Source organism: Mesorhizobium sp. CO1-1-11 (assembly GCF_020164995.1).
Lineage (GTDB): Bacteria > Pseudomonadota > Alphaproteobacteria > Rhizobiales > Rhizobiaceae > Mesorhizobium > Mesorhizobium australicum.
Map to the genome: position 1 here is coordinate 1 of NZ_JAIUHE010000027.1, position 57671 is coordinate 57671.

Annotated in this window: 50 protein-coding genes and 1 pseudogene (1 of these 51 running past the window's edge); 34 read left to right on the forward strand and 17 right to left on the reverse strand. The window is 59.4% G+C overall.

Annotated elements, in window-relative coordinates:
• The 20 genes and pseudogenes from LB554_RS25865 to rfbD all read left to right on the forward strand — a co-directional run.
• Positions 1 to 378, forward strand: a pseudogene (locus LB554_RS25865) (capsular biosynthesis protein CpsI); the annotation flags it as partial.
• Between the two features lie 83 nt (positions 379 to 461).
• The gene (locus LB554_RS25870; RefSeq protein WP_181173065.1) at positions 462 to 1157 is read left to right on the forward strand and encodes a class I SAM-dependent methyltransferase; all 696 of its coding nucleotides are present in this window, start codon (positions 462 to 464) and stop codon (positions 1155 to 1157) included.
• A gap of 112 nt (positions 1158 to 1269) precedes the next feature.
• The gene (locus LB554_RS25875; protein ID WP_224587630.1) at positions 1270 to 2439 is read left to right on the forward strand and encodes a glycosyltransferase; all 1170 of its coding nucleotides are present in this window, start codon (positions 1270 to 1272) and stop codon (positions 2437 to 2439) included.
• Positions 2357 to 3571, forward strand: coding sequence for a glycosyltransferase (locus LB554_RS25880; RefSeq protein ID WP_224587632.1), 1215 nt, complete (start codon positions 2357 to 2359; stop codon positions 3569 to 3571). The genes LB554_RS25875 and LB554_RS25880 overlap by 83 nt, the downstream gene beginning before the upstream one ends.
• A 73-nt stretch (positions 3572 to 3644) precedes the next feature.
• On the forward strand, positions 3645 to 4457 hold the full coding sequence (locus LB554_RS25885; RefSeq protein WP_224587634.1) for a class I SAM-dependent methyltransferase: 813 nt from the start codon (positions 3645 to 3647) through the stop codon (positions 4455 to 4457).
• A gap of 129 nt (positions 4458 to 4586) precedes the next feature.
• Positions 4587 to 5831 carry a hypothetical protein gene (locus LB554_RS25890; protein WP_224587636.1) on the forward strand — a complete coding sequence of 415 codons (1245 nt, stop codon included), beginning with the start codon at positions 4587 to 4589 and terminating at the stop codon, positions 5829 to 5831.
• Positions 5832 to 5835: 4 nt separating this feature from the next.
• Complete coding sequence (locus LB554_RS25895; protein ID WP_263486018.1) at positions 5836 to 7131, forward strand: lipopolysaccharide biosynthesis protein; 1296 nt, start codon at positions 5836 to 5838, stop codon at positions 7129 to 7131.
• Positions 7132 to 7346: 215 nt separating this feature from the next.
• Positions 7347 to 8297 (forward strand): glycosyltransferase family 4 protein, encoded by a 951-nt coding sequence (locus LB554_RS25900; protein ID WP_224587640.1) that lies wholly within the window; start codon positions 7347 to 7349, stop codon positions 8295 to 8297.
• 34 nt (positions 8298 to 8331) lie between these two features.
• Positions 8332 to 9459: a glycosyltransferase family 4 protein gene (locus tag LB554_RS29565; protein WP_140717757.1), complete on the forward strand. Its 1128-nt coding sequence runs from the start codon at positions 8332 to 8334 to the stop codon at positions 9457 to 9459.
• Between the two features lie 437 nt (positions 9460 to 9896).
• A complete protein-coding gene (locus LB554_RS25910) occupies positions 9897 to 10385 on the forward strand; it encodes a hypothetical protein (protein ID WP_224587641.1) in 489 nt (162 codons plus the stop codon).
• A 310-nt stretch (positions 10386 to 10695) separates the two neighbouring features.
• On the forward strand, positions 10696 to 11016 hold the full coding sequence (locus tag LB554_RS25915) for a hypothetical protein (RefSeq protein ID WP_224587643.1): 321 nt from the start codon (positions 10696 to 10698) through the stop codon (positions 11014 to 11016).
• Positions 11017 to 11141: 125 nt separating this feature from the next.
• Entirely contained in the window at positions 11142 to 11954 is an 813-nt protein-coding gene (locus LB554_RS25920) for a tyrosine-protein phosphatase (protein ID WP_015318730.1), read from the forward strand.
• Positions 11951 to 12724 carry a polysaccharide biosynthesis/export family protein gene (locus tag LB554_RS25925; protein WP_224587645.1) on the forward strand — a complete coding sequence of 258 codons (774 nt, stop codon included), beginning with the start codon at positions 11951 to 11953 and terminating at the stop codon, positions 12722 to 12724. Before LB554_RS25920 ends, LB554_RS25925 begins: the two co-directional genes overlap by 4 nt.
• 45 nt (positions 12725 to 12769) lie before the next feature.
• Positions 12770 to 15148, forward strand: a complete 2379-nt coding sequence (locus LB554_RS25930) for a GumC family protein (protein ID WP_224587647.1) — start codon at positions 12770 to 12772, stop codon at positions 15146 to 15148.
• Positions 15036 to 16295 carry a hypothetical protein gene (locus tag LB554_RS25935; RefSeq protein ID WP_224587649.1) on the forward strand — a complete coding sequence of 420 codons (1260 nt, stop codon included), beginning with the start codon at positions 15036 to 15038 and terminating at the stop codon, positions 16293 to 16295. Before LB554_RS25930 ends, LB554_RS25935 begins: the two co-directional genes overlap by 113 nt.
• A gap of 65 nt (positions 16296 to 16360) precedes the next feature.
• Complete coding sequence (locus LB554_RS25940; RefSeq protein WP_224587651.1) at positions 16361 to 17632, forward strand: O-antigen ligase family protein; 1272 nt, start codon at positions 16361 to 16363, stop codon at positions 17630 to 17632.
• A 152-nt stretch (positions 17633 to 17784) separates the two neighbouring features.
• Positions 17785 to 18666, forward strand: a complete 882-nt coding sequence (rfbA, locus tag LB554_RS25945; RefSeq protein ID WP_015318725.1) for a glucose-1-phosphate thymidylyltransferase RfbA — start codon at positions 17785 to 17787, stop codon at positions 18664 to 18666.
• Positions 18667 to 19221, forward strand: coding sequence for a dTDP-4-dehydrorhamnose 3,5-epimerase (gene rfbC, locus LB554_RS25950; RefSeq protein ID WP_224587653.1), 555 nt, complete (start codon positions 18667 to 18669; stop codon positions 19219 to 19221).
• Between the two features lie 25 nt (positions 19222 to 19246).
• Positions 19247 to 20317, forward strand: a complete 1071-nt coding sequence (gene rfbB, locus LB554_RS25955) for a dTDP-glucose 4,6-dehydratase (protein WP_224587655.1) — start codon at positions 19247 to 19249, stop codon at positions 20315 to 20317.
• Positions 20314 to 21219: a dTDP-4-dehydrorhamnose reductase gene (gene rfbD / locus LB554_RS25960; protein ID WP_224587657.1), complete on the forward strand. Its 906-nt coding sequence runs from the start codon at positions 20314 to 20316 to the stop codon at positions 21217 to 21219. The genes rfbB and rfbD overlap by 4 nt, the downstream gene beginning before the upstream one ends.
• A 51-nt stretch (positions 21220 to 21270) precedes the next feature.
• On the opposite strand, the gene LB554_RS25965 is transcribed toward rfbD, so the two are convergent.
• The 11 genes from LB554_RS25965 to LB554_RS26015 all read right to left on the reverse strand — a co-directional run bounded on the left by LB554_RS25965 (position 21271) and on the right by LB554_RS26015 (position 33855).
• Positions 21271 to 22389, reverse strand: coding sequence for a glycosyltransferase (locus tag LB554_RS25965; protein WP_224587659.1), 1119 nt, complete (start codon positions 22387 to 22389; stop codon positions 21271 to 21273).
• A 60-nt stretch (positions 22390 to 22449) separates the two neighbouring features.
• Complete coding sequence (locus tag LB554_RS25970) at positions 22450 to 23565, reverse strand: glycosyltransferase family 4 protein (RefSeq protein WP_224587661.1); 1116 nt, start codon at positions 23563 to 23565, stop codon at positions 22450 to 22452.
• A gap of 53 nt (positions 23566 to 23618) precedes the next feature.
• Complete coding sequence (locus LB554_RS25975; RefSeq protein ID WP_224587663.1) at positions 23619 to 24230, reverse strand: NeuD/PglB/VioB family sugar acetyltransferase; 612 nt, start codon at positions 24228 to 24230, stop codon at positions 23619 to 23621.
• 105 nt (positions 24231 to 24335) lie between these two features.
• Positions 24336 to 25952 carry a glycosyltransferase gene (locus LB554_RS25980; RefSeq protein ID WP_224587665.1) on the reverse strand — a complete coding sequence of 539 codons (1617 nt, stop codon included), beginning with the start codon at positions 25950 to 25952 and terminating at the stop codon, positions 24336 to 24338.
• Positions 25949 to 27136, reverse strand: a complete 1188-nt coding sequence (locus tag LB554_RS25985) for a glycosyltransferase (protein ID WP_224587667.1) — start codon at positions 27134 to 27136, stop codon at positions 25949 to 25951. Before LB554_RS25985 ends, LB554_RS25980 begins: the two co-directional genes overlap by 4 nt.
• Before the next feature lie 44 nt (positions 27137 to 27180).
• Positions 27181 to 27939: an ABC transporter ATP-binding protein gene (locus tag LB554_RS25990; protein ID WP_224587669.1), complete on the reverse strand. Its 759-nt coding sequence runs from the start codon at positions 27937 to 27939 to the stop codon at positions 27181 to 27183.
• The gene (locus LB554_RS25995; RefSeq protein ID WP_263486019.1) at positions 27936 to 28661 is read right to left on the reverse strand and encodes an ABC transporter permease; all 726 of its coding nucleotides are present in this window, start codon (positions 28659 to 28661) and stop codon (positions 27936 to 27938) included. Before LB554_RS25995 ends, LB554_RS25990 begins: the two co-directional genes overlap by 4 nt.
• 78 nt (positions 28662 to 28739) lie before the next feature.
• Positions 28740 to 29840 (reverse strand): DegT/DnrJ/EryC1/StrS family aminotransferase, encoded by a 1101-nt coding sequence (locus LB554_RS26000; protein WP_224587673.1) that lies wholly within the window; start codon positions 29838 to 29840, stop codon positions 28740 to 28742.
• A gap of 3 nt (positions 29841 to 29843) precedes the next feature.
• Entirely contained in the window at positions 29844 to 30929 is a 1086-nt protein-coding gene (gmd, locus tag LB554_RS26005; RefSeq protein WP_224587675.1) for a GDP-mannose 4,6-dehydratase, read from the reverse strand.
• An 80-nt stretch (positions 30930 to 31009) separates the two neighbouring features.
• Positions 31010 to 32425 (reverse strand): mannose-1-phosphate guanylyltransferase/mannose-6-phosphate isomerase, encoded by a 1416-nt coding sequence (locus LB554_RS26010; protein ID WP_140717793.1) that lies wholly within the window; start codon positions 32423 to 32425, stop codon positions 31010 to 31012.
• Positions 32425 to 33855 carry a phosphomannomutase gene (locus LB554_RS26015; RefSeq protein WP_041163887.1) on the reverse strand — a complete coding sequence of 477 codons (1431 nt, stop codon included), beginning with the start codon at positions 33853 to 33855 and terminating at the stop codon, positions 32425 to 32427. The genes LB554_RS26010 and LB554_RS26015 overlap by 1 nt, the downstream gene beginning before the upstream one ends.
• 462 nt (positions 33856 to 34317) lie before the next feature.
• On the opposite strand from LB554_RS26015, the gene LB554_RS26020 reads away from it, so the two are divergent.
• The 3 genes from LB554_RS26020 to LB554_RS26030 all read left to right on the forward strand — a co-directional run bounded on the left by LB554_RS26020 (position 34318) and on the right by LB554_RS26030 (position 37274).
• Positions 34318 to 36306 (forward strand): UDP-N-acetylglucosamine 4,6-dehydratase, encoded by a 1989-nt coding sequence (locus LB554_RS26020; protein ID WP_041163495.1) that lies wholly within the window; start codon positions 34318 to 34320, stop codon positions 36304 to 36306.
• A 22-nt stretch (positions 36307 to 36328) separates the two neighbouring features.
• A complete protein-coding gene (locus tag LB554_RS26025) occupies positions 36329 to 36616 on the forward strand; it encodes a hypothetical protein (RefSeq protein WP_023771497.1) in 288 nt (95 codons plus the stop codon).
• A 118-nt stretch (positions 36617 to 36734) separates the two neighbouring features.
• The gene (locus LB554_RS26030; RefSeq protein WP_015318705.1) at positions 36735 to 37274 is read left to right on the forward strand and encodes a sugar transferase; all 540 of its coding nucleotides are present in this window, start codon (positions 36735 to 36737) and stop codon (positions 37272 to 37274) included.
• 41 nt (positions 37275 to 37315) lie between these two features.
• Here the strand turns inward: LB554_RS26030 and LB554_RS26035 are convergent, their stop codons facing one another.
• On the reverse strand, positions 37316 to 38263 hold the full coding sequence (locus LB554_RS26035; RefSeq protein WP_015318704.1) for an NAD-dependent epimerase/dehydratase family protein: 948 nt from the start codon (positions 38261 to 38263) through the stop codon (positions 37316 to 37318).
• A 17-nt stretch (positions 38264 to 38280) separates the two neighbouring features.
• A complete protein-coding gene (locus LB554_RS26040; RefSeq protein WP_224587677.1) occupies positions 38281 to 39648 on the reverse strand; it encodes an O-antigen ligase family protein in 1368 nt (455 codons plus the stop codon).
• Positions 39649 to 39678: 30 nt separating this feature from the next.
• Here LB554_RS26040 and LB554_RS26045 point away from each other — a divergent pair, with 30 nt between their 5' ends.
• From LB554_RS26045 to LB554_RS26065, 5 genes are read left to right on the forward strand one after another with little or no spacing between them, the layout of a single operon-like run.
• Positions 39679 to 40068, forward strand: a complete 390-nt coding sequence (locus LB554_RS26045; RefSeq protein WP_157163665.1) for a hypothetical protein — start codon at positions 39679 to 39681, stop codon at positions 40066 to 40068.
• A gap of 44 nt (positions 40069 to 40112) precedes the next feature.
• Positions 40113 to 41018, forward strand: coding sequence for a sulfate adenylyltransferase subunit CysD (cysD, locus tag LB554_RS26050; RefSeq protein WP_015318702.1), 906 nt, complete (start codon positions 40113 to 40115; stop codon positions 41016 to 41018).
• Positions 41019 to 41020: 2 nt separating this feature from the next.
• The gene (gene cysN / locus LB554_RS26055; RefSeq protein WP_224587683.1) at positions 41021 to 42958 is read left to right on the forward strand and encodes a sulfate adenylyltransferase subunit CysN; all 1938 of its coding nucleotides are present in this window, start codon (positions 41021 to 41023) and stop codon (positions 42956 to 42958) included.
• 10 nt (positions 42959 to 42968) lie between these two features.
• The gene (gene cysQ, locus LB554_RS26060; RefSeq protein WP_041163886.1) at positions 42969 to 43772 is read left to right on the forward strand and encodes a 3'(2'),5'-bisphosphate nucleotidase CysQ; all 804 of its coding nucleotides are present in this window, start codon (positions 42969 to 42971) and stop codon (positions 43770 to 43772) included.
• 54 nt (positions 43773 to 43826) lie between these two features.
• Positions 43827 to 45089, forward strand: a complete 1263-nt coding sequence (locus tag LB554_RS26065) for an O-antigen ligase family protein (protein ID WP_015318699.1) — start codon at positions 43827 to 43829, stop codon at positions 45087 to 45089.
• A gap of 74 nt (positions 45090 to 45163) precedes the next feature.
• Here LB554_RS26065 and LB554_RS26070 read toward each other — a convergent pair whose 3' ends face one another.
• The 4 genes from LB554_RS26070 to LB554_RS26085 form a co-directional block, all read right to left on the reverse strand.
• Positions 45164 to 46306, reverse strand: a complete 1143-nt coding sequence (locus LB554_RS26070; RefSeq protein ID WP_140878454.1) for a DegT/DnrJ/EryC1/StrS family aminotransferase — start codon at positions 46304 to 46306, stop codon at positions 45164 to 45166.
• 229 nt (positions 46307 to 46535) lie between these two features.
• Positions 46536 to 47459 (reverse strand): carbohydrate kinase family protein, encoded by a 924-nt coding sequence (locus LB554_RS26075; protein ID WP_015318697.1) that lies wholly within the window; start codon positions 47457 to 47459, stop codon positions 46536 to 46538.
• Positions 47456 to 47902 (reverse strand): RbsD/FucU family protein, encoded by a 447-nt coding sequence (locus LB554_RS26080; RefSeq protein ID WP_015318696.1) that lies wholly within the window; start codon positions 47900 to 47902, stop codon positions 47456 to 47458. The genes LB554_RS26075 and LB554_RS26080 overlap by 4 nt, the downstream gene beginning before the upstream one ends.
• Position 47903: 1 nt before the next feature.
• Positions 47904 to 49130: an ROK family protein gene (locus tag LB554_RS26085; protein WP_224587684.1), complete on the reverse strand. Its 1227-nt coding sequence runs from the start codon at positions 49128 to 49130 to the stop codon at positions 47904 to 47906.
• Between the two features lie 189 nt (positions 49131 to 49319).
• On the opposite strand from LB554_RS26085, the gene LB554_RS26090 reads away from it, so the two are divergent.
• The 6 genes from LB554_RS26090 to glgC all read left to right on the forward strand — a co-directional run.
• A complete protein-coding gene (locus tag LB554_RS26090) occupies positions 49320 to 50375 on the forward strand; it encodes a sugar ABC transporter substrate-binding protein (RefSeq protein ID WP_411908817.1) in 1056 nt (351 codons plus the stop codon).
• Positions 50376 to 50534: 159 nt separating this feature from the next.
• On the forward strand, positions 50535 to 51596 hold the full coding sequence (locus LB554_RS26095; protein WP_015318693.1) for an ABC transporter permease: 1062 nt from the start codon (positions 50535 to 50537) through the stop codon (positions 51594 to 51596).
• Positions 51593 to 52375, forward strand: a complete 783-nt coding sequence (locus tag LB554_RS26100) for an ATP-binding cassette domain-containing protein (RefSeq protein ID WP_015318692.1) — start codon at positions 51593 to 51595, stop codon at positions 52373 to 52375. The genes LB554_RS26095 and LB554_RS26100 overlap by 4 nt, the downstream gene beginning before the upstream one ends.
• A 133-nt stretch (positions 52376 to 52508) precedes the next feature.
• Positions 52509 to 54971 carry a glycogen/starch/alpha-glucan phosphorylase gene (locus LB554_RS26105; RefSeq protein WP_015318691.1) on the forward strand — a complete coding sequence of 821 codons (2463 nt, stop codon included), beginning with the start codon at positions 52509 to 52511 and terminating at the stop codon, positions 54969 to 54971.
• 71 nt (positions 54972 to 55042) lie between these two features.
• Positions 55043 to 57256: a 1,4-alpha-glucan branching protein GlgB gene (glgB, locus tag LB554_RS26110; protein ID WP_140823823.1), complete on the forward strand. Its 2214-nt coding sequence runs from the start codon at positions 55043 to 55045 to the stop codon at positions 57254 to 57256.
• A 51-nt stretch (positions 57257 to 57307) separates the two neighbouring features.
• Positions 57308 to 57671 carry the 5' portion of a glucose-1-phosphate adenylyltransferase gene (gene glgC, locus LB554_RS26115; RefSeq protein WP_015318689.1) on the forward strand. 902 nt of this gene lie beyond the right edge of the window, so the window shows 364 of its 1266 coding nt (coding positions 1-364); it begins with the start codon at positions 57308 to 57310; its stop codon lies beyond the right edge, outside the window.

The following is a 57671-nucleotide window of genomic DNA, read 5'->3' on the forward strand; positions in this document are numbered from 1 at the left end:
GGCAACCACACGCGCGACTTCACCTATGTCGAGGACATCGCCGAGGGCGTGATCCGTGCCAGCGACAGCCCCGCCGCAGCCAACCCGGCCTGGGATTCCGGCCGTCCGGATCCGGCGACCAGCAGCGCGCCCTGGCGCATCTTCAACATCGGCAACAACAACCCGGTGAAGCTGACCGCCTATGTCGAGGCGCTGGAAAACGCGCTCGGCCGCAAGGCGGTGATCGAGCTGCTGCCGCTGCAGGCCGGCGACGTGCCCGACACCTTCGCCGACACTTCGGCGCTGCAGGCGGCGGTCGGCTATCGCCCCCGCACCTCCGTCACCGAGGGGGTGGGGCGGTTCGTCGAGTGGTACCAGGATTATTTTGGGCGGGGATAGCGCGAACCGATAAGGAGGCAGTGTCGTTGCTGAGGGGGTTTGTACGCGCGAACGTGGCGGTCTCTGAATATCTTGACAGGGCTTTGCCGCCACGCCTTCGCGCGGACGGCAATAGCACGTTTGCGACCGAAATCGCGCCGGCGCTGCTGTCTCCGGACACATTGGTCTACGATCTGGGTGGAGGCGCAAGACCGCTCGTCAGCCTGCCGCAGAAGCGGTGCCTCGGGCTCGTCGTGGTCGGGCTTGATCTCGCTGCCGAGGAACTGTCCAAGGCCCCCGATGGACTCTATGACGAGCAGATCGAGGCGGACCTTACCGTGTTCAAGGGAAGGCAGGACGCTGATCTGGTCATATGCCAGGCGACCCTGGAACATGTTCGCGACGGAGAGGGCGCGCTTCGCGGCATCGCCAGTTGCGTCAAGCCGGGCGGTTTGGTTGCCATTTTCTCGCCGTCACGCAATGCCGTTTTCGCTAGGTTGAACCTGATTTTGCCAGAGAGGATCAAGCGGCGGCTGCTGTTTGCCATCTATCCCGACAAAGGCAGGGGTCATGACGGATTTCCGGCTTTCTATGACAAATGCCTGCCAAGCGAAGTGGAAAGGATCGCGGCGCAAAATGGGCTGGAGCTTGTCCAGCGGCGCCTGTTCTGGAGAAGTTCATACTTCTATTCCTTCGTGCCGGCTTTCCTAGCCTGGCGCCTCTGGCTTGGCATCGCCGCTCTCTTGCTCGGCAAGGATGCGGCGGAGACCTATGCCTATGTCTTTCGGCGAAAACAGTGATCCGTCGAAGATATTCTCCGCCGGTCCTGGCCCGTTTCCGGTTGCGCCTGCTTTCCAACGGGAGAGCTAGAGCCGAACGAGGCGGTATGGCGGCGACCGGGCTTCGAACCGGATGAAGCGAACGAGGAAAGATAGAAAGTCGCCGGGCGGTCCGGATGCCCGGATCGCCGTCTTCATCCCCTCGCTGCGGGCAGGTGGCACCGAGCGCGCGATGCTTACCCTGGCCCGGGAATTCGATCGGCGTGGGCTGGTGACGGATCTCGTACTTGGATGTGCGATAGGTGAATATCTTCCCCTGGTTCCCGACACGATAAAGATAGTGGATCTGCAGGCGTCTCGCATGCTGTTTTCCCTGTCCGGCCTTATTCGCTACGTCAAGGCAGAGCAGCCGCGGGTGATGCTGGCGGCGCTGCCTCACGCGAACATCCTGGCAATAGTGTCGTCCTTCCTGTCACGGCAAGGGGTGCGTACGGTCATATCCGAGAGAAGCAACCTGTCCAGGACCCTTGCGGATACGAAACTGATCCGTGAGAGATTTCTGCCGTTCCTCATGCGAATGACATACGGTTATGCTGACAGGATAATAGCCGTCTCACATGGCGTTGCGGACGATCTGATCAGGCGCATCGGGCTCGACCCGAATTCTGTCGAAGTGATCCACAACCCGTTGGATATAGAACACATTCAGGCACAGGCCAGCGCGCCCATCGATCATCCGTTCGCGGACGAGGACGGCAGGTCCCTGCTGGTCGCCGTCGGTCGCCTCGATTTCGCAAAGGACCATGCCACTCTGATTAGCAGCTTTTCACAGGTCGTAAGCAAACGACCCGTCAAACTGGCGATTGTGGGGGAAGGGCCGCTGCGCGCGTCGCTGCAGACGATGATCGATGAACTCGAGTTGCGTTCCTCGGTCGCCCTGGTCGGCTTTTCGAAAAATCCGTATCCGTGGATGCACCGCGCCGCGCTGTTTCTCCATTCGTCGCGAAGGGAGGGCTTTCCCAATACGATTATCGAAGCCATGGCCTGCGGAGCCAGGGTGGTGAGCACAAATTGCGAAAGCGGCCCAGCGGAAATCCTGGAGGACGGCAAGTGGGGGCGGCTTGTCGCGGTGGGCGACGTGCAAGCCTTCGCGGCCGCGATATTGGCCGGCCTCGATGACGTCAGCCCGCCCGACGTCAGACGTCGGGCCCAGGATTTCAGTGTCGAAAAAGTGGCTGACGCGTATCTGCTCGCGATGGGTATGGGCCTGGCGAGCGCCACCCGAAAGGAGATCCCGGATTAAAGTCCTGCATGTCATCACCGGGCTGCACAATGGCGGTGCTGAGGCGGCTTTGTTCCGTCTCTGCATGGCCGAGCACACTCATTCGCACGCAGTGGTCTCGCTTTCAGACGAAGGAAAATATGGCCCGCTGCTTCGGGAGGCGGGGGTGCCCCTGACCTGTCTGTCGATGCGGAAGGGGAGGCTAAGCCTCGGCGGGCTCGCGGCATTTCGGCGTGCCTTGTCAGCCCATCGGCCCGATATCGTCCAGTGCTGGATGTACCACGCAAACCTGGTTGGAGGCGTCCTGTCGCGGCTTGCGGGTATCCGGCTGGTGGTTTGGGGGATGCACAATTCCGGTCTGGATCCGCTTGTCGCCCCCTTGGCCACGCGGATGGCGGACCGGGCCTGCGCGCTGATATCCCGGGTGGTCCCGACCCAGATCGTGAGCTGTTCGCAACAGGCGTCACGGCGCCATATGAGTGCGGGTTACTCGGCTTCGAACTGGACGATAATTCCGAACGGTTATGATCTGGCTGTCTTCGAGCCGGATGAGAGGGCGCGCAGTCGGCTGCGTCGGGCCTGGTCGATAGATGAAGGCCAATTCGTCATCGGAAGCGTCGCCCGCTGGCATCCCGACAAGGATCACAGGAATCTCGCCGCTGCCTTGGCCAAGCTGTCCGCGGGCGCCGAGTTCCCTTTCAAATGTATTCTCGCCGGCCCCGGAATCTCTCCTGAAAATACCGACCTTGCCGGACTGCTGGACCGTTACGGCGTTCGCGACAAGGTGATGCTGCTTGGTCCGAGCGACGGTGTTGCCGCTCTCATGAGTGCGTTCGACATCCATGTCCTTGCCTCGAGGCGCGAGGCATTCCCTAACGTTGTCGCCGAAGCCATGGCGTGCGGTACGCCTTGCGTAGCGACGGATGTCGGCGATATCGGCATGATTGTCGGCAACACCGGATGTGTTGTTCCGAGCCAGGATCCCGACGCGCTTTCTCGCGCCATTACAAACATGGCTCTGGAAAACCGTGACTCGCCATCCTGGGAGACAAGACAGCAGGCATGCCGCAACCGCGTCGCGTCCGATTTTTCAGTTGAGCGGATGGCAAGGGCATACAGCGCGCTATGGGAAAGATTGTCTGCCAAGGGCTAGCGCACGGAAACGACCAGGAACAGACAATTATATGTTAAGCTCGCGAGTCATCAGGCAGACGGTGGGGATTGTCATGTTGGAAACCGACAAGCTGTTCGCGGGCTCAATTCCGGAAAACTACGACCGCTACATGGTGCCTTTGATCTTTGAGCCGTTCGCTGCGGATATCGCGCGGCGAGCAGCGGCCCTATCGCCCGGCGCGGTCCTGGAAATCGCCGCGGGCACCGGGGTCGTCACCCGCGCATTGGCGCCAAGACTGTCGCCCGACGCAAGCTATGTCGTGACCGACCTAAACCAGCCGATGCTCGACTACGCTGCTTCGCGACAAACTCCTGATAGCCGCATCGAGTGGCGCCAAGCGGATGCGATGGCGCTGCCATTTGAAGATGCGGCCTTCGATCTTGTCTGTTGTCAGTTCGGTGCGATGTTCTTTCCGAACCGCACGTCTGCTTATCGCGAAGCCAGGCGGGTCCTGAAGCCCGGCGGACGGTTTTTGTTCAATGTATGGGATCGCATCGAGGAGAATGTGTTCGCCGATGACGTGACCAACGCTCTGGCACGGATCTTTCCCGACGATCCCCCGCGCTTCCTGGCACGCACGCCGCACGGCTATCACGACAAGGTGCTGATCCGTCGCGACCTAGAGGATGCAGGCTTCTCTCGAGTGGTGATCGAGACGAGAGCCGAACAGAGCCGCGCATCCTCGCCACGCCTTCCGGCCGTTGCCTACTGTCAAGGCACTGTTCTTCGCACCGAAATCGAGGCCAGGGAAGCTGGAAAACTGGACGCTGCAACCGATTACGCGGCATCCGCCATCGCAGACCGACACGGCAGCGGTGAAGCCGCCGCCAAAATTCAGGCCCATGTAATCATGGCCGAGGTCTAGGTGTCGGCAGGCCCGTTCCGCACGACATATCGCCCGCCGTACCGCACTCGGATGGCATTCGGAGGGCCGCAGACACCAGCCGGATTTGTGAGCCGCCGGGCGTGAGGATATTGGGAGCTAGGCAATAGGGTGAAGGCGCGGGACGTCAGAAGAGATTACCTGGTTTCACCCTTTGCGCTTACGCCGCAAATGCTTTTGCTTATATCGAGCCTACTTTATTTTGTTCCATTTCTTGCCGGCGGCTTTCAGTACGTTGACGTTGGCGGAAGGAAGTATGATTTTACATATGATTTGGGCACGGGGTATGCCATCGCCGTTTCCATGGTTTGCATCGCCGCAGCGATGGTTGGCTTCGTTCCGAGACGCCAGAGTTTCGAAATTGAGGGAGATAGCCAAGGAGAGTCGTTGATAATAATCGCGATGATCATTATTTTCGGCGGAATTTCGATTGCGAACCCGGCACTTTTCTCCGCGTCTAAGGCGGATGTTTTATCGTCAACTGGTCGGTTTCAGTATATATTTTACAATGCTTGTATCATCGGCGTGGTCTTTGGGGCTCTGTCTGGATGGAGGAAATCCAAGCTTGTTATGGCCCTGAGCTGGCTAGGACTAATTTTAACGCTCTATATTGGGCATAGATCCTCAGTTGCGATAACTATCCTATCTTTACTGTATGTAAGATACAGGAATGTTCCGTTGATGATGATAAGAAAACGGTATGTCATTGGCGGGCTTTCAGCATTATTTTTTCTGGCAGTGTACAAGTCGGTCTACTCCGCGGTGAAGGCGGGGAATTTCGAGCTTGTCGGCCAAAAAATAAAGTTCGACCATTTGTCAGGTTCCACCCTTGTCGGGTTGGAGCAGTTCGTGACATTGGCTCATTTGGACCTTATCGTAAAATATAACTACACCTTGCCTTGTTCCAATCTCTGGTTGGTGCCACTTTCTTTCATTCCATTTTCGGATGCGGTCTTCGGCAAGGATGGCTGTACTTACAACGAGCAGGTCCAGCCGCTGCTTTTTCCGGGCTACAGTGGCGGTGTGGCGGCAAATATCTGGGCGGAGTTCTATGCAAATTTCGGATACGCCGGATTTCCGCTGCTCGTCATTATTCTTTCCCTGGTCTGTGTCGCCATCGAAGCAATAATCCGCAACGTGCGCAGCGCGACGCTCAAGTCTGGTCTGATCGTGGCGATCATCCACCTCACATTCTACATCCAGCGCAAGGAACTGCTCGGCGCGTTCATCTCCGCCAAGCGGGTCATCCTTGTGTCGCTTTTCATATTCGGGCTGGTGTATGTCCATCGAAAGTGCTTCCCGCAAGCGCCTGCGATGGAAGCGGGAGTGCGGGGCCTGCGCCGGGACCATGGCTGAGGACATGACGGCGATAGCCAAACCTTCTGGATGGATACGCGCGCGCAGGGTCGCTCGGGACGTCACCATGACCACATCCTCAAGTGGAGTGGCGGCTTTGTGTTCCGTCATCGCGTTGGCGCTCAATGCACGCTCGCTCGGCCCCGGAGATTTTGGCACCCTCGCCGTAATCCAGGCCTATGTCACGTTCATCTCCGGCCTCGCTACGTTTGAGAGTTGGCAGCCTGTCATCAGGCTGTCCGCCAGGTCCCGCTCGCGCCTTGGCCGGGCAGCTTCATGCGGGATCGCGCTCGACCTTTCGGCGGCCGTTGTCGCCACTGCGGTGGCGGTTGGTGGGGTCCTGCTGTTTGGGGAGTCGATCGGCGTATCCCACCAGGATCGGCTTCTGGCGCTGATCTATAGTCTCACCTTGCTGGCCAGCCTCGCGGGCACCCCCAAAGGCGTGCTTCGCCTGAATGGGCGGTACGACGTCATTGCCGGCAATCAACTCGCCCAGGGGGCTGCCGTGGTTGTTGCCTCGCTCGTCCTTTGGGCCATCGAAGCGCCTCTGATCGCCTATGTGGCTGTGTTGGCGGCGATCGGTGCGCTCTACAATCTGGCGCTGTTCGTCCGGCTGCTTGTCTATGCCCGACGCGAGAACATCAAACTATTCAATCCGCTTCGTTCCCGTTCCAGGCGGCGTTTCTTTTGGACATTCCTTGTCATGGCCACTGGGACCAGTGTGCTGTCGACCCTGGTGAGTGCTAGACGACATGTAGCCTTGTTCCTTGTCGCCGGTCTTTTAGGAGATGTTGCCGCCGGCGCCTATTCCGTGGCGTCGCGTCTGGCGACGATGATGTCCCGGCTGACTGGGCCCTTGAACCAGGTGATCTTTCCCGAACTCGCGAGACTGTCCAACGAAGAATCTCCGTCCCGCCTAAACAGGCTGAACGCCCGCATCACGATGGTCTCGGCATGTGTCGCCGCGGGCATGGCGGCGGGCGGTGTCGTGCTGCAAAAATTCATCGTGGTTCTGGCCGCCGGTTCGGCCTATGCCGATGCCTCGCTGCTTTTCGCTATCTTGTTCGCGGCCGAGTGTCTCGGCCTGGCCGGAATGCATTTCAATCCTTTGATCCAGGTTCTGGCCGGAACAAAACCGCTTCTCAAGATCATGGCGTCGGCATTCATCGTCTACCTGCCGCTTTCGTTCGTCCTGTCGGGCTGGATCGGAATTCCGGGTATCGCCTGGGCCGGTCTGATCGCATCGGCGCTGGTCTACACGGCAATGATGGTGGTTTCGCAATTATTGCTGCAAAAGTAGATCCGAATCACGGAAAATATCCCAGGTCTGACAGTTTGAGATACTTGTTTTGCCTACCAAGATACCACACCAATGTTGTGCCTTGGGTGCGCATACTGACCTCGGCCGGGCATCATGTTGCAATCGACGTCGTCGAAACAGGGGCAACGGAGAATTACACACTTGTTTCTCCCAATGTAGTGGCACCATCGGCGCTGTCACGAAGAGTTATGCACATGGGTCCGAGCGATATCCCAAACTCGCCCTTTTCCTTTCCCGGTCTTGTTTCCTACTGGAGACATCTTCGGGTCGAGAATCCCGATGTGGTGATCGTGCGCGGCGTGACGCGATGGTTCTGCAGGGTCGCCGCGTTGTGTGCGATTTTGCAAGGCCGCAAGCTGGTTATCTACGATCAGGAGAATGTCAGGCCTCAGGCATGGAGCGGCACATGGATCCGCAGAGCTGTCTTTCGGCGACTCGGGATTGCGCACTTCACGTCACGGCTCCCGTCGAATCCTGGCTCCGTCGGTGCGGGAGGCGCCATGCCCCTGCCATTCGGAAATCCCTTCGAGCCGATCCGCATCGGAGCGCTGCGAGGCAGGCCGTTGCATTCGCCGCCCCGAATCCTGATGGTGGCAAAATACCGGGAGCGAAAGGGGCACAGTTTGCTTCTGAGGGCACTGGCGGTGATCTCGGCGTCCACACCATTCTCCATAACGTTGTGCGGCGAGGAGGCGACGCATTCCGACGCGGCTTTTTGTGAGGCCTTGCGGCAAGAGGCCCAAGCGCTTGGACTGGCGGACAGACTTCGGTTTCAAAACAACATAGCTCATGACAGGATGATCTCGATCTATGCCAGCCATGATCTCTTGATATTGCCCTCGCGTACGGAACCTGCCGCGGTATCTCCCGTCGAGGCCGCCTGGGCGGGATGTGCCGTATTGATGTCGCGCGACAGCGGCACGAGGCATTACCTCCCTCCGGGGTCCGGGTTCGACTTTGACCCAGACGACCCGCAAGACATCGCTCGCGCGGTTGCCGGGCTTATTGCCCGGCCCCAGGACCTGCGGCTTGCAAGGGATGCATGTTTCATGCGCATTTCTTCAGTTGCGGATGATGACGTGATCTTGCGGTTGTTCGAGACTTTTGGGACTGGAACCGGGCGGACGCGCGCGTCGATGAGCTGAAGGACATCCGGAGGGGCGGGGAGTGGGGTCCGAGGTGGGAAGGAAGATTGTCATCTCGATCAACACGTCCTGGAACGTAGTCAATTTCCGCAAGGGCCTGATCGAGGCGTTGCGGCGGCGCGGCTATGATGTCGTCGTCGTCGCGCCGAGGGACGAGTATTCATCCTTGATCCCAGGGATGGGTTGCCGCCACGTCGACATCGAAATCGACAATTCCGGCACCTCGCCTGTTCGCGACCTTGCGCTTCTGTGGCGCTACTGGCTTATCCTGCGCCGCGAGAAGCCGCTGGCGTTCGTAGGCTTCACCATCAAGCCCAACGTGTTCGGCTCGATGGCTGCAAACCTGAATGGCATTCCGGTCATAAACAATGTTTCAGGGCTCGGCACTGTCTTCCTCCAGGGCGGCCTTCTCCAGGGAATCGCCAAAGCCCTTTATCGCCTGGCGCTGGCCCGTTCGAAGGTGGTCTTCTTTCAGAACGACGACGACCGGATGCTGTTCGTCGGCGCGCGCATCGTGCGCAAGGAACGGACCGCGCTGCTGCCCGGCTCAGGCGTCGATCTCGCGCGCTTCTCGCCGTCGCCGCGCCAGCGCGCGCCGTCCGGTGCCATCGTATTTCTGCTGGTGGCTAGGCTGCTATGGGACAAGGGTGTCGGTGAGTTCATCGAGGCTGCCCGCCTCGTCCGTCGCCAAGCGCCTGCGGTGCGCTTCCAACTCCTTGGCTTTCTCGATGTCGAGAACCGAACCGCGGTCAGCCGCGCCGAAATCGAGCAATGGGTCGACGAGGGTTTGGTCGAGTATCTCGGTGCCACCGACGACGTTCGCCCTTTCCTGGACGCTGCCGATTGTGTCGTCCTGCCTTCCTACAGGGAGGGTACCCCACGCTCACTGCTCGAGGCGGCCGCGATGGGCAAACCTCTGATCGCCACGGACGTGCCCGGTTGCAAGGAGGTGGTGGACCATGCCGTCAACGGTTTCCTTTGCAAGGTCAGGGATGCCAGCGACCTGTCGGCACGGATGATCGATTTCGTGACGATGGACGGCCACTCCAGGGACGCGATGGGGAACGAGAGCCGGAAAAAGGTTGAACGGCAGTTTTCGGAAACGATCGTCGTCGAGAGCTACATGCATCAGATAGAGAAGCTTACGGCTGCCGCCACGTGATGAGCGGCCATCGCCTTCCGCTTCTCGGCCGTGAGCCGGCTGACACCGGATCTATTTCCGTCTTAGCGGCCGATCGCCGGGGCTTCATGAGCCGCTGCCAGTCCACGATTGTCCGACCAGGCGCAAGCTGCCGTGGCTGCATCGGTGATGGTGAACCGCCTTCCCGTTCGCCAAGTCTGATCAGGAGCGCTCGCGCGCAGTCACGGGGCAAAGGATATCTCAATTGTTTTTCGGGTAATCTGAAATTCGCCGGCGATAATCAGAACTTTTCATGCGCTATTGCTAAAGTGGTGAGCTCCCAAAGGCACGAGGCAAGTCAAAATTCTAGCGCCGGCGCGAAACAGGTTGGAATTGTGGCAAAAAACTGTTACGCGCTGATGTCATAAACTTTTGATTTGCAAGTTCCAAGGAGCGGCTTCGAGAGAAGGGCAAAACGAATGAATCTCATCGTCAGAACCGTGGTGGTTGGATTTGTTGTTTCCGTCGGTTTCGGTTCCGCTTCCGCATTTGCTCAGAAAGCATCTTGCAGTTGCGCGACTGCCTATCATGGTGCGTCAAATCCGGTTGGATCCATTGTTTCCGTCAATGGCGATGTGATGGTGTCGCAGGCCGCCGGCTACGGCCCGGCCAAGGCAGGAAATATGCTTGATTCCGGCAGTCGTGTGGTGGTCGGCGCCAAGGGGTCGGCGTCCGTGGCCGTTGGCGGCTGCAACCAGGATGTGCCGGCGAGTTCGAGCCTGGATGTCTCTCGCGTCGAGGGCAACATCTGCCTCAAGCTGGTTGGCTCCGAGCAGACCGCCGCCATCCAGCAGTCTGGCGGAGCGGTCGGCGGTTTCGGTCCGCCCGAGGGAATTTTTTCTGGTGCGCTTCTTGCGACCGGCGTGCTTGCGGCCACGCAGGACGACGACAGCGCTGTCAGCCGTTGAAGGCTGTGGCCCATTGCCGTGATTGGCCGCGGCGCGCCGATAGTGTCTTTAGATGGGTTCGTTAACTATATTGCATTATTAGTTGTTGAAATAGTGTGGGCGATCCTGGCGGGGAATAGCTGGTTTCGATGGGGCGGAAATGACGGGTCGAGTTGGAGTTGTTATTGCTTTTGTAGCGCTCGCAGCGGGAAATGTTTTGTTTGCCGGGTCCGCGGCTTTCGCACAGGCAGCGCAGTGTTCCTGCCTTGCGGCCATACCGGTTTCGGGAAGTGTGGTCGGCCAGTTGACCAACGTCCAGGGTGACGTGCGGATGTCACAGGCTGGCGGTTATGCCGGTGTGAATGGCGAGGCGCCGGTCTATTCGGGCGCACGCATCATGACAGGGGCGCAGGCTTCGGCTTCCCTGGTTGTAGGCACCAATTGCGCGTTCAACGTTCCGGCGAATGTGACCGTCCAGATCGACCCTGTCGAGGGCGGTATGTGCGTGTCGTTCGATGCACCGCAAGCCGCTGTCGTGCCGGCCGGTTCCGAGCCCGGCGTTTTGCCGGTTCTCCTCGGTGCCGGTGCGATTGGCGGTGGCGCGGCCCTTCTTCTCGGCCTGCAGGATGACGATGACGCCGTCAGCCGCTAGTCGGTCCCCAGCGTTCCTGTTCTGCGTAAGCTTGTGAAATGCGTCATTCGCCGCCATGCGGGTGATGCGTTTGTATTTTGTCGAGGCAGCGGCGTCGCTTTGCCTCCATGCAGACAGAAACGCCAATGATTGACCTGCATTCCCATATTCTGCCTGGTCTCGACGATGGCTCTTCCAGTCTGGCTGAATCGCTCGAAATGGCGCGGCTGGCAGCGGCTGATGGGACAACGCATATGGTGTGCACCCCGCACGTCATGCCCGGCGTCTATGAGAACGGCACGACAAATATTGCCCAGGCAGTCGAGGCGCTGGTCAGGGAACTTGCTTGCGCCAGCATCCCGCTTGTCCTCTACGTCGGCGCCGACGTTCATGTTTCGCCTGATCTTCCCGACCGGCTGAAGCTCGGCAAAGTGCCGACGTTGAACGGATCGCGCTATTTCCTCTTTGAGCCACCGCATCACGTCTTGCCGCCGCGGCTCGAGGATCTCGCTTCCCGCCTCGTTGGCGCGGGCTATATTCCGATCCTGACCCATCCTGAACGGTTGACCTGGATCAAATCGAACTATGACGTAGTCGAGCGATTGAACGCATTGGGCTGCCTTATCCAGCTCACGGCGGATTCGGTCGTAGGAGCCTTTGGCCGGACCGCTCTCTACTACTCGGAAAAGCTGCTCGACGAAGGCAGGGTGGACATCATCGCATCCGATGCGCACGGCCCGTCGAGGCGTCGGCCGGGGCTTTCCCAGGCGGTGGTCGCCATCGCAAATCGGTGCGGCGAAGATGAAGCCTACAATATGGCGGTGAAACGCCCGGGCGCGATATTGCAGAATCAGCTGCTCGCGCCCATTGGAAAAGTGAGCACCAAGAAATTGTATGCCGGCAGCGCGAGCCGTTTCGGCGGATTGGGTCGGCTGTTCAAGAGCGGGTCTCTGGGATGAACATTTTCGATCGTGCCAGAAACAATGCAGGTATGCCGACGCTGGCCGCGTTGCTTGCACTCTCTGCTTGCGCGAGCTCTTCTTCGACATCATCGACGGCCTCCGTCGAAGCGTTGCAACCGACATCGTCTTCGACGGCCCTTGCCGGCGGTGGTGCGCTGCAGGTGGTGAAAGACCTGCCAGCGCCGCAAAACACGCAAAATGGCAGCGAGCAGCCGCTGTCCGCCAACGACGTGCTCGAAGTCAGCGTCTTCCAGGTCGATAATTTGAACAGGACCGTTCAGGTCGATGCCAGCGGCCAGATTTCCCTTCCGCTCATTGGCGCGATGACCGCGGCCGGCAAGACCGTTCGTCAGCTCGAGAAGGAAATCGAGACCGCGTACGGCGCAAAATATCTGCAATCGCCTGACGTGATGATTTTCGTGAAGGAATCGGTAGGCCAGCGCATTACGGTCGACGGCGAAGTCAACAGGGCAGGCATCTATCCGGTGTCCAGCAGCGCTTCCCTGCTGGATGCGATCGCGCTCGCCGGAGGATTCAATGCTGTCGGCGACGCCGGCAAGGTCTTCGTCTATCGCAATTTTGGCCAGAGCAGGCTCGTCGCCAACTACAATGTCGAGGAAATTCGCGCAGGCAAGAATCGCAACCCGCGCATCTACGGCGGCGACGTGATCGTCGTTTTCGCTTCGAAGTCGAAAATCGCGATGAACAATCTCAAGGACGCGTTGGGTCTCGCCTCGAGCGCGGCCCGCATTGCGGTCATTCCATAAGACAGGCACGGCCGGCCCACGGACAAACCAGGATGACTTTGCGCCATGCTCGATCGCAACAGGCAGCCCCAAATTGCCGGTCCCGGACATCGCCAAGCCCTGTCCGCGGATCTTTATTACGATGGGGCGCAGGATTATAGCCCGTATGGCCGTGACTATGCCGCCCAGGACGAGGGCTTCAATCCGCTCCGTTTGCTGTTCTATGTCATCCAGTATCGCTGGCTGATCGTCATGATGGCCGTGGCGGGCCTCGTCGCCGGTGTCATTGTGACGATGATGCAGACACCCAAATATCAAGCGACGACGCAGCTGGAGGTTCTGGTCCCTTCGGCAAAGGTCTTCCAGGACATTGAGGTGGTTTCCGAAAACAGTGACGTCCGGGCGTTTCTGACCGCCCGGGAGAAATTGAAGAGCAGGGCCTTGGCGCAGCGCGTGGTCTTTCAACTGGGCCTAGCCGAAAAGCCGGACTTCCTGTTTCCGACTCCGAGTTTTTCAATAGGCAACATCTTCTACCGCGCCTTCGGAATTTCCAAATCGCCCTCGATCCAGGAAAAGACGCCCGAAGAGCGGGAAGGCATGGCGATCAAGCGCGTCCTCGATGATCTCACGGTCAATCTGGTGACGAACACCAGCCTGCTGTCGATCACCTTCGTCGACCAGAAGCCGAAATATGCGAGCGATGTCGCCAATCAGGTCGCCCAGAGCTTCATCGATCAACGTCTCGACCAGACCAGCGAGACGTCGGATCTGGCAAGGCAGTTCATTCAGGAGCAGGTCCTGCAGGTCAAACAGAAGCTGCAGAAGTCCGAGGAGGAACTGGTCGCCTATGCCAAGGATGCCGGCATTACCGTCACCGGCGGCGACAAATCGCTGATCGGGTCAAACATCGAGGCCCTCAACACGGCACTCGCGACCGCAATCCAGGAGCGTCTCGATGCCGGGCGGATGGTGGATCAGGTGGACAAGGGGCGTGGCGCCAGTCTCGGTCCGGTTCTGGAGAGCGAAGGCCTGCAGAAGCTCAGTGAAAAGCTCGCGGACCTCACAAGCCAATACCAGCAGAAATTAGGCATCCTGAAACCTGGCTTTCCAGAAATGCAGCAGTTGCAGTCGCAGATCAAGGAACTGCAGCGGCTCTACAACAATGGCGTGCTGGCGATAACCGACTCGCTACGGTTGAAATTTCAGGAAGCGCAGAACAAGGAAGCCGACCTCAAGGCCAAGCTCACGGAGCTGGAAAAGCAGCAGATCGTCTTCAACGACAAGAACATCAAATACACCATCCTCAAGCGCGAGGTCGATTCCAATCGGTCGCAGTATGACGGCCTGATCGCCAAGCTGAACGAAGTCGGCGTGAGTTCTGAGCTGAAGACGCAAAGCGCTGCCGTTGTCGATTTCGCGACCCGGCCCTTGAGCCCTTATTCTCCTCGCCTTAGCATCAATCTTGCAATAGCCCTGGCGCTGTTCATGGCCTTGAGTGCGTCGATCATCTACATCGTCGAATTGCTCAACAACACCTTTACAAATCCGGAGCAGATCGAAAAAGAGCTCGGATTGGCCATGCTCGGCATCTTGCCGCTCGTCGACGACCGGGAACTCATAGCCAGCATAGCCGATCAGAAGTCGGGGCTTTCGGAGGCCTATCGTTCGTTGCGGACGTCGCTGCAATTCTCAGGAGCGGAAGGGGCGCCGCGTTCGCTGCTGGTGACCAGCTCCGAACCGTCGGAGGGTAAATCGACCACATCGTTCAAGCTTGGCCAGGATTTTGCCGCTCTCGGCGCAAAGGTTCTGCTTGTCGACGGTGATTTGCGCAAACCCAATCTGCATCGGCTGTTCGGCCTCGACAACGCGATCGGCTTGAGCAATCTCCTGACAAATACCGTTCGAAAGGAAGATCTGGCTGGCATCTTCAGAGCGACGAAATATCCCAATGTGACTGTTCTGACGTCGGGGACGATACCGCCGAACCCGGCGGACCTGCTCTCTTCGCCCAAAATGGCGCTGATCATCACCAATCTCGGCAAGCGCTTCGATCTGGTCATCATCGATGCGCCGCCCGTCGTTGGCCTTTCGGATGCGCCGATCCTCGGCCGGCTTGCCGAAGGCACGCTGATGGTGATTTCCACCAACCAGGTAACCCGCAAATCCGCCAAAACGGCTCTGAAGCGTCTACGAGCAGCCGGAGCGAATGTCATCGGGGCAGCGATGTCGAAATTCCAGGTGAACAAGTTCGACTACAACTACGCCTACAAATATATGAATTACCAGTATTACGAATACGGCACGAATACCCCGAAAATCGAGGGCAAAGTCGATGGTGGAGCAGACCAGCCCGCGCATGCAAAGTCTCCTGCGTTCAGGCGTTTGGTTCGTCGCCTCCGTTCTGGTGTTGATGGCTTCGTCGAACGGGCTAAGTCGTCTTCTTGAGACGGGAACGCCGAGCGTCTCTCTCGCGCTGGATCCGTTGAACGTAGATGCTTTGATAGGCGAGATCGCCGGCGAACTGAACCAGACGAACGACGGTGCCGATCTCGATGGGTTGGCCGCAAAGGCCCGAAATGCGCTTCGCTTCAACGTCGCGGATGCACGCCTCTATAGCCTGATCGGTGAGATCAAGTATCGCCAGGGCGAGAAGGACCAGGCGTTCGAACTCTTTGATCGGGCTCGAATGCTGTCCAAGACCGAAATACACGCATTGCAGAGATCCATCGATCGCTCCGTCGAGACGGGCAACCTGGTAAGGGCTGTAGCCGAGATCGATATCTTGCTGCGTCGGTGGCCTGATCAATTTTCAACCGTGGCCGCCGGTTGGCCGGCCATTCTCGCCAATCCCGAAGGGTACGGGGCCGTGCTCGCCGCCATCCGGGCGGAGGCGCCATGGCGGGGCAAGCTTTTTTCGACCCTTGGCCAGAACCCCCAGGGTTTGGCAGCCGCAAACCAACTGTTGCTCGATCTCGCGGGGTCCCCGACGTCTCCAACGTCCAACGAATTGTCGGCCGTGATCGATGGCTACATCAAGCAAAGGCAATATGACCCGGCCTATCGGCTGTTTCTCTTCAGCCTGTCCGACGAGGAACGGAAACTGGGCGGCTACATTTTCAACGGCGGCTTCGAACCGGTCCACAGCGGCAAACCATTCGACTGGGTGATACACGACCGGTCGGGTATGGAGATCACCTTCGCCGGATCGCGGGATGCAGGTGAAAGCGACAGCGGAGCGACGATTCGATTTCTGAACACGCCCGTCAAGAACGCGGCGCTTCAGCAATTTATCGAACTTCCTCCTGGCTCCTACAGGATTTCCCTGAACGCTTCGGCCACGAATCTCAAACTGCCGAAGGAATTGTTCTGGTCTCTCAGATGCGTCGCTCCCTCACACGAGATCGCGCGCTTCAACATACCGGAAGGCACCTTCAACAGGCGAAGCCTGAGCCTGGACTTCACGGTTGGGCCGGCGGCGTGCCCGATGCAGTTGCTGAGACTGGAAACGGCCGCGATCGCACAGAGTTGGCGGTTTCGGTATGTCGGGACGTTGGTCATGCACAAATTGAGCATCGAAAGTGTATCGTCGTGAGAGAACGGTCGCGACAGCCCACGCAGTGGGATAAATATCTTCTTGGCTCGGTGCTCTTTCTATCGATGCTGATTGGTGGCGGCACCGCGAGCGGTCTGTACACCGAGACGCTGATCGAGATTGCGGCGGTCATCTCCGCCGCGGCGATCCTCTCGAGGCCGTCGCAACAGGCAATTCCCCGCGCCGTGTTGTGGTTGCTTGCTCTCGTGGTTGCGGTGTTCTGTTTTCAGGTCGTGCCGCTGCCCGGCGCCCTGCTCGAGGGGGTGCGGCCCGCGGTGCTGCTTGCGGATCCATGGCTGGATGGCGAAAGCCGGTTGCGCTTCGTCAGCGTCGGAGTGGGGCGCACCATCGAGTGCATGCTCTATTTTGTCGCGGCCGCGGCGTTCTTCCTCGCCGTCCTGCGCCTGCGCGCTGAGCAGGTCCACGGTCTTCTGCCGTTCTTTTTCATGGGGGTGATCTGCAATGGCCTGGCGGCGGCGATCCAGTATTCGCTCTCCGATACCGTTGCCATCGAGGGACTGCTGCCGTTTACCATCAATGCGGGTCTCTTTGCCAACCAGAACCACTTCTCGGCCTTGCTCTTCGTCTCGATCCCCTTCGTGGTTTATTATGGCTTGTTCCGCGGCCACCTTCTTTCAGGAGCGCTCGGTCTAGTAACCCTCCTGCTGCTGCTTCTGGCCGCCGGTTCGCGGGCCGGCATTTTGATCGGGCTGGCGATCACCGCCATCTCCGTTGTCTTCCTGTCCGCGCGCTCGATGGTTGGTGGTTATGGCATCCTCGCGGTTTTCATCGGTCTTTCGATCTACACGATCGGCGCGTGGGCAAAGATCGATGCCAAAGTGGTCGACCCGGCCTTTGGACGAGCCGAATTCGCACGGACCACGATTGAGGGAATTGAACAGAATTGGACCACCGGTGTCGGATTTGGTGCTTTTCAGAAGGTTTACCAGATCCATGAAAAAGGCAGCATGATCTTCAAGTCTTATGTCAATCACGCGCACAACGATTATCTGGAATTGGCGTTGGAGGGCGGTTTGCCGGCTATCCTGCTGATGGTTGCCTATGCGGTGCTGCTGTCCGCATCGTCAGCTAGAATTCGCGGAGAACCGTTGCAGAAGGCGGCCTTTCTGTCGCTGGCTTTTCTGCTCGTTCATTCCCTCGTCGATTATCCCTTGCGAACCGCCGCCCTTGCGATGACGTTTGCCTGTTTGAACGGTATTGTCTTTCACCGCGGTTTTGCCGATCGGCTCGACCAGAGGGATGAACCGGGCAAGGCCAGCCGCCGTGACGAGGACAATCTGCTTGTCCCGGCCAAGGCATCGGCCTTGCCAAGGTAGAACCAGGTGGGTTCGGCCGAAGCGGGAGGCGCCGGTAGACCGGTATCGAACCCAGCCGATGCGTTTGTTGCTTGCCGCGATTGACAAGCCAATGCATGAAACCTAAGCACAGGCCCTGAGGGGAGGGACTTAGGCATGGCAAGGAGAGCTTCTTGAAAGGAATCATCCTTGCTGGAGGCAGCGGAACGCGTCTTTATCCGTTGACCTTGGCAGTCTCTAAGCAAATACTCCCAATATACGACAAGCCCATGATCTATTATCCGCTGAGCGTTTTGATGCTCGCCGGAATCCGCGAGATTTTGGTCATTTCCACGCCACGGGATCTGCCGGTTTTCCGCGATCTGCTAGGCAACGGATCGGAATTTGGGCTTGAGCTGACCTATGCCGAGCAGCCGCATCCCAATGGTCTGGCGGAAGCCTTCATCATCGGCCGTGATTTCATTGGTGCGGATAGTGTATCGATGATCCTGGGCGACAACATTTATTTTGGCGATGGGTTGTCGAAGCTTTGCCGCACGGCGGCATCGCGTGAAAGCGGCGCTTCGGTGTTCGCCTATCATGTCGAGGATCCCGAGCGCTATGGCGTGGTGTCTTTCGACAAGGCGACCGGAACCGCGCTGACGATCGAGGAAAAGCCACAAAAGCCGAAGTCCAACTGGGCCGTCACGGGTCTCTATTTCTACGACAACGATGTTGTTGAAATCGCCTCGACGATCCGGCCCTCGGCGAGAGGCGAGCTCGAAATCACGGCGGTCAACAATGCCTATCTCGAGCGTGGCCAGTTGCAGGTGCATCGGCTGGGACGCGGTTATGCCTGGCTCGACACAGGCACCCATGACAGCCTGGATGACGCTTCTTCGTTCGTGCGCACAATCGAACGCCGCCAAGGCATCAAGGTTGCCTGTCCGGAGGAAATCGCCTTCGAACAAGGGTGGCTGAGCGCTGACGAGGTGTTGCAGCGTGCAGCTCGCCTGGGAAGGAACGAATACGCCGCCTATCTACGCCGACGTGTCGTCGAGCTGTCGGAGGGCTAAATGCTCGAGGTGAGATCCCTTGGCATCGAAGGTCTGCTGGAAATCATTCCCAAACGCCATGGCGACGCGCGCGGTTTCTTCATGGAAACCTACAATGCCGAGCTCTTTTCGCAGGCCGGGATCGACCTGGTTTTCGTGCAGGACAACCACTCCTATTCCGCCGCCGCGGGCGTGCTGCGCGGGCTCCATTACCAGCTGGCGCCGCGTGCCCAGGACAAGCTGCTGCGGGTGATCCGCGGCAGCATTCTCGATGTCGCGGTCGACATCCGCCGCGCCTCGAAAACCTTCGGAAACTGGGTCGCCCTCGAAGTGTCGGCGCAAAAAGGCAACCAGATCCTGGTGCCGAAGGGCTTCGCGCACGGCTTCGTCACGCTCGTGCCCGACACCGAGGTGCTGTACAAGGTGACCGACACCTATTCGCCCGAGCATGACCGGTCGATCCGTTTCGACGATCCTGCCATCGGCATCGAATGGCCGTCGCTGGCCGGCGGCTTCCAGCTTTCGGACAAGGACCTCAAGGCGCCGCTGCTCGCCGTCGCCGAGGTATTCGCCTGATGGGTGTTTGCGTGAGGATTGCGGTATGAATTTTCTGGTGACGGGCGGTGCCGGCTTCATCGGCTCGGCGGTATGCAGGCATTTGTGCGCCAACCCGGCCTACCGGGTGACCAATCTCGACAAGCTGACCTATGCGGGCAATCTGGCCTCGCTGCGGTCGATCGAGGACGCCCATAATTACAGCTTCGCCCAGGCCGACATCTGTGACGAGAGGGCGGTGCTCGACCTTCTGCGCCGGCACGACATCGACATCGTCATGAACCTGGCCGCCGAAAGCCATGTCGACCGCTCGATCGACGGACCGGGCGCCTTCATCGAGACCAACATCGTCGGCACCTACAAGATCCTCAACGCCGCGCTGGAATACTGGCGTGGCCTGTCCGACGACAGGAAAAGCCGCTTCCGCTTCCATCATGTCTCCACCGACGAGGTGTTCGGCGACCTGCCTTTCGACGGCGGCATGTTCGTCGAGGAGACGCCCTACGCGCCGTCCTCGCCCTATTCCGCCTCGAAGGCGGCCTCGGACCATCTGGTGCGCGCCTGGCACGAGACCTACGGCCTGCCGGTCGTGCTTTCCAACTGTTCGAACAATTACGGCCCCTATCATTTTCCCGAGAAGCTGATCCCGCTCGTCATCCTCAACGCGCTCGACGAAAAGCCGCTGCCGGTCTATGGCGCCGGCGCCAATGTGCGCGACTGGCTGTTCGTCGAGGATCACGCGCGCGCCTTGGAACTCGTCGCCACGAAAGGGCAGCCGGGCGAGAGCTACAATGTCGGCGGCAATTCGGAACGCACCAACCTTGCCGTCGTCGAGACGATCTGCGACCTGCTCGACACCAGGCGTCCGCGCGCCGGCGGCAGGCGCTATCGCGAGCTGATCTCCTTCGTCACCGACCGTCCCGGCCACGACCGCCGCTACGCCATCGACGCCACCAAGATAAGCCGCGAGCTCGGCTGGACGCCCAGGGAGAATTTCGACAGCGGCCTGGCCAGCACCGTGGACTGGTTCCTCGACAACGAATGGTGGTGGGGGCCGATCCGCGAACAGCGCTATGCCGGCGAAAGACTGGGCGAAGCCCGCAAGTTGGGCGCGTGAGGCTCCTCGTCACTGGACGCGACGGCCAGGTCGCTGCGAGCCTGCTCGCGGCCGGCCAGGCGCGCGCGGGCGTGGAGGTCGTCGCCATCGGCCGCCCGGAGCTTGACCTGGCACGGCCTGACACCATCATCGACGTCATCGCGGGTGCCAAGCCCGATATCGTCGTGTCGGCCGCCGCCTACACCGCCGTCGACCAGGCCGAGGACGAGCCCGATCTGGCCTTTGCGGTCAACGCGACCGGTGCCGGCAAGGTGGCGGAGGCCGCGGCGAGGCTGGGCGTGCCGGTCATCCATCTTTCGACCGACTATGTCTTCGATGGAACCAAGGCCGATGCCTATATCGAAACCGACCCGACGGCGCCGCTCGGTGTCTACGGCGCCTCCAAGCTAGCCGGCGAGCAGGCGATGGCATCAGCCAATCCGCGCCACCTGATCCTGCGCACCGCCTGGGTCTACAGTCCGTTTGGCAAGAATTTCGTGAAAACCATGCTGCGGCTCGCCGCCGACCGCGATGAGATTTCGGTGGTATCAGATCAATGGGGAAATCCCACATCCGCACTTGATATCGCCGACGCGATCCTGCATGCGGCCGCACTGCTGCATGGCGACAAGGACTTCGCCGCGTTCGGCACCTGTCACCTGGCCGGCACGGGCGAGACCAACTGGAGCGGCTTTGCCCGTCATATCCTCGACACAAGCCGGGGGTTTGGTGGTCCCTGGGCGCGGGTACGGGACATCACGACGATGGACTACCCAACCAAGGCGCGCCGCCCTGTCAACTCGCGGCTGTCGAGCGCGAAATTCGGCGCGTCATTCGGATGGACGGCGCCGGACTGGCAGAAGTCGGCCCGAGAAGTGGTCCATCGTCTTGTAAGCGGGGGCTCCAATGGTCCCTATGCATGACCAAGCAGCGGCCGGTGGAAGGATTCACTGGTTGTCGCGGCGCAAAGCCGTTCAGCGGCGGCCACTATCGAGCTGGCGGTAGAGATCGGCATAAGCCTTTCCCATCCTGTCGGCTGTAAAGAGCCTGATGTAGCGATCACGGGCAGCTTGCCCCCAATTCGCTGCTTCGACGGGCGAATCGACGATCTGGTTGATGGCTTCGGCCAGGCGTGCTGGATTTGAAGGCGGAACGACTAGCCCCGTCTCGCCGGCTTTGTTCACATAACTTGTTCCCGTTCCGAGCTCACACGAAATCATCGGTTTGCCGCACATGGCAGCCTCCACCAGTGAAAGCCCGTAGGCTTCCGACCTCTGGTTAGACGGAAAAACGAAGCCGAGGCAGTTGCGCAGGAGCGCCATCTTTTGCTGCTCCGTGACCTCGCCAAGAAACATCACATTGTCGCGGCGCAACGTCTTGGCCTGAAGCTTGAGGCTCTGTTCGATAGGCCCCGACCCGGCAATAACGATCTTGCACCTGACCTTGTCGGCTGCCTCAATCAGCACGTCCAGCCCCTTGTAATAGCGCAAGACGCCGACGAATAGCACGAAAGGCTCCGCCACAGCCGCTTGGCACCAGCTGTTGTCGGCTTCGGTCGGCGTGGGATAAGCCGTTTCATCTATGCCGATGGGAATGATCGTCGATTTGCCCCCCAAGGCTCTGAGAACGGGGCTCGATTTCAAATAGTCCGGAGACGTCGCGACGATAGCGTCGACGTCCTTCAGGAAGCGCAGCATCAGCGGTCGATAAAGAGGCAGGATGAGTTTCTGTTTGACGATATCGGAATGGTAAGTGACGACCGTCGGTTTGCCGTGACGGGCGTGAAAATGCACGATGTCCATGAACGGCCATGGAAAATGGTAATGTATCAGGTCGGCATTTTTGGCGAGCGCTCTGAATTCCCGAAAGACCTCGCGTGAAAAACCGGTCGATGCCAGCTCGAAATCCAGTTTGGCCTTGCGGGCCATATGCCCATCGAAAGCCCGTGTGTTCTCGCCAGGGATTCGGCTCAACGAAAGCACTTCGGTTTCGATGCCGTGGCGCGCCGTGCTTTGCGCGATGGCATGGATCGTCCGCTCCACGCCGCCAAACGTATCCGGCCAGTAGGTCTTGAAGAAGTGCAGGACTTTCAAACGCGGGTCTTCCGTCTTTGCTCGATGGCCTGCTCAAAGATCTCCAGCTTGCCTTTCATATCAGTGCTTTCTCGCGGCGATGGCCGACTCAAATGCCGCCGCCAGTTCCGAGGCACTTTTTCTCCAGCTAAACCGGAGCGCGTTAAGCGGCGCCTTCTCAGCCAGTTGCGAACGCAAGGTGTTGTCGAGCGCCAGGCGTTCTATGGCGGTCGAGATATCTTGAACATCGGTCGGGTCAACGAGAAGGGCAGCCTCGCCAGCTATTTCAGGCATGGACGACAGATTCGAAGTCAGGACAGGCGCTCCAAACGCATTTGCTTCGATAATTGGAAATCCGAAGCCTTCGTAGAGGGATGGCATGGCAAGAAATTTGGCTCGGCGGTAAAGGACCGCAAGGTCGCTATCTGTGACATACCCCGCCAACCGTACCTCCGGCTCGATCTTAAGACGCACCATGTGCTCGCGAAGGTTTCCAAGACGCCACCCCTGGCCTCCCGCTATCACGAACAACAGATTTTTCCTCACAGGTTCGGGAAGCAGCGCATATGCTTCCAGCAGCTTTTTCAAATTTTTGCGCGGTTCAAGCGTGCCGACAAAAAGGGCGTAGTCGCGGTCGATGCCGTTGTCTGCAAGCACGGTGCTGGTGCCGTCATCGTCCAGCCTCGTCAGCCCCGGATATATAACACGCACTCTCTTGGAGACCGATGGATACAACTTCCGAACAGCGTCGGCCGTAGAGTGCGAGACTGTGATGATCTCGTCCGTCGAGAATATGGCTGGTCGCATAAGGAAGCGATCGCCGAGCCAACCCCGCAAACGCATTGTGGACGCCGCATGATGCCACACGAGATCATGAATGGTCACAACGCGTGGGATATGCGGATCCAAATTGAAAGGCAATCTATGAGCGGGTCCCCAAAAGACGTCGATTTTGTCGCCGGCCGCCTGTTGCGGCAGTGTGGTCTGAGACCAAATCATGCGCCTGACATTACCTGCATGACCGGATATCCGGAACGTCGCGCCCGATAGGCCGGACAAATCCGAGATCGGTTTCTCGGGGAGATAAAGGAAGATATCGTGACCAGTTTCCGCCAACCCGCGGCACATCTCCAGCACATAGCGGCCAATGCCTGTGAGATTGTGGACCAGGTTACGGGCATCAATGCCGATTTTCATCAATCGGGCCGTTTTCTTCTGTTCGAGCCTGAAAGGAAAGCGGCTGGCGTTGTCTAGCCGTGGGCTCGACGAGCCGGCGTGCCTGTATACACGCCAGGCACTTCAATGTCTCGCACGACCGTTGCACCAGCGCCGACAATGACATTGTCACATATGCTGATCCCATCAATCACGGCCGCACCTGCGCCGACCAGAACTTGCGCGCCTATTCGGCAACGGCCTGCAACGGTCGCATTGACGGAAATATGCGAAAAATCGCCGATCACGCATTCGTGGTCGACGATTGCGCCGCTATTGATGATGACGCCTCGGCCGATCTTTGCGAGCGGTCCCACATGGGCCTGATGAGCGATCAGCGACCCTTGCCCGATCTCACATTGCCTGCCGACAGAGGCAGTCGGTGCAACAAGCGTTGCAAGAGGAAGAAGCGCGCTCTCGCATTGCGCGCGTCGCCGCGCATTGTCACCCGAGGCTGGAAACATGAGCCAGCCAACCCCAGCCGCATTGCTGGGAAGAACAGCGACAGCAGGAAAGCCGGCAAATTCCTCACCGGCCTTTGCCTGTTCATCGACGAAGAGCAGATCGTCGAAACCTGTCGACAAGGCTATATCTCCTACGCTGCGCGCATGGCCGCCAAAGCCTAGAATGAAAAGGCCTTTGATCATGATGATGGGGTCATGCCTTTTCGCCTACCACGAGCGGCCATTGCGTCGGCACTTACAATCTTGCTGCCACGTAGGCAGCCTTGATCTGGTCGATTTCACGCAACCTCATCTTACCTTCGATCTATTTTTCGCCTCGGGTCGCGTCCGCTTCTGTTCGGTGGCACTTCTAACAATAAGATCGAGGTATTCCTTGGCCACAACCTCCCAGGTCCTCGAGGACATCGTTTCGAACAAAGGCTTCTGCGCTTCCAATAAGGCTTGCCTATTATCCAGCGCCCAAAGGATTTTCTGCAACATCTCTTCTCGATCCATGGGGTCAAAGGTCATGAGATCAAGCAAAGCTTGATCTTGAATGACTTCCGTCACCACAGGTATCCTACTCATTATCGACGGCGTGCCGACCGAGTAAGCTTCGGAAAAGGTAAACGGAAACCCACCCTCAAACTGAGTTGGTGTTACTGAAAGAACTGCAAGCCTATAAAGAGCGGCCAAAACGTAATTCGGCACAGATGGCAGAGACACGACGTCCCTTTGCAAACCGCGTTCCCCGATGAGTTTCCAGACACGTTCATTGCTTGCCGTACGGCCAGTGAGAATTAATTTTACAGGCTGATAGTGATCCCGGAGCACCCTCTCAAAAACGCCTATCAATGCTTCGATGTTCTTGTGTGGTCGAATCTGTGAGGAGTAGAATAGGAATTTCACGTCGTCGAACCGGAAGCCGCGAAGGTATTCGGGAAAGCTCTCTTCCTTCTCTTTCAGATAGTTGTGCAGAACATCCAATGCATTTTGTTTGGTTCCATTACCTCGTTCAATCGATGCCATGTCGACAAAGCCATGTCGGATCACAGTTACATGGCGCGGGTCTACGTTATGTCGGCTGACAATATGACTGGTCTTCACATGATCGCTGTAGGTGATCAACTGGTCCGCGCCAGCAATGCTCTTCGACATCCGCTCCGACGTTCTCATCTCGGCCGGACCAACATACTGCGCGGGATGCTCGTAAAAAACGATGTCAGGAGCAGCCATTACCACTTTTCCGCGGAGTCTGGATATCTCCGGCCAGAACATCGAAGGCACGTACCAGACATCTATGTCCCGTCGTCTATTTAGCAGTTTGACGAGGCGATTAAGCTCGTGAGATTGAACAGTATCAAGCGGTCCTATAGTGCTGAGAATGTAATAGAATCTCGACATAACCCAATTTTTGGCCCGATAGTATCGACTTCCTCTAAATTTGGAAGAGAGCCGTCTTGCCGCATAAATGCCAACACCAATAGTCGCCAGAATTAACAGAGGAAGCGTAAATGCAAGAGTAAGAATAAGTATAAGTATAATGCCGAAGGCGAAGACATAAAAAGACGAGTGCGAAAGCCAGTCGACAATAATGCGCATACCTTTGGTGATGTATCTAAACAGGCGATTTCGCTTTAATTTCCGAGGCTTCGACTTCTGGAATATCCTTGTCCAAACTCTCCACAGCCTTATAAGATAAGGTTCGCCCTTTGTTGTTATGATGTCAACGGAGCCGGCCGGTACACCCGCATCGTCCAAAAGATTGAGGATATCTTTCTTCAACCAGGCAGGGCCAGCTATGGTAACCGAGATATCTCCGGCTCTTACGGCTCCTCGCACGATAAAGCCAAGCAGACGAGTGATGCCCTCGTGCGGCACGAGCTGCCTTGGTGTGTATCCAAGAAAAATACCGAGCTTCTTCATGCCGCGATCCCTTTCAGCATCGCCCAATATTCTGCGGCGTATCGCTGCCAGGAATGCTGTGACAGAGCTTCGCGGTTTGGTAGAGACCCGCGCAGCCTGTCAGCCTTCGTTTCCATATTCTTTAATGCAAACGCCATTTGCTTTGAGTTTTTCGCGTTAAAAAACTCCATTGGGATAGAGAACCGCTCGCCGATGTACCGCATTTGCGGATAATCGCTTGAGAGAGATGGTGTCCCAAGCCAAGCAGCCTCAGCAACGGCGAAAGTCCCATTGTCGTAAATCGTAGGGTGCCAAAGGAATCTCGCACGAGCGACAGCGGTAGAGTATGCCGCATCAGAAAGCTCGCCCAGGAAGTGAACGTTGTCCCTGATAGAAGGTGACAGTCGGATCTTCTTTTGGATATCCTGGATATATGGTATTTTTTGAAACCATTCCGGCGTGTCCGCATTCTCTGGGTCCATATAGTCGGAGAACGGACCCACAACTTTTAAGCCGAGAGTTCCGTTAAGATCATCGTAGTACTCACGAATAGCATCCAGCGCCCGCAAGTGGTTTTTGTGTTTTGTGGTATTGGTCGGCCAGACGAAATAGTCCTTTTTTAACTTATTGGAGGACGACCTCGTCTCCGCGATTGAGGTCGGATCAAAGTCCATCGGCGCGAGAGATACTCGACTTCGGGGGACTCCAACATAAGAAACCACGTCTTCAGCGGTTTGGGGTGTGGTGGTGATTACTGCGTTAGCCTCTCGTACGGATTGCAAAAAAGGCAGATCGTAGCCCCCGCTCGCGTTGGCTTCAAAAATCTCGGGCACATACCGTTGAATGTAGTCAGTTGCGAAGATGGCATACGGCCGGATTGGGGCCAGAGGTTTTAATGTACGATCCGAAACGATCAACCAAAGATCAGAGTCGGCGAAGTTTTTCAGGCCGTCGATGGGCATTTGATAGGCATCGAACGGCAAAGTCACCCGTCGGCCTTGGTTCGCATTTGCGGCCTCAACTGTCTCAGCCGGAACTTCTAGCCAGTCGAATTCCACAATATCAATACCATCTTCGACAGCATCAGTGAAATCCGCCACCAGATCATATTTTCCAGAGAGGACGCCGATCCGAACCCGACATGACTCACCAGCTTGCGAACTTCCGGCACGGATCATGCGCGCGATGGTTTTCGTGACACGCAACGATCCGCCACGATAAGGAAACGGCAAAATTATCGTTATATGTCTTAGCAATTTGCACCAATCCCATTTGCCATCATATAGTTGGAGACCGCGTCCACGATATCGCCGTCAAAGATGACCTCACCGTGATGAAACACAATTCCCCTTGCGCATATGGACTGTAGTGTTTTGAAGTCATGCGAAGCCAAAAGCAGAATCTCCGCCTGCTCGACGAGATCGAGAATGCGTTGGCGTGCTTTTCCCATGAAGTTCGCGTCACCGGCGCCGATCACCTCATCGAGAAGGAGAATGTCACCACCGACGGCTGTCGAAATCGCAAAGGCGAGGCGCACCTGCATGCCAGCCGAGTAGGTCTTGATCGGGTAGTCGATGAACTCCCCGATGTCGGCAAATGCGACAACCTCTTCCTCGATCGAGCGCATGAATTTCGGCGAGAGACCGAGGAGAAGTCCACGATACAGGATGTTCTCTCGGCCAGTAGCGTCAGGTTCGAAACCCAAACTCAGGTCAAACAATGACCGGACGGTTCCCTCGACCACCCGTTTTCCTGACGATACGGGGTATAATCCTGCCACCATCTTGAGGAACGTGCTCTTGCCTGCCCCATTGTGCCCCAGAAGACCAACCCGCTCGCCAGGACCAATGTCGAGACTGATATTCTTCAATGCGTGGATGTCCACGATCTTCTTGGCTCCGCCATTCAACGTCGCCAGCGATGCCAGCATCGATTTGAGGGAGCGCTCTCTAAAGCCCACCGATGCATAATGGAGGTTTACCGATTCGAGGCGGATCTGGTTTGTCATAGATAGAAGATCACCCTCTTTTCAGCCGACCTGCCTACGAGTGCCGCGACAATCATGAGCACGGCGATGGTCCCCAGGCACCACAGGTAATTGGCTGCGACAGGCCATTCGCCGTGTAAAAGCGGGGCGCGTACAATCTGGAGGAGGTGATAGATCGGATTGTAGTCGAGAAGGACGTGCAAGTTTCCTTTGCGGAATACCGAAGTCTCGAAATAGATCGGCGAAACGAACCATACGGCTTGCAATATCAGGCCGAGCGCATGCGGCAGGTCGCGAAAACGGGCAGAAAAATACGCCATTATCGTCGCCCAAGGCCAGACAATCAGACCAATGATTGGAAATATTGTGAGGGCTGCAAGCCATGACCACCCGAAGTTCTGCGGCATGACGACGAGCACCCAGCCGATGAGGCTGATGCTGGCCATAGCAAGCACCACAAGCCCGGAAATGACGTTTCGAAGCGTATATATCGCTAACGGGTGGCGTGTCTGCTTGATGTAGGCGTCGGCTTGAACGAAAGCCAAGGCGCCCCCACTCACGTTGAAGACAATGTATTCCCAGATGACAACCCCGGAGAGAATATAGGGCGCATATTCCGAGATCGCGGAATCGAAAATACGGCTGAATACGATAGAGATGAGGATTGTTAGGCCCAGCGGCTGGATAATCGACCAAAGGACACCGAAGAAAGACCTTCTCCAGCGCCCGCGCAGGTCCGACATCGCGAGATGTATCCAAAAATAGCGCGCGGCCCAGATACCTCTTATGTACTCACCCACAGGCCACTTCCTGACGCAAAATCACAGCGATCGGCTTTCGAAATAACCGGCGATCGAAGAACATACGCGGTTCAGTTGTTCTTCCGTCAGTCCGGGATAGCTCGGCAGATTGATGCCACGCTTGCTCATGCTGTCGCCGATCGGGAAAGTCTGGTCGGAATGACAGTGCGGCATGTGGCTCGCTAAGGGGAAAAACGGGCGCGTCTCGATTTCATCGTCGGCAAGACGGGCACGCAGCCGATCTCGATCCTCGACTTGATCAACGACAATCGAACACATCCAGTGCGAGTGATTAACGTCGCCGACGGGATCATGGGTCCTCAATGGAAGCCGGGACAGTCGGGTCCGGTATATCTCTGCAATTTGCTGCTTGCGCGCTATGATCTCTTCAGCCATCTCGATCTGGGCAAGCCCGATCGCCGCCTGGATGTTGGTCATCCGATAATTATAAGCGAGCATGTCGTGCCAGTATTCACGGGTCGGGGAAACGCCCTGGCTTTTCAGGCGCCGGCACTTGTCCATCACATCGGCGGATCGCGCCAGCACCATTCCCCCTTCGCCCGTCGTAATTGTTTTGTTCCCGAAGAAGCTGAAAGTGGCAACATCTCCGAACGTGCCGACGTGCTGACCCCGCCAGCGGGTTCCGAAGCCTTCCGCGCAATCTTCGACGAGCAGCAGATTATGGTCGCGGCAGAGAATTGGGATCGCATCCATGTCGCAAGGATGGCCATACAGATGCACTGCCATGACCGCGCGGGTCCTGGGGGTTATGGCGTTTCGCACTGCCTGTGGATCCATCTGCAGGGTGTCTTCCAAAGAATCGACGTAGATCGGCGTGGCGCCGGTCTGCAAAATGGTATTAACGGACGCAATATAGGTGAAACTTGGAACGATGACCTCATCGCCGGCACCGATCCCCAGCGCATCCAATGCAAGATGAAGGGCTACGGTACCGTTTGCGACGCTTGTCGCTTGTTGGGCGCCAACATATTCCGCAAACGCGTTTTCAAAGCGGGATATGAAGGGTCCGCGAGAAGAAATCCAACCCGTTGTCAGGCACTCATTGACGTATGCCGAAACCTCTCCGGCAAGGTGTGGTTCGTATACTGGAATTTTTCTCACGGTTCATTCTTTGCGGGTAAAGAGTTGATAACCATGCTCCGTAAGGAGCTGTTCGCGTTGAGCGCTCTTAAAATCCTCGCGGGTCATTTCTTTCACAAGATCAATGAACTTGGTCCTGGGTTCCCAGCCAAGGTTCTTTCGAGCTTTGCTGGGATCACCAAGAAGGGTTTCGACTTCCGTCGGCCGGAAATAGCCAGGGTCCACAGCCACGATACATTGGCCATGCGAGTCATATCCCTTCTCGTCGATGCCCTTTCCCTCCCACCGGATTCGGATATCCAGTTCCGCAGCCGCTAAGGTCACAAACTCACGGACCGAGTGCTGCTCGCCAGTAGCGATGACGTAATCCTCGGCCTTTTCCTGCTGCAGCATAAGCCATTGCATCTCGACGTAGTCTTTGGCGTGCCCCCAGTCGCGCAAGGAGTCGAGATTGCCCAGGTAGAGTCTGTCTTGGATGCCTAGCTTGATACGCGCGAGGGCTCGCGTAATCTTGCGCGTCACAAATGTCTCGCCCCGCATCGGAGACTCGTGATTGAACAAAATGCCGTTGCACGCGTAGATACCGTATGCTTCGCGATAGTTGACGGTAATCCAATACGCATACAATTTGGCCACGGCATATGGCGACCGCGGGTAGAATGGTGTGGTTTCCGTTTGGGGCGTCTCTTGCACAAGCCCGTAGAGCTCGGAGGTGGATGCCTGGTAGAAACGGACTTTCTGCGCCAAACCGAGGATACGAATGGCTTCCAAAATTCTCAACGCTCCTAAGGCGTCTGAATTTGCGGTGTATTCGGGTTCCTCAAACGAAACGGCTACGTGGCTCTGTGCCGCCAGATTATAAATCTCATCCGGCTGAACGAGCTGAATAATCCTCATCAGGCTTGATGAGTCAGTCAGGTCGCCGTGATGCAATGTCAAATCCACACCCTTTTCATGCGGATCATGATACAAATGATCGATGCGATCCGTATTAAAAAGGGATGTGCGGCGCCTTACGCCGTGAACGGAATAACCCTTTTCCAGCAGGAGTTCCGCCAGATAGGCGCCGTCCTGCCCGGTGATGCCGGTTATCAGTGCTTTTTTCTTCATCAATGTTCTCGATGTATCCGATTTGTGTCCGCCTAGCCCCTAAGGCTTTGCCGCCCTTAGCTCTGCGAGCCAACCGGTTGTCAGGCGCGGCCGTATACGTCGTCGAAGCGCACGATGTCATCCTCGCCGAGATAATCGCCGCTTTGTACTTCAATGATCACCAGGTCGATTCTTCCCGGGTTTTCCAGCCGATGTTTGTGGCCGCAGGGGATGTAGGTCGATTCGTTGGTCGCCAGAAACAGCTCCTGGTCGCCATTGACTATTTTCGCGGAGCCGCTGACCACGACCCAGTGCTCGGAACGATGGTAGTGCATTTGCAGGCTCAAACGTCTACCGGGCTTCACCTCGATGCGTTTGATCTTGAAGCGCTCGCCTTCCTCCAGAACCGTATAGGTACCCCACGGGCGGTGCACCGTGCTGTGAAGCAGGTGCGCTTCATGTCCAGAAGCCTTGAGGTCGTCAAACAGCTTCTTGACGTCCTGAACACGGTCGCGGGATGCGACAAGCAACGCATCCGGGGAATCCACGATCACCAGGTCGCTGACGCCGACCGTGCCGATGACGCGCTTATCGGAGCTCACATAGCTACCGGTTGTGTCGATCATGTGAACATCGCCGCGTATCCTGTTCCCGCTTGCATCGGGAGCGATCAGGTCGGCCATTGCGTTCCACGACCCGATGTCGTTCCAATCCATGTCACAGGGAACCACGGCAAGATTGTTTGTCTTCTCCATGACCGCGTGGTCAAGCGAGACTCGCGGGGCGGAGCCAAAGTGCTCGGGCGCGAGTTCGATCTTGGCAAAGCCTTCGCCTTGACTGAAGTGGCCGTTCTCATAGCTGTCGGAGACAGCCTGGATCACCGCGGGACAATGCAAAGCCATTTCGTCGAGCATGGTTTGTGCGCTGAAGCAGAAGATGCCGCCGTTCCAGAAGAAGCGCTTGGATGCGACATAGGCCTTGGCCGTCTCGAGATCAGGTTTTTCAACGAAACGGACGACTTTCTCACCATCCGCTTCGATATAACCGAATGCAGTGTCCGGTCTGGTCGGGCTGATGCCCAATGTGGCGATCCGCCCCAGCTGCGCGTGTTCGATGGCCCGGCCCATCACGGCCAGAAAAGCAGGCAGGTTGCCAATCATGTGATCCGCCGGGAAGACACACAGAATCACCTCAGGACCCTGCGTTGCCTTGGCATGGATAGCGGCCGCCGCCACCGCGGCGGCCGTATCGCGGCCTTCCGGTTCGAGCAGAAATGTGCGCGGCAACATCACGGAATCCAGTTCGTCGAAATCGTCTTTCGTCAGGAACAGGTGTTCTCCGGACGTTACCACGACGAGTTCCACGACATGCTCTATCGAAGCTGCGCGCAACACTGTGTGCTGAATAAGAGAATGTCCGTCAGCCACTTTGAGGAAAGGTTTGGGGTGCGATTGCCTCGAGGCGGGCCATAGTCGCGATCCGGCTCCACCGCTGATGATGACGGGAACCACTTTCATTACGCGACCTCTGCTTCGTTTGTGGATGTGATTGCCCGCGCTCTTTCGAGCGTCAGCGCCACGATCGCTGTCGCTCTGCTTGGGTCCATAGCCTCTGAATAACAGCGAAGCTCCGGCGCGTTGCCGGACGGCCGCAGATGGATGATCTCGCCGGTTTCCATTTTTGTCCTTAGCCCGTCAGTCTCGTCGACGTCGGCAACGGTCCCGAACGGCGCCAGAAATCGCTGCAGTGCATCCCGGTCCGCAAGCCGGCGCATCAAGCTGCGGGAACTCTCCACCGGAAAATTTTCGAGACGTTCGCTTGCGCAGGCGGGAAGATTCCACAGTTCGCGCAAACGCGACAGGGATTTTCCTGTCGACGCGACCATACCGAGAACGGCGAGGATGGGGAGCAGGGAATCTCGTGTCGGCAATGCCGTCAACGTTTTTCCGTGAAGTGAACAGTCCGCCCCCAGGAGAACGCCACCATTAGCCTCGAAGCCAATGACGGTTTTTTCGGGATGGTAGGAAGCTTCCATGGCTTCAACGACAAATGGAGATCCCACCTTTGTCCTCAGAACCGTAAAACCGAAAGCTTCCGAAATGCCTGAGTTGGAGGTCACGGGCGTCACTACGCTATCAGCCCGCAAGAACAAGGCCGTGGCGAGGCCGATCAGGTCGCCACGAAACAGATCGCCATTCTCGTCGGCGATAAGTGGTCGATCGGCATCGGCGTCGGCCGACACGATGGCGTCGAGCTTGAATTCTCGAGCCCAACCCTTGAACTTTGCAATTGTGGTCGGGTCAACGGCTTCGGTGTCGACAGGTACGAAGGTATCGGATTTCCCGACAGGTATCACATGGGCGCCAAAAGATTGGAGAACCTTCACGAGAAGGTCCGCCGCGACCGAACTGTGCTGATAGACGCCGAGCCTCATGCCTGAAAGGGATCCAGGCTCCAGGATGTCGTCAGCGCGCGCGCGATAGGCGGTAATCGCCTGGTCATGATGTCCTGGCAAAGCCGTTCCTATTGCCGGCGGGGCGTTATAAGCGTCTGACCTTTCCGCGGCATAGCGTGCTATAGCGGCTTCATCGGCCTTGCTGATCTCACCCTGCGGGTTATAGAATTTGATGCCATTGCGGTCAGCGGGTATATGCGAACCGGTCACCATAAGCGCCGCTGCGCCATGCTGCCGAGCATACAACGCCAAAGCTGGTGTTGGAATGGCACCGCAATCGATCGGTTGAAATCCACCAACCACCAAGGCAGCCATGCAGTTGGCTGCAATGGTCGGGCTACTATCGCGCAAGTCGCGACCTATGAACACCTTGGCCTTCGGCTGGAGCCCGCCTGCTGCTAGGCGCCAAGCGAAGGCTTCAGTATAAAGTCCACTCGGTTTGCCGACCAGTTCCGAAGCCAAGCCTCGAAGGCCACTCGATCCAAATTTCATTACTTCACTTTGGCTAGTGTGGGGGAAGGCCGTCATATTGCAGTGCGCCCATCTGTCAACCGGAAATCGTTTGGCCAGCCGTCCAGTGTTCCTCGGGCTCTCCAAATAGTGCGTCGGTAATGGCTTGGGCGAGACTTCGTGAGTAGTTGACCAGAAAGGCGGCGTCAAATCCGCCGAAATTTCCAATCTTTCGGCCGGTCTTGTAATCCACCTGAGTCGCGCGACAGTGTTTATAAGCGGAAGCTACTTTTCCAGTCGCTGTTACATGATATCTTCATCAACGCGCTCGTTCATGAGACGCCGGTGAAAAAATCCCTGGCGATGGCTTCAAGTCCACGCTATGCGATAAAGGCGGCGGGGGCCGAGAAATTTGCGCTAACATAGGTGGCCGGTGGCGAATGGTATTCGACCTGGCGCGGCATTGGTGTTGAAGTTCTCACGTCCGGAGTTCAGTACTGCCCAATGGTATCCTATATAGAAGCTGTGTTCGGGCTCAGGCCTCAGATGCGGCGCGCCTTCATCATGGTCCAGGACGTGGTCATGGTCCTGGTCGCCGTGGCGCTCAGCCTCGTCCTGTCGCGGTCGGATCTTTCCTTTGGGGCGCTCTCCACGGAGGGCCTTGTCACCTGGGCCGGCATCGTGGTCATCAGCCATCTGCTGTTCAGATATTGCGGCCTCTACACCACGGTCTGGCGCTTCGCTTCGACGCCTGATTTCTTCAACATCCTGAAGAGCTGCGCGATACTGACATTCGTCCTCTACGCCGTTTCACTGTTCGTGCGTTCCTTTCAGCCTGTCGCGGGGCTCAACGAGCGCCAGTTCATCGTCTTCCTGCTCGTCTCCTTCACCGTCATCTCGGCGCCCCGGCTGTTCTACCGCTTCCTGCGTGACGGCGCGAGCTGGGGTGTCCTCAGCGGCAAAGCCGACACGGCGCGCACCAAGCAGGCCCTGTTCGTCGGGCGGCTCGGCGAGGCCGACCTGATCATTCGTTTCACGCGCACGGCGCAACCCCCCGATCATACCATAGCCGGCATCATGGCCACCGAGCATGGCGCGCCGCTCGGCACGCGCATTCAAGGGGTCCCGGTGGTGGCGACCCGGCCGCGCCTGATCGATGTCCTGGAGGACTATGCGAGCGGCACCAAAAGCCTCGATCTGCTGATCTTCGGCAGCGGCGCCGAGCATGAGATCGAGGAATACTCGGAGCTGGTCCGTGTCGCGCGTCACGCCGACATAGCGGTCGTGCAGTTCGCAGGCCTTTCGCAGCTGGGCCAGGAGGGAAAGCTCGTTCTCGATGCCGTCGAGATGGAAACGATCCTGCGCCGCCCGACTGTGCCATCCGACATCGAGCGCATCGGCGCCTTCGTCGGCGGCAAGCGCGTCCTGGTCACGGGAGGCGCCGGCTCCATCGGGCGAATGCTGGTCAAGCGGTCGCTGGAGCTTGGAGCCGAGGCCGTGCTGGTCGCCGACAATTCCGAATTCGGCATCTTCCAGTTGAGCCAGTATATCGACGAGAAGCATCATGATCGCCTCAAGGTCCGCATCGTCGATGTCGCGGACCGGCGCCAGATGACGCGCGTCGTCACGGAATTCAAACCTGACATCATCTTCCATGCAGCGGCGTTGAAGCATGTTCCGCTGCTGGAGGAGAATTGGGAATCGGCCATCCAGACCAACGTCTTCGGCACGCTTGTCTGCGCCGAGGTCGCGGCTAAATGCGGAGTGGCGCAATTCGTAATGGTCTCGAGCGACAAGGCCGTCGATCCGACCTCCGTGCTCGGCATGACCAAGCGGGCCGCCGAACAGATCGTCAGCGCCCTGCACGGCACGCCGGCCGGCGAACCGGGCGGGCGTCGCGCCTCCACCAAGTTCATCGCCGTGCGCTTCGGCAACGTCTTCGGCAGCAATGGCTCGGTGGCGACCATATTCCAGGCGCAGATCGAGGCCGGCGGGCCGGTCACCATAACCGACCGGCGCATGACGCGCTATTTCATGACTGTCGCCGAAGCCGTCGATCTCGTCATCATGTCGGCGGCCGATGCCGCCTCGCGGCCGGCCGGCCAGGATTACGCCGTCTACATGCTCGACATGGGCAAGCCCGTGCCGATCGTCGAAGTGGCCGAAACGATGATCCGCATGGCGGGAAAAAGCCCCTATACGGACATTCCAATCCGCTTCACAGGCATCCGCCCGGGCGAAAAGCTCCACGAGACCCTGCACGGCGAGGACGAGGAACTGGTGGAACTCAGCATTGCCAAGATCTTCGGCCTGAGCACCGATGTCGCGCAGTGGTCGGATGTCCAGACAGCACTTGCGGCGCTTCAGCAGGAGATGAAGAGCCAGAACAAGGCAGCTTCGCTTGCCGCGCTTGCCGGTCTTGACCGCGCCAAGAAGGCGAGGGGGGCCACGCCTCAAGAGGTGATCCCGAAAACGGCTGGGCAGGCGACTTAGGCTGTGCAGAAAATAATCTTGAGTGCTTGATCTGGTCGGCGCCAATGCATCGTGGCAGGCGCGGATCTCCCGGCTGGGTCGCCTGTTCAAGGGCCAGTTCGCGGACTGGACCGATCTCAATCTTGCCGGCCTTGCCGTCAATCGCGATCTCCTTACGAAGGATGCGGTGGCGTGCCTCGACCTGTTCGCGAACGGTCGGCGAGGTTCCCTTTTCCAACGCCTGGGCGCCCTGCGCAAAAGCGGCGTCTATCGACAGACTTTTGCCGGCACCCTTGGACTCTATCTCGCCTTTGTCCTGGGTCGTATCTGAAATCGAGGACCGCGCGGCGCGCTTGGTTGGGAAGGCGACCTCGTGCTACGCCGGCCGGATTGACGGGCATCGCTGGCGGTTATCGCGTAGAGCCCTGGCAGGGAGCCCTATCGGCCACATGAAGACAGCCAAGAAAATCTTCGATCTCGCCGGTGCGGCTGTGCTGCTGGTGGCAACCTCTCCCATTCTATTGCTGGCCATTGTCGCCGTCCGGGTATCCTCGCCCGGTCCGGTGATTTTTTCACAAACGCGGATTGGCCGCGAAGGTGTGCTTTTTCGCTGCCACAAGTTGCGGACGATGTACCAGGGAACGCCATCCTTGCCCTCGCATGAAACCCCGGTGAGCGCCGTGACATCGGTTGGAAGGGGCTTGCGGAAATTCAAGCTCGACGAGTTGCCGCAGCTGTGGAATGTCCTGCGCGGCGAAATGAGCCTGGTCGGGCCGCGTCCTTGCCTGCCGACCCAGACGGAACTGATCGAATGCCGCAGGCGGCTGGGCGTTTTGCAGGCTTTGCCCGGGATGACAGGCTTGGCCCAGATCAGGGGCATCGACATGTCGAACCCGCAACTTCTGGCCGAAACCGATGCCACCTATCTCAGGAGCGCGTCGTTCTGGCTCGACCTTCGGATCCTGTTTGGAACACTTTATCGCGGCTGAGCAGCCCCGCTCCACAAGCGGAACCGGTCTTTGGGCCGGGATCAAACAGGACGTCGGGGGTTTCGGAGCCGCGCTATCTCGGTCAGCCGCTCCAGCGTGCTGGGTTCCGGCGCCCAGCCTTCCGAGACAAGCAGCGACGGGTCGCATATTTGCGTCGCCGTCAGGCTGTCCCAGAACATCCGCTTGCCAAGCAGTGTGGCGGCTGTCCGCATCGGTCCAGCCGGCACGGTCATCAGGCGCGTCGGCCTCCGCAAGCCGCGGCGAAAGGCACCGATGACGGCAGCGACGGACACCGGCGGCTCGTCGCTGGCGAGATAGATCGGACGAAGTGGCTCGGAATGGCAAAGCAGATGCCACACCGCCCGTGCCGCGGATTGCGATGATAGCAGCGAGCGGTTCGCCGTCAATGCGCCCGTTGGCATCGGCAGAGCCGTATCGGCGAGCCGCATCAGCGTCGCCAGGTTTCCTTTCATCCCGATCCCGTAGACTGGAGGCAGCCGCAATATGGCCGCGTCGGCACGGCCATGCGAGGCATAGGCGCCCAACACGGCGATTTCTGCTTCACGTTTCGAGCGCCCGTAGGCGTCTTGTGGGTCGGGGATCGTGTTTTCGTCGATGGTTGCGCTGGCACGCGCGCCGATCACGGCCCGGATCGAGGAAAGATGAATGAACCGTCCGCTTGCCTGCGTGGCGGCGGCATGCGCCAGACGTGCGCTCAATTGCGCATTGGCTGCCCGAAAATCAGCTTCGGCGGCATTGCCCTGATCATTGTTCAGACCCGCGCAATGGACGACATCCGTAACATCCCTGGTCAGCGCCAGGAAAGCCTCGGCAGGTGCATCGTACCCCGGCATCTGCATCGTGTCGGGCCCGGCATCAAGTCTCTCCGGCTGACGGGAGGCAAGGCGAAGTTCGACACCGGCCTCACGAAGCCGATGGACCACCTGGCGGCCGATGAAACCCGTCGCGCCCGTAACCAGGACTTTCATTGTCTTGCCAGGACCGGCTATCGGGCGGCTGGCGGAGGTGCCAGGTCTGATGGAATGGCTTCCGTCACCAGTGGAACGGTTTGGCTTTTCGGTGGTGACGTCGCCTGGGCTCCCACCACTGGTGGAAGGGCTTGCCTTTCCACCAACGCGGCCTGGCGGCCACAGGCAAGATATGTTCCCGACACCAGGAAGACCATAAAGACCGAGTCAAGAATGTCATGGCCGATCAGGATGCCCGTCATGCCGGCAGTCAGGTAGGTGATCACGACGGCGACGATCATGGTGGCGCCGAACCGTTCGATCGGATCGGTGCTGTCACGGAGGACCAGGGCTGCATTTCTGACGGCAGCCACAAAGATCGCCGCCAGCGTCACCGCACCCAAGATTCCCGCTTGTACCAAGGCGGTCAGGAAGCCGTTGTGGAAATGACTGAAACCTGCATCCATCCCGAACTGATCCTGAAAGCCCTGCTTGATCAAGAGCCGGGTGGCACCCACCCCATGTCCAAACAATGGCATCTCATGAAATGCCTTCAGGCCGATATCCCAAAGCGCGACGCGTAGTCCCAAAGCAGTCGTGTGGTCACCATGGGCCGCCAGCGCATCCCAGTCGGAGTGCAGAAATGCGACGCGCCCCGCTATCGTCTGGAACCCGAAAAACGCGATAGCGACCGCAATCGCGGCCAGCAGCAAAAGCACGCGAACGGCATCTCTCCCTCTTAGCTTCTGCTGGTTGATCAACAGAACGGCGACACCGACAATCAGCAGTGCCAGCCAGACGATGCGCGTACCGGAGTAGATGATGGCGATCGTTCCGCCGAGTGCGGCGCAGGCGAGGGCGATCCTGTATTTCTCTATACCGGATAGGGCAGCGGCCACGCAGATCACCACCGCAAGGCAGAGGACCTCAGCAAAAACGATCGCATTCCCCGCCCCACCCTCGGCGCGCATACCAAGTCGATATTGCTGATAAACCGCCAGCAGCAGCGCTCCGAAACAAGCCGCCATGCTGGCCAACACAATGATGCGGACGAGCGTTGTTTTTTGCGTAGTGCTCCAGGTCGAATAGGAAATGGGAAAAAACAGAAAGGTGATCAGCGGGACAAGATGCCGTGCGTCCTTGACGATCGCGTGGTTGACGATGGACGCCAGGACATTGCTTGCGCAATAGGCGTAGATCGCGATCGTTAGCGCCATCATCGCCCGGTCGACATTGAAGTGCCTTCTCTTCAAGGCGATCAACAGGACGGACCATAGTCCGCCGCCGTTGAACACGAAGCTGACCGCCGATCCCAGGACCGGGGGAGAAAAGAAGCAGAGAATGGAGAAGTAGACATTGATCCGCGAAGGCGTGATTTGCTGCCTTATGAATGAAAGCCGGTTCAATTTCCGGACCCGCTATTCTCGAGAAAATTTATGCGGCACATCGTGTTCGGTGAAACCCCAACATGCTTACCTCGAAATTGCCCATTCATAATGCATCTTGCCCTCTCTCAAAAAGCGTATAGCGGCTGTGCCGCTGTTTCGATAGTGCGCCCTGATCGAAACCTGCGGTCGGCACCGGTTGACCCTGAAGCATCCCCAGCGATCTCGCAGGCAATATTTTTCCAGCCTTTTCACGGCTGGAAGCTCTCCAAGCAGAAATTTCCGGGTTTTGTCGCAACCGTGGAAAATTCATTCCCGAACGAATGGCTGTCGGGCTCGTCCTGCATTGTTCTGGGCCGCGACGATCTGCTAGAACGCCCGCACGAAACACTTGTCCAGAAGCGAAGCTTTGAACCGGGCGCAAAAGGCTCGATGATTTGACGCAGGATCTTCTGTTGCAAGGCATGAGAGAACGCTCACGGTCCATGATACCAGCGCTTACGCATCTGCAGCGGCTTGAAGCCGAGTCCATTCACATATTCCGCGAGGTCGCGGCAGCCTTCACCAAGCCGGTCATGCTCTATTCCGTCGGCAAGGATTCGTCGGTGCTGATGCATCTGGCGATGAAGGCGTTCTATCCGGCCAAGCCGCCATTCCCGTTTCTTCACGTCGACACCACCTGGAAATTTCGCGAGATGATCGCATTTCGCGATCAGATGGCGAAGAAGCTGGGTTTCGATCTTCTGGTTCATGTCAACGAAGATGGCGTGCGCGACAACATCAATCCGTTCGATCACGGCTCGAACACCCACACTCATGTGATGAAAACCGTGGCGCTGCGCCAGGCGCTCGACAAATACGGCTTCGACGCTGCCTTTGGCGGCGCCCGTCGCGACGAGGAAAAGTCGCGCGCCAAGGAGCGCATCTTCTCTTTCCGCAACGCCCAGCATGTGTGGGATCCGAAGAACCAGCGGCCCGAAATGTGGAAGATCTTCAACACACGTATCGCGCAGGGTGAATCGATCCGCGTCTTCCCGCTGTCGAACTGGACCGAGCTCGACATCTGGCAGTACATTCTGCAGGAAAACATCCCGATCGTGCCGCTCTATTTCGCCAAGCGGCGGCCGGTTGTCGAACGCGATGGCATGCTGATCCTCAAGGATGATGATCGCATGAAGCTACTGCCCGGCGAGGTCGTGGAGGACAGGTTGGTGCGATTCCGTACGCTTGGCTGTTATCCGCTGACCGGCGCCATCGAATCCGACGCCGACACACTTGAAGCCATCGTTGGCGAGATGCTGACGGCACGCACCTCCGAACGGCAGGGTCGGTTGATCGACCGCGATGAAGCCGGTTCGATGGAAAAGAAGAAGCGCGAGGGGTATTTCTGACCATGCGCCACATCATGGCAAAGAGCCTCGCTCCAACGGACGGCGTCCGCGATTATCTGGCCGCGCAGGAGAAGAAGTCGCTGCTGCGCTTCCTGACCTGCGGTTCGGTGGATGATGGCAAGTCGACGTTGATCGGACGCCTGCTCTCCGACACCAAGCAGATTTTCGAGGACCAGCTCGCCGCGCTTGAACGCGATTCGCGCAAGCATGGCACGACGGGCGACGACGTCGACTTCGCGCTGTTGGTCGACGGCCTCGAGGCGGAGCGCGAGCAAGGCATTACCATCGACGTCGCCTACCGCTTCTTTGCCACGCCGAAGCGCAAGTTCATCGTCGCCGACACGCCCGGCCACGAGCAATATACCCGCAACATGGCGACAGGCGCTTCGACCGCCGACCTGGCGATCGTGCTGATCGATGCCCGGCAGGGGGTGCTGCGCCAGACGCGGCGCCATTCGATCATCGCCTCGTTGCTCGGCATCCGCCACATCGTCCTGGCGGTCAACAAGATCGATCTCGTCGGTTTTGACCAGGCGGTCTTCAACAGGATCGTCGAGGACTACCGGCAGTTCTCACGCGATCTCGGCTTCCAGACCATCGCGCCGATCCCGATGTCGGCCCGCTACGGCGACAATGTCAGCGGCCGCTCCGAAAACACGCATTGGTATTCCGGCCCGACATTGATCGAGCATCTCGAAACCGTCTCCGTCGACGAAGCCACGGCCGAGCTGCCGTTCCGCTTTCCGGTTCAGTACGTCAATCGCCCCAATCTCGATTTTCGCGGTTTTGCCGGCACCATCGCGTCGGGTATGATTGCGCAAGGCGACGAGGTCGTGGTCGCCAAGTCGGGCAAGTCCTCGCATGTCAAACGCATCGTCGCCTATGGCGGCGATCTCAAACAGGCGGTGGCCGGCCAGGCCATCACGCTCGTTCTCGACGACGAGGTCGAGGTTTCCAGGGGCAACATGCTGGTTTCGCCGTCCGCACGGCCGCAGGTCGCCGACCAGTTCGCCGCCAACATAGTCTGGTTCGACGAGCATGCGCTGTTGCCGGGCCGTTCCTATATCCTGCGCACCGAGACCGATCAGACCAGCGCCACCGTCACCGACTTGAAGTACCGCATCAATGTCAACGACTTTGCGCATGAGGCGGCCAAGTCGCTTGAAATGAATGAAGTCGGTATCTGCAACATTTCGACCCGGGCGCCGATTGCCTTCGATCCGTTTGGCGAGAACCGGACCACTGGCGCCTTTATCCTGATCGATCGCATCAGCAACGCCACGGTTGGCGCAGGCATGATCGTGCACTCGCTGCGCCGCGCCGAAAACATCCATTGGCAATCGCTCGATGTCGGCAAGCGAGTGCGTTCCGACATGAAAAACCAGCGGCCCGCCGTGTTCTGGTTCACGGGGCTTTCGGGCTCCGGCAAGTCGACCATCGCCAACCTGTTCGAGAAGAAGCTTTTCGCTACTGGGCGTCATACCTACATTCTCGATGGCGACAATGTCCGCCACGGTCTCAACCGCGACCTTGGATTCACCGATGTCGATCGCGTCGAGAACATTCGCCGCGTCGCCGAAGTGGCCAAGCTGATGGCCGACGCCGGGCTGATCGTCATTGTCTCCTTCATTTCCCCGTTCAGCGCCGAGCGGCGGATGGCCAGGGAATTGATGGCCGATGGCGAGTTCATCGAGGTGTTTGTCGATACGCCTTTCGAGGAATGCGCCAGGCGTGATCCGAAGGGCCTCTATGCCCGCGCGCTGAATGGCGAGATCAAGAATTTCACCGGCGTCGATTCGCCTTACGAAGCACCGGAGAAACCGGAGATCCATCTGAAGACGCTCGGCAGATCGGCTGAAGAGATGGTAGATGCCCTGGAACACTGGCTGAACGAGCGGGACATTGCCGAAGACCAATATGACAATGGCGGCGGCATCTGACGACACGTCGATGCTTGAAATCTTCGAGCGGCTGGCGCTAGCCGCCGGGCGCGAGGTGATGCGCGTATTCCACGCCGGCTGCGCGGTCGACCGCAAGTCGGACGCCTCGCCGGTCACCGAGGCGGACCGCGAGAGCGAGAAGATCATTCTTGCAGGCCTGCGCGCCGCATTCCCCGATATTCCGTGCGTGGCCGAGGAGGAAGCGGCGGCCGGCATCATGCCGGGCGAACTTGGCGAGACCTTCTTCCTCATTGATCCGCTTGATGGCACCAAGGAATTCGTCAACCGGCGCACCGACTTCACCGTCAATATCGCGCTTGTCCGCCATGGTGTGCCGGAAGTCGGCGTTGTCTTCGCACCCTGCAGCGGCCGGTTTTTTTCCGGGCGACCGGGCAGGGCGGAAGCCCTCGAAGTCGATGGCGACTACCACATCGTTTCCCGCCGGCCGATTTCGGTGAGAACGGCCGCGACGCCGCTGGCCGTGGTTGCCAGCCGCTCGCACAACACGCCGGAAACCGAAGCCTATATTCGCGACCTTGGTGCCGCCGAGATCGTCTCGGTCGGTTCGTCACTGAAATTCTGCCTCCTCGCCAATGCCGAGGCGGATGTTTATCCGCGCTTCGGTCGCACCATGGAATGGGACACCGCTGCGGGTGACGCGGTGCTGCGTGCCGCCGGCGGCACGACGCGGACGCTGGACGGCAAGCCCTTGACCTATGGCAAGCGCAACCAGGCCGATGACGCGGACTTCGCCAATCCGCATTTCATCGCCAGCGGCGAGGCTGCAATCCAGGGACGTATCGGACGTAGGTGAAAAGCCCTCGTCGATGGCCTATCCTTTGTCGACGTCCCCTGAGTCGGTAAGTGAATGTCCTTGTTTCAGAAATGCCATGCCGTCATTTTGGGCGGCTTTCCCGCATGGACCAGCAATCGTGATGAAATAGTCTTCAGGATGTTGCTGGGCCTCTACGCCCTCTCTCCCGCCCTTTTCGCCTTCGTCGAAATGTCCCCAACGGTCTTAACGCTTGTCGGGGCACTCATGGGCGCTCTCGCCCTTTTGACGAAGCGTGCGCGTTTTGCCAGAGGCACGATAGGCCTTGCAATTGCTCTCGCTCTCTTGTCAGGCTTTGTCCTTGCGAGCGCCCTGTGGTCGGTCGATGCGAGCCGCTCTCTCATGGCGGCGAGGGACGTGTTTGGCTACTCGATCGCCGCTATCCTGCTGTTTCAGGGCATCCTCGCGCTTGCGAGCGCTCAGCGCGAGCGGCTCGCGCGGGTGTCATTGGCCGGCATGTTGATCGGCGTCGTATCGGTGATGGGCTGGGAACTGTATTTTGCGTTTCTGACCGAAGATCCACGCTTTGTGGAGAACGTTTTCACCCTCCATAAGATCACGGTGTACGGAGCTTTTTTTGCCGTCATATTTCTTGCCCAGCCGAGGCTGGTCTGGAAAGGGCTTGCGGCTCTCTTTGCCGTTCTGACATTGCTCTACGGCCGATCGACCGGCGTCAATCTGGCGATTGTCCTCGTGGCGGTGATGTTTGTCATGCCCGCGAAATACCGCCAGCACGTTTTGGTTGGATTTTTCGCCGTCTATTTGTCTCTTGCCCTGATTGCCCCCTTCGTCGTCGCGCCGCTGTTCGCCTACCTCAAAACAACGGGATGGCTGGCTTTCTATCCAGGAACCTTCGCAGCGCGGCTTGATCTATGGCAGATGATTTCGCCCCGCATCGCGGACCAGCCGATCCTCGGCCATGGCGCCAATACGATCAGAAACGCGGCCGGGGTTGTCGTGAGTCCGACATATTATGCGCAGGCGGATCTCCCAAGCGCACATAATATCGTATTCGATTTGTGGTACGAACTGGGAGCGCTGGGCATCATCGTGTATGGGGTGCTCCTGGCGGCGATCATAAGAATGATCGGTGGTTTGAGCGGCCCCTGCCATTTCATAGCCAGCTCCTACCTGATCATAGCTGTCGTCGAACTCTCGGTCGACCATCGGATCTGGTTGTCATGGGTGCTGGGCATTTTGGTCTTCGCCGCGGGGATCTGCATAGTGCAGTGCCGTTCCATGACCCGATCGGGAATGGAAGACGGGACCACAAGACACGCGGCGGCCTTCTCAAAATAACGGGCGAAGCGCACGGCCTGCGCCGTCGTCGCTCTATGCCAAGGAAGTGTCGGTCGGGTGTCCGTGCCCAACGCCTATTCGGCCGCGGCCTGCGCCGAGTTCGAGCCGATATAATTGCGGATCGTTTCGATGATCCGGTCCTGGTCGGCCTCGCTGAGATAGGGGTGCATCGGCAGGCACAGGATGCGTTTCGGCAGGTCCTCCGAAACGGCAAGGCCGGTCGGCGTGCGCGGGTAGTCGCGATAGGCGATCTGCTCATGCAGCGGCTTGACGTAGTAGATGACGGACGGAATGCCCTTTTCGCTCAAATGCGCCTTAAGCCCGTCGCGTTTCGGCGTTTCGATCGCATATTGCGCCCAGGCCGAGCGGCTGCCACCCAGGTTGCGGGCTGCGGTGACGATGTCACCAAGGCCTTCAGCGTAGCGTTGGGCCACCACCTGCCGCGCCACCATCTCTTCCTCGAGGATGGCGAGCTTCTCGAGCAGGATCGCCGCCTGCAGCGTGTCGAGCCGTGAATTGATGCCGACGCGGATGTTGTCGTACTGCGTCTCGCCCTTGCCGTGGAAGGCGAAGGATCTGAGCGCGTCGGCCAGCGCGTCATCATTGGTGAACATCGCGCCGCCGTCGCCATAGCAGCCAAGCGGCTTGGCCGGATAGAAGCTGGTCGAGCCGACATGGCCGAACGCGCCGCACATCCTGCCTTCGAGCGAGCCCCCCATGGACTGGGCTGCGTCCTCGATCACCAATAAGCCTTCGCGATTGGCAATAGTCATGAGCGCCTCATAGTCGGCGGCAAGACCGAACAGGTCGACGGGGATGATCGCCTTAGGCTTCAGTCGACCTTCCTTCTTGATGGCCGCGATCGCCGCCTCGAGGCTGGCGATGTCGATGTTGTAGGTTGTCGGATCGACATCGACGAAAACCGGCTCGGCCTTGGCCAGCGCCACCACTTCCGCCGTGGCGGCGAAGGTGAAGCTCGGCACGAACACCGCGTCACCCGGGCCGATGCCGGCGGCGAACAGCGGCAAAAGCAGTGCGTCGGTGCCGTTGGCGCAGGCAATCACATGCTTGACGCCGACATAGGCGGCGAGCTTCTTCTCGAATTCGGCGACCTGCGGGCCAAGGATGTAGCGGCCATCCTCGACCACGTGGTCGATCGCGGCTTTCAGCCGGTCGCGGATTCGTTCGCGCTGCGCGCCAAGATCGATGAATTGCATGTCGGCCTCAATACCTGCCAATAACCGGCCCGCTGGTACCAGACTTGGCGCGGCTGAAAAAGCCGGCTGCGGATCGGGGACTTGGTGCAAGTGTCGCAGCCCGTTACCACGTTTTGCCGGCATATTGTCCCACAAAGCCGGGAATCCGGGCTTGGCGGTGCAATTCAGCCCATTCTTATCGAGGTTTTCCGGCGCCTGGAAACATAAAGTGATCGCGCTGGAGAGCCGATCAGCCGATCTCGTGCCGCCAGGGGGGATTGGCGCCGGCTCGTGATACCGTCACTGCCGCCGCCTTGGCGCCGAGCGCCAATGCTTTGCGGATGGCGTCTTCGGACAGGCTGGAAATCGCCGCCTTCGTCAACAGGCCTTGCTCATGCAGGGAGGCAAGGATGCCGGCGTTGAACGTGTCTCCGGCGCCGACGGTGTCCACCACCTTCACTGTCTCCGGCATGACGGTGACACGATGCTGTTTGCTGTAGCCAACGGCACCCTCGCTGCCATGCGTGACGACGATCAGCTTCGGGCCGCGGTCGAGCCAATTGCGCACGACATCCTCGTGCGAGCCGGCTTCGCCGAACCAGTGGAGGTCTTCGTCCGACAGTTTGACGATGTCGGCCATCGCCATCATCTCCCGGATGCGCCTGAGGTGCTTGGCCTTGTCGGGAATGAAGTTCGGCCGGATGTTGGGATCGAGCATCATCACGCGGGCCTCATGCTCGCGCTGCATGAATTCCTCATAGGCCGACCCAGCCGGCTCCGAGATCAGGCTGATGGCGCCGAACAGCATCGCCTCGATCTCGCTGCCGAGTTGCGGCAGGTCTTCGATGGTCAGCATGCGCCCGGCCGTGTTCTCGTCATAGAAGGTGTAGGTCGCCTGGCCATTGTTCAGCCGCACGAAGGCCAGGGTCGTCGGTCGGGGCGAGGTGTGCGCGTAGGTGGAACTGACCTTGCTCGCCCCCAACGCGTCCCTGAACTGACCGCCGAACAGGTCCGACGACAGGCCCGAGAAAAAGCCGGCCGGCGCGCCCAAGCGGCCGAGCGCGATCGCTGTGTTGAAGACAGCGCCGCCGACATAGGGGGCAAAAGCCGGCTCATTCTCCGTAGTGGTGCGCGGCAGCATGTCGATCAGGGCTTCGCCGCAGCAGAGGATCATGGCTTCTCGGTCTCCGGCGGATAGATCACGCCCTTGCGGATGATGATATTGGCGTAAAGCCGCGGCTCGCTTGTCGCGACGATGGCATGCGCCGATTTGACCCGTGCATAGAAGTCGGCGCCGGCCAGTGCAACCACCTTGCGGCCAGGCGCGCGTTTGGCGCAGATCGCCTCCATTTCACGATGGACGGGGTCGGCAAGCGACGGATCGCCTTTCACCGAGGCGCGAAACAGCGCCTCCGGCACGACATCGTCGACCGGAAGCAGCGTCAGTATCGCGTCGAGTACGGGCATGAGGGCGTGGCCATCGGTCCTGATGAGGCGCCTTGCCTGCTCCTGTGCCGGATAGTTCCCGTCGACCACGGCAATCTCGTCACCATGGCCCATGGCGCGCAACGTCGCCAGAAGCTCTGGACCAAGCAGCGCCGGAATCCCGATCAGCATTTCACGCGCCCCTGGAGATCGTCGTCGAACCGATCAGGAAGCGTTCGGAAAGCGGCAGGCTGGCGCCGCCGAGCGCCCGGGCATGGATACCCACGCTTCCCTCGCGGACGGCCGGAAGTTTCAGCCCTTCGCCGTCGATCGCGCCGATTGCCGTCACGACCGCCTCGACCAGCCTCTGGCGCACGGCCTTCGGCATCCAGCCGTCGATCACCGCGGCTTCGAAATCGATGACCGAGGATGCTGCCACGATGGCATAAGCGAGCGCCTGCGAGGCGCTGGCGATCCACTCGTCGAGCGCGGCGCCGATCTCCCCCCAATCCTCGGGCGAGGTCCACAGATACGAGGCCTCGACGCCACGCGCATTGAGTGTTTTTTCGAGCATGGCGATCGAGGCCACGTCGATCAGCTGGGTCGGTTTTCCATCCGGCCCCGGCACAGGCATTGAGCCGAGCGCGCCGGCATTGCCGGTCGGCCCGCCAAACAGCCGGCCGTTGAGCACGATGCCGCCGCCAGCAAAGGCGCCGATGTAGAAATAGACGAAATCCCGCGCCGCGCCCGTCTGGCCAAAGACCAGTTCGGCGCCGCAGGCGGAGGTGGCATCGTTCTGCAGATAGACCGGAAAATCGCATTGCGCCTGGATGTCGGTCCTGATGTCACGATGGCGCCATTCGTCCATCACGTCGCGCGGCGCGCCGGCGGTGTCGGCCCAGTTCCAGAGCTCGAACGGCATTGCGATGCCAAGTCCGGCGATGCGCTTGTCCTGTGCCGGCGTCAGCTCGCCGCGCATCGTCTTCATGCCTGACGTGACGAACTCGACCGTCTCGCGTGGGGCAGGGTAGCGGTAGGAATGCTGCAGCATCGCGCGCACCTGTCCGAGGAAATCGATCAGCACGAGTTCGGCGCTGCGGCGGCCGATCTTGAGGCCGATGAAGAAGGCGCCTTCGGGGTTGAGTGCCATGGGGATCGAGGGCTGGCCGATCTTGCCGCGCAACGGCGCCTGGCGCACGAGCAGGCTTTCTTCCTCCAGTTCGCGCATGATGACCGAGACCGTCTGCGCCGAAAGTCCGGTCATCCGGGCAATGTCGGACTTCGCCAGACTGCCGTGCTGGCGCACCAGCGAAAGCACCAGGCGCTCGTTGTGGTCGCGCATGCCACTCTGGTTGGTGCCGCGGTGAATGAGGCTCTCGTTCGCTTCGGGCGAACCATGCCTCGCAGTGGCCGTCTCCACCCTGTTCCTCCCGTCGTTTCCCCACAATGCTTTTGGGTCAGAATGAGTGAACGACGCAAGGGTGTCAATAATAAATAAGAGTGATTTAATTATTGACAGATGTGCTGGCGTGGTGTTCCTTGAGGGAGCATCCGCGCTGGGAGAAGTCGCTGGATGCCGTGCGGGTGCCGGTTGGCCGGCATTCGAAAAATGTTCCACTGGGAGGAAATCGTGACCAATACAAAATTGTTGAAGTCCACCGTTTTCGCGGCGGCCGCGCTGGGTCTGATGGCGTTCGCTTCGTCTGCGTCCGCGGCCGGCGTCGGCGCCTGCCTGATCACCAAGACCGACACCAATCCGTTCTTCGTCAAGATGAAGGAGGGCGCGACCGCCAAGGCCAAGGAACTTGGTGTCGATCTCAAGACCTATGCGGGCAAGATCGACGGTGACAGCGAGAGCCAGGTGGCGGCGATCGAAAGCTGCATCGCCGACGGCGCCAAGGGCATTTTGATCACCGCGTCCGACACCAAGGGCATCGTGCCGACGGTGAAGAAGGCGCGCGATGCGGGCCTGCTGGTGATTGCGCTGGACACGCCGCTCGATCCGATCGACGCCGCTGACGCGACCTTCGCCACCGATAATCTGGAGGCCGGCAAGCTGATCGGCGCCTGGGCCGCCGCCACGCTCGGTGACAAGGCCAAGGACGCCAAGATCGGCTTCCTCGACCTGACACCCTCGCAGCCGACCGTGGACGTTCTGCGCGACCAGGGCTTCATGATGGGCTACGGCATCGACGTGAAGGACCCCAACAAGATCGGCGATGAGACCGATCCGCGCATCGTTGGCCATGATGTGACGAACGGTAACGAGGAAGGCGGCCGCAAGGCGATGGAAAACCTTCTGCAGAAGGACAACACCATCACCGTCATCCACACCATCAATGAGCCGGCCGCGGTCGGTGCCTACCAGGCGCTCAAGGCTGTCGGCCTCGAAAGCCAGGTGCTGATCGTCTCGGTCGACGGCGGTTGCCCCGGCGTGAAGTCGGTCGCCGAAGGCGTCATCGGCGCCACCTCGCAGCAATATCCGCTGCAGATGGCCGCACTTGGCATCGAGGCGATCGCCGCTTTCGCCAAGGACGGCACCAAGCCGAAGCCGACCGAGGGCAAGAACTTCTTCGACACCGGCGTCAACCTCGTCACCGACAAGCCGGCGACGGGCGTCAAGTCCATCGACACCAAGGAAGGCCTCGCCAAGTGCTGGGGCTGATACTGGCCTGACCGGCAACGGAACCGATGCGACCGGGGGGACTTGATCCCCGGCCGCATCGGGTGGACGATGCATCACTGTAAACGCGAATAATCCCGGCGACAGACCGGAAGGCGTGGACGGCGTCAGCGTGTGGCTGAAGCCCTACGGGGAGGAAACATGGCTCAAGCTCAGGAATTCGAGAAGGTTCTCTCGGCCAGCGATACAAGTGTAGCCGCTTTTGACGAGCACAAATCAGCCGTCAAGCGCATCCAGCATTTTCTGCATTCGACGCCGGCGGCGGTGCCGCTGATCGTGCTGCTTCTGTCGATCGTCATCTTCGGCATCACGATCGGCGGGCGGTTCTTCTCGTCCTACACGCTGACACTGATCCTGCAGCAGATCGCCATCGTCGGCATTCTCGGCGCCGCGCAGACACTGGTCATCCTGACCGCCGGCATCGACCTGTCGATCGGGGTGATCATGGTGATTTCGGCCGTGATCATGGGCAATTGCGCGGTCAGCTACGGCATGCCGAGCGTGCTCGCCGTGGCGATCGGGCTTGCCGCCGGTGCGGCTTGCGGGCTGCTGAACGGGCTGCTGGTCGCCTATATGAAGCTGCCGCCCTTCATCGTGACGCTCGGCACCTGGAACATCGTCATGGCCACGAACTTCATCTATTCGGCCAATGAGACGATCCGCGACACCGACGTCGACAACCAGGCACCGCTGCTGCACCTGTTTGCCCTGAGCTTTAAGGTCGGCACGGCGGTGCTGACGCTCGGCGTCATCGCCACGGTCGTGCTCGTGCTGGTTCTTTGGTACGTGCTCAACCACACCGCATGGGGCCGTCATGTCTACGCCGTCGGCGACGACCAGGAGGCGGCGAAGCTGTCGGGTATCCAGACCAAGAAGGTGCTGATGACGGTTTACACCCTTGCCGGGCTGATCGCCGCTTTCGCGGCCTGGGTCTCCATCGGCCGCAACGGCTCGATCTCGCCGTCCGCCGCTGTTACCGACTACAATCTGCAGGCGATCACCGCGACTGTGATCGGCGGTATTTCTCTCTTCGGCGGCCGCGGCTCCATCCTCGGCACGCTGTTCGGCGCGATGATCGTCGGCGTCGTCTCGATGGGCCTCAACATGCTCGGCGCCGATCCGCAATGGAAAGTGCTGCTCACCGGCGTGCTGATCATCGGCGCCGTCGCCATCGACCAATGGATCAGAAAGGTTTCGGCATGACCCAGGAACCCATCCTCACCGCGCGCGGTCTGGTCAAGCGCTATGGCCGCGTCACCGCTCTCGACAATGCCGATTTCGACCTTTACCCCGGCGAAATCCTTGCCGTCATCGGCGACAACGGCGCCGGCAAGTCGTCACTCATCAAGGCGATTTCCGGCGCGGCCGTGCCGGACGAAGGCGAAATCCGGCTTGAAGGCAAACCCGTCTCCTTCAAGTCGCCGATGGAAGCCCGTGAAGCCGGCATCGAAACCGTCTACCAGAACCTGGCCTTGTCGCCGGCGCTTTCGATCGCCGACAACATGTTCCTCGGCCGCGAGATCCGCAAACCCGGCTTCGTCGGTCAGTGGCTTCGCATGCTGGACCGTCCGGCAATGGAAAAGCGTGCCCGCGACAAGCTCACCGAACTCGGCTTGATGACCATCCAGAACATCAGCCAGGCGGTGGAGACCCTGTCGGGCGGCCAACGCCAGGGCGTGGCGGTGGCCCGCGCCGCCGCCTTCGGGTCGAAGATGGTCATCATGGACGAGCCGACGGCGGCGCTCGGCGTCAAGGAGAGCCGCCGCGTGCTTGAACTGATCCTCGACGTGAAGAAGCGCGGCCTGCCGATCGTGCTCATCTCGCACAACATGCCACACGTCTTCGAGGTGGCGGACCGTATCCACATCCACCGTCTGGGCCGTCGACTGTGCGTCATCGACCCCAAGCAATATACGATGTCCGACGCCGTTGCCTTCATGACCGGGGCAAAAACACCCCCGGAGGCGGCATTGGCGGCCTGACTGCCAACTTGCCGCAGGGTAAGTAGATGACGGCGTTCTCTAAATCGATTGAAAAGATGTTGCAATGCACTAGGGTGGGCTGGGAGAAACGGTGAAAGCCGGTATGATCAGGCCAAACCGAACGAGAGGCGATATGACATCCGCCATGACGATCGAAGCCCCCGCTCTCGACAATCCCGATCCCAAGACGCTTGCTGAAGAAGTCTTGATGTCGCTCAAGTACCGGGTCGGCAAGGACACCACCGTCGCGACCCAGTACGACTGGCTGACCGCCACGATCAAGGTCGTGCGCGACCGCGTCGTCGACCATTGGATGCAGGCGACCAAGGAAGCCTACGACCAACAGGAAAAGCGCGTTTATTACCTGTCGCTCGAATTCCTGATTGGGCGTCTGATGCGCGACGCCTTTTCCAACCTCGGCCTGATGGAGAACATGCGTGAGGCGCTGTCGTCGCTCGGCGTCGATCTCGACCTGATCGCGGCGCTGGAACCGGACGCGGCCCTCGGCAATGGCGGCCTTGGCCGGCTCGCCGCCTGCTTCATGGAAAGCATGGCCACCGTCGACATCCCCGCGCATGGCTACGGCATCCGCTATGCCAACGGCATGTTCCGCCAGGAAATCCACGATGGCTGGCAGGTCGAGTTGCCCGAGACCTGGCTTGACCACGGCAACCCCTGGGAATTCGAGCGGCGCGAGCGCTCCTTCGAAGTCGGTTTCGGTGGTTCGGTCGAATCGATCACCTCGAAGGACGGCCGCCTCGAACGCCATGTCTGGAAGCCGAGGGAGCATGTGCTTGCGGTCGCCTATGACACGCCCGTGGCTGGCTGGCGGGCCAAGCGCGTCAACACGCTGCGCCTTTGGTCCGGCATGCCGATCGACCCGATCCGGCTCGACAAGTTCAACGCCGGCGACCACATCGGGGCGCTGGCCGAAAGCAACAAGGCCGATGCACTGTCGCGGGTGCTCTATCCAGCCGATTCCCACATGGCCGGCCAGGAACTCAGGCTTCGCCAGGAATACTTCTTCTCCACCGCTTCGCTGCAGGACATCCTGCAGCGCCATCTCAGCCAATATGGCGATCTCAAGTCTCTGCCCGACAAGGCGGCGATCCACCTCAACGACACCCATCCGGCGATCGCCGTGCCCGAGCTGATGCGGCTCTTGATGGATGTCCATGGCATGGATTTCGATCTCGCCTGGGATGTCACCAAGCGCACCTTCGGCTACACCAACCACACGCTGTTGCCAGAGGCACTGGAAAGCTGGCCCGTGCCGCTGTTCGAGAGGCTTTTGCCCCGCCACATGCAGATCGTCTACGCCATCAACGCGCAGGTGCTGCTCGAAGCGCGCGCCACCGATCAGTTCTCGGACGAGCAGATCAGCCGTATCTCGCTTATCCAGGAAAATGGCGACCGCCGGGTGCGCATGGGCAATTTGGCCTTTGTCGGCTCGCATTCGATCAATGGCGTGTCGGCGCTGCACACCGAGTTGATGAAGGAGACGGTCTTCGCCGACCTCCACAAACTTTATCCCGATCGCATCAACAACAAGACCAACGGCATCACGCCGCGGCGCTGGCTCATCCAGTGCAATCCAGGCCTCACCGCGCTTGCCCGCGAGGCGATCGGCGACCGCTTCATGGATGACATCGAAGCGATCAAAGGGCTTGATCCCTTAGCCGACGACACCGCCTTTCGCGAAAAATTCGCCGCCGTGAAACGCCAGAACAAGGTGAGGCTTGCCAATCTGGTCGCCGATCGCCTTGGCATCAAGCTCGACCCTTCGGCGCTCTTCGACATTCAGGTCAAGCGTATCCACGAATACAAGCGCCAGCTGCTCAACATCCTCGAAGCGATCGCGCTCTATGACCAGATCCGTTCGCATCCCGAACGCGACTGGATGCCACGCGTGAAATTCTTCGGCGGCAAGGCCGCGCCCAGCTACCATAACGCCAAGCTGATCATCAAACTGGCCAACGACGTCGCCAGGGTGATCAACAGCGACCCTTCGGTGCGCGGCCTGCTGAAGGTCGTGTTCGTGCCGAACTACAATGTCAGCCTGGCCGAGGTGCTGATGCCAGCCGCCGATCTTTCCGAGCAGATCTCGACCGCCGGCATGGAAGCCTCCGGCACGGGCAACATGAAGTTCGCGCTGAACGGCGCGCTGACCATCGGCACGCTCGACGGCGCCAATGTCGAGATCAAGGAGCATGTCGGCGACGACAATATCTTCATCTTCGGCCTCACCACCGAAGAAGTCGCCGAGCGGCGCAACAATGGCTACAATCCGCGCGGCGTCATCGAGGCATCGCCCGAACTGGCGCAGGCGGTTGCGGCCGTTTCATCGGGCGTCTTCTCGCCCGATGATCCCAATCGCTACCGCGACCTCATCAATGGCCTCTATGACAGCGACTGGTTCATGGTCGCGGCGGATTTCGACGCCTATGCCGCTTGTCAGCGCGAGGTGGACGCTGTCTGGCGCAACAGCCCGGACTGGTACGCGCGCGCCATCCGCAACGTCGCGCGCGTCGGCTGGTTCTCCTCCGATCGCACGATCCGTCAATATGCGAAAGAAATCTGGAACGTACCCGTCTGATATGATTGCATAAGGCCACGAACGATGGCCGCAAAAACAAACACTTGGTGCCCGGGGAGGGCGACCGCCTGATGAGGAAGCCGCGCGCGACCGCTGCGACAAGCGGGCCGGACGGACTGGCGCCAGCCAGCGATGTCGAGGCGATTGTCGCCGGTACGCACGGCAATCCCTTTGCGGTTCTCGGTGTCCAGGAGGCCGGCAAGAGCCTGTTCGCACGCTGCTTCGTTCCGCACGCGGAGTCGGTTACGGCCTACACCCTGACCGGCGTCGAGGTCGGCGAATTGACCAGGCGCGACGAGGCCGGATTCTTCGAAGGCAAGCTGTCGATCAAGAAGCGCCAGCCGCTGCGCTACCACGCCCGCAATGCCGGCGGCGACTGGTGGCTGACCGACCCCTATTCGTTCGGTCCGGTACTCGGTCCGATGGACGATTACTACATCGCCGAGGGTTCGCACCTCAGGCTGTTCGACAAGCTCGGCGCGCATGTCATCGAGCACGAAGGCGCGTCCGGCGTGCATTTCGCTGTATGGGCCCCAAATGCCAGGCGCGTTTCGGTGGTCGGTGACTTCAACGACTGGGACGGCCGCCAGCATACGATGCGCGACCGTCGCGACACCGGCATCTGGGAGCTGTTCATTCCCGATATCGGTGCCGGCCGGCCCTATAAATATGAAATCATCGGTCCCGATGGCGTGAGGTTGCCGCTGAAGGCCGATCCGTTCGCCTTCAAATCAGAGCTGCGCCCGGCAACCGCCTCGGTGACCGCGATGCCGCCGGCGCATGCATGGGGTGACGAGGCGCATCGCAATTTCTGGCGCAACGCCGACCCTCGCCGCGAGGCCATCTCGATCTACGAGGTCCACGCCGGGTCCTGGCAGCTTGGCGATGACGGCTCCTTCCTGTCATGGGATGAACTGGCCGACCGGCTGATCCCCTATGTGATCGAGACCGGTTTCACCCATATTGAATTCCTGCCGATCTCCGAGCATCCCTATGATCCCTCCTGGGGTTACCAGACAACCGGCCTCTACGCGCCATCGGCCCGCTTCGGCGATCCGGACGGCTTTGCCCGCTTTGTCGACGGCGCCCACCGTGCCGGCGTCGGCGTCATCCTCGACTGGGTGCCGGCGCATTTTCCTGTCGACGAGCACGGTCTGGTCCATTTCGACGGCACCGCGCTCTACGAGCATGCCGACCCGCGCAAGGGCTTCCATCCGGACTGGAACACCGCGATCTACAATTTCGGCCGCCGCGAGGTGGTGTCGTTCCTGGTCAACAACGCGCTGTTCTGGGCCGAAAAATACCATGTCGACGGTCTTCGCGTCGACGCGGTCGCCTCGATGCTCTACCTCGACTATTCGCGCAAGGCCGGCGAGTGGATCCCCAATGAGAAGGGTGGGCGCGAAAACCTCGAGGCGGTCAGCTTCCTGCAGAAGATGAACAAGGAGGTGTACGGCCACCATCCGGGCGTCATGACCATCGCCGAGGAATCGACGTCATGGCCAAAGGTCTCGGCGCCTGTCCATGAAGGCGGGCTGGGCTTCGGCTTCAAATGGAACATGGGCTTCATGCACGACACGCTGGAGTATTTTTCCAAGGAGCCGATTTTCCGCAAGCATCACCACAACGAGCTGACCTTCGGCCTGACCTACGCCTTCTCGGAGAATTTCGTGCTGCCGCTCTCGCATGACGAGGTCGTGCACGGCAAAGGCACGCTGCTGGGCAAGATGGCCGGCGACGACTGGCAGAAATTCGCGACCTTGCGTGCCTATTACGGCTTCATGTGGGGTTATCCCGGCAAGAAGCTGCTGTTCATGGGCCAGGAATTCGCGCAGCGCCGCGAATGGAGCGAAGCGCGCGCGCTTGATTGGGACCTGCTCGATTTCCGCCCGCATCGCGGGGTCTGGCAGACGGTGCGCGACCTCAACTATCTCTATCGTTCACGCCCGGCCCTGCATGGCCGCGACTGCGAGCCGGAAGGGTTTTCCTGGCTGATCGTCGACGACAGCCAGAATTCGGTTTTCGCCTGGGTGCGCAGCGCTCCCGGCGGCGATCCGGTCGCCGTCATCTCCAATTTCACACCGGTGCCGCGCGACAATTATCGTGTGCCGCTGCCGAAGGCCGGCAAGTGGCGTGAGATCATCAACACCGACGCTTCCGAATATGGCGGTTCCGGCATGGGCAATGGCGGCATGGTCGAGGCAAGGGCGGAGGGCAAGGGCATCTCGGCAACGATGCTCCTGCCTCCGCTGTCGACGATCATGCTTGAACTCGCTGCCGACTGAACTCGTTAAGGCTGGTTAGCGCATCGATACGAGTAACTTGGGAGGGTATAAATGGCAGACTTGAAGAGAACGCAGCCGCTGGCCCGCGACGCCATGGCCTACGTGTTGGCCGGCGGGCGCGGCAGCCGCCTCAAGGAACTGACCGACCGGCGCGCCAAGCCCGCGGTCTATTTCGGCGGCAAGACACGCATCATCGATTTCGCGCTCTCCAATGCGCTCAACTCCGGCATCCGCCGCCTCGGCGTCGCCACCCAATACAAGGCGCATTCGCTGATCCGCCACCTGCAGCGCGGCTGGAACTTCCTGCGGCCCGAACGAAACGAGAGTTTTGACATCCTGCCGGCCAGCCAGCGTGTATCGGAAACGCAGTGGTATGAGGGCACGGCGGACGCCGTCTACCAGAACATCGATATCA

Coding starts and splice junctions, on each gene's coding strand:
- LB554_RS25875 (WP_224587630.1), top strand. CDS start 1,270: ATGAAGCGAACGAGGAAAGATAGAAAGTCGCCGGGCGGTCCGGATGCC.
- LB554_RS25885 (WP_224587634.1), top strand. CDS start 3,645: ATGTTGGAAACCGACAAGCTGTTCGCGGGCTCAATTCCGGAAAACTAC.
- LB554_RS25895 (WP_263486018.1), top strand. CDS start 5,836: ATGACGGCGATAGCCAAACCTTCTGGATGGATACGCGCGCGCAGGGTC.
- LB554_RS25900 (WP_224587640.1), top strand. CDS start 7,347: ATGGGTCCGAGCGATATCCCAAACTCGCCCTTTTCCTTTCCCGGTCTT.
- LB554_RS25910 (WP_224587641.1), top strand. CDS start 9,897: ATGAATCTCATCGTCAGAACCGTGGTGGTTGGATTTGTTGTTTCCGTC.
- LB554_RS25915 (WP_224587643.1), top strand. CDS start 10,696: ATGTCACAGGCTGGCGGTTATGCCGGTGTGAATGGCGAGGCGCCGGTC.
- LB554_RS25920 (WP_015318730.1), top strand. CDS start 11,142: ATGATTGACCTGCATTCCCATATTCTGCCTGGTCTCGACGATGGCTCT.
- LB554_RS25925 (WP_224587645.1), top strand. CDS start 11,951: ATGAACATTTTCGATCGTGCCAGAAACAATGCAGGTATGCCGACGCTG.
- LB554_RS25930 (WP_224587647.1), top strand. CDS start 12,770: ATGCTCGATCGCAACAGGCAGCCCCAAATTGCCGGTCCCGGACATCGC.
- LB554_RS25935 (WP_224587649.1), top strand. CDS start 15,036: ATGGTGGAGCAGACCAGCCCGCGCATGCAAAGTCTCCTGCGTTCAGGC.
- LB554_RS25940 (WP_224587651.1), top strand. CDS start 16,361: ATGCTGATTGGTGGCGGCACCGCGAGCGGTCTGTACACCGAGACGCTG.
- rfbC (WP_224587653.1), top strand. CDS start 18,667: ATGCTCGAGGTGAGATCCCTTGGCATCGAAGGTCTGCTGGAAATCATT.
- rfbB (WP_224587655.1), top strand. CDS start 19,247: ATGAATTTTCTGGTGACGGGCGGTGCCGGCTTCATCGGCTCGGCGGTA.
- LB554_RS25970 (WP_224587661.1), bottom strand. CDS start 23,565: ATGAAAATCGGCATTGATGCCCGTAACCTGGTCCACAATCTCACAGGC.
- LB554_RS25975 (WP_224587663.1), bottom strand. CDS start 24,230: ATGATCAAAGGCCTTTTCATTCTAGGCTTTGGCGGCCATGCGCGCAGC.
- LB554_RS25980 (WP_224587665.1), bottom strand. CDS start 25,952: ATGAAGAAGCTCGGTATTTTTCTTGGATACACACCAAGGCAGCTCGTG.
- LB554_RS25990 (WP_224587669.1), bottom strand. CDS start 27,939: ATGACAAACCAGATCCGCCTCGAATCGGTAAACCTCCATTATGCATCG.
- LB554_RS25995 (WP_263486019.1), bottom strand. CDS start 28,661: ATGTCGGACCTGCGCGGGCGCTGGAGAAGGTCTTTCTTCGGTGTCCTT.
- gmd (WP_224587675.1), bottom strand. CDS start 30,929: ATGAAGAAAAAAGCACTGATAACCGGCATCACCGGGCAGGACGGCGCC.
- LB554_RS26010 (WP_140717793.1), bottom strand. CDS start 32,425: ATGAAAGTGGTTCCCGTCATCATCAGCGGTGGAGCCGGATCGCGACTA.
- LB554_RS26015 (WP_041163887.1), bottom strand. CDS start 33,855: ATGAAATTTGGATCGAGTGGCCTTCGAGGCTTGGCTTCGGAACTGGTC.
- LB554_RS26020 (WP_041163495.1), top strand. CDS start 34,318: ATGGTATCCTATATAGAAGCTGTGTTCGGGCTCAGGCCTCAGATGCGG.
- LB554_RS26030 (WP_015318705.1), top strand. CDS start 36,735: ATGAAGACAGCCAAGAAAATCTTCGATCTCGCCGGTGCGGCTGTGCTG.
- LB554_RS26035 (WP_015318704.1), bottom strand. CDS start 38,263: ATGAAAGTCCTGGTTACGGGCGCGACGGGTTTCATCGGCCGCCAGGTG.
- LB554_RS26045 (WP_157163665.1), top strand. CDS start 39,679: ATGCGGCACATCGTGTTCGGTGAAACCCCAACATGCTTACCTCGAAAT.
- cysD (WP_015318702.1), top strand. CDS start 40,113: ATGATACCAGCGCTTACGCATCTGCAGCGGCTTGAAGCCGAGTCCATT.
- cysN (WP_224587683.1), top strand. CDS start 41,021: ATGCGCCACATCATGGCAAAGAGCCTCGCTCCAACGGACGGCGTCCGC.
- cysQ (WP_041163886.1), top strand. CDS start 42,969: ATGCTTGAAATCTTCGAGCGGCTGGCGCTAGCCGCCGGGCGCGAGGTG.
- LB554_RS26065 (WP_015318699.1), top strand. CDS start 43,827: ATGTCCTTGTTTCAGAAATGCCATGCCGTCATTTTGGGCGGCTTTCCC.
- LB554_RS26070 (WP_140878454.1), bottom strand. CDS start 46,306: ATGCAATTCATCGATCTTGGCGCGCAGCGCGAACGAATCCGCGACCGG.
- LB554_RS26075 (WP_015318697.1), bottom strand. CDS start 47,459: ATGATCCTCTGCTGCGGCGAAGCCCTGATCGACATGCTGCCGCGCACC.
- LB554_RS26080 (WP_015318696.1), bottom strand. CDS start 47,902: ATGCTGATCGGGATTCCGGCGCTGCTTGGTCCAGAGCTTCTGGCGACG.
- LB554_RS26090 (WP_411908817.1), top strand. CDS start 49,320: ATGTTCCACTGGGAGGAAATCGTGACCAATACAAAATTGTTGAAGTCC.
- LB554_RS26095 (WP_015318693.1), top strand. CDS start 50,535: ATGGCTCAAGCTCAGGAATTCGAGAAGGTTCTCTCGGCCAGCGATACA.
- LB554_RS26100 (WP_015318692.1), top strand. CDS start 51,593: ATGACCCAGGAACCCATCCTCACCGCGCGCGGTCTGGTCAAGCGCTAT.
- LB554_RS26105 (WP_015318691.1), top strand. CDS start 52,509: ATGACATCCGCCATGACGATCGAAGCCCCCGCTCTCGACAATCCCGAT.
- glgB (WP_140823823.1), top strand. CDS start 55,043: ATGAGGAAGCCGCGCGCGACCGCTGCGACAAGCGGGCCGGACGGACTG.